This window comes from Paenibacillus sp. p3-SID867 (genome assembly GCF_025142895.1).
Taxonomy (GTDB): Bacteria; Bacillota; Bacilli; order Paenibacillales; family Paenibacillaceae; genus Paenibacillus_AQ.
Genome location: NZ_JAMBDM010000006.1, coordinates 346,029 through 403,399, shown reverse-complemented (window position 1 = coordinate 403,399; position 57,371 = coordinate 346,029). Strand labels below are relative to the sequence as shown.

At 51.3% G+C, this 57,371-nt stretch carries 43 protein-coding genes and 2 pseudogenes (1 of these 45 only partly in view); 34 read left to right on the top strand and 11 right to left on the bottom strand.

What is annotated here, in order from left to right:
• Positions 1 to 192: 192 nt before the first annotated feature.
• On the bottom strand, positions 193 to 513 hold the full coding sequence (locus M4D81_RS15280) for a helix-turn-helix domain-containing protein (protein ID WP_260067122.1): 321 nt from the start codon (positions 511 to 513) through the stop codon (positions 193 to 195).
• Positions 514 to 810: 297 nt separating this feature from the next.
• Here M4D81_RS15280 and M4D81_RS15275 point away from each other — a divergent pair, with 297 nt between their 5' ends.
• The 8 genes from M4D81_RS15275 to M4D81_RS15240 all read left to right on the top strand — a co-directional run bounded on the left by M4D81_RS15275 (position 811) and on the right by M4D81_RS15240 (position 12,375).
• A complete protein-coding gene (locus tag M4D81_RS15275) occupies positions 811 to 2,178 on the top strand; it encodes a helix-turn-helix domain-containing protein (protein WP_260067121.1) in 1,368 nt (455 codons plus the stop codon).
• Between the two features lie 310 nt (positions 2,179 to 2,488).
• A complete protein-coding gene (locus M4D81_RS15270; protein ID WP_260067120.1) occupies positions 2,489 to 4,309 on the top strand; it encodes an alpha-L-fucosidase in 1,821 nt (606 codons plus the stop codon).
• Positions 4,306 to 5,337 (top strand): glycoside hydrolase family protein, encoded by a 1,032-nt coding sequence (locus tag M4D81_RS15265; protein WP_260067119.1) that lies wholly within the window; start codon positions 4,306 to 4,308, stop codon positions 5,335 to 5,337. Before M4D81_RS15270 ends, M4D81_RS15265 begins: the two co-directional genes overlap by 4 nt.
• Positions 5,338 to 5,734: 397 nt before the next feature.
• Positions 5,735 to 6,685: an ABC transporter permease gene (locus M4D81_RS15260; protein ID WP_260067118.1), complete on the top strand. Its 951-nt coding sequence runs from the start codon at positions 5,735 to 5,737 to the stop codon at positions 6,683 to 6,685.
• A 16-nt stretch (positions 6,686 to 6,701) separates the two neighbouring features.
• Entirely contained in the window at positions 6,702 to 7,574 is an 873-nt protein-coding gene (locus M4D81_RS15255) for a carbohydrate ABC transporter permease (protein ID WP_071221297.1), read from the top strand.
• Between the two features lie 141 nt (positions 7,575 to 7,715).
• Entirely contained in the window at positions 7,716 to 9,299 is a 1,584-nt protein-coding gene (locus tag M4D81_RS15250) for an extracellular solute-binding protein (protein WP_260067117.1), read from the top strand.
• Between the two features lie 212 nt (positions 9,300 to 9,511).
• Positions 9,512 to 10,537: a response regulator transcription factor gene (locus M4D81_RS15245; protein ID WP_071221295.1), complete on the top strand. Its 1,026-nt coding sequence runs from the start codon at positions 9,512 to 9,514 to the stop codon at positions 10,535 to 10,537.
• The gene (locus M4D81_RS15240) at positions 10,534 to 12,375 is read left to right on the top strand and encodes a cache domain-containing sensor histidine kinase (protein ID WP_260067116.1); all 1,842 of its coding nucleotides are present in this window, start codon (positions 10,534 to 10,536) and stop codon (positions 12,373 to 12,375) included. Before M4D81_RS15245 ends, M4D81_RS15240 begins: the two co-directional genes overlap by 4 nt.
• A gap of 99 nt (positions 12,376 to 12,474) precedes the next feature.
• Here the strand turns inward: M4D81_RS15240 and M4D81_RS15235 are convergent, their stop codons facing one another.
• The gene (locus M4D81_RS15235; protein WP_260067115.1) at positions 12,475 to 14,304 is read right to left on the bottom strand and encodes a glycoside hydrolase family 97 protein; all 1,830 of its coding nucleotides are present in this window, start codon (positions 14,302 to 14,304) and stop codon (positions 12,475 to 12,477) included.
• Between the two features lie 286 nt (positions 14,305 to 14,590).
• On the opposite strand from M4D81_RS15235, the gene M4D81_RS15230 reads away from it, so the two are divergent.
• The 3 genes from M4D81_RS15230 to msrA all read left to right on the top strand — a co-directional run bounded on the left by M4D81_RS15230 (position 14,591) and on the right by msrA (position 21,300).
• The gene (locus M4D81_RS15230) at positions 14,591 to 17,371 is read left to right on the top strand and encodes a discoidin domain-containing protein (protein WP_260067139.1); all 2,781 of its coding nucleotides are present in this window, start codon (positions 14,591 to 14,593) and stop codon (positions 17,369 to 17,371) included.
• A gap of 72 nt (positions 17,372 to 17,443) precedes the next feature.
• Positions 17,444 to 20,050 carry a glycoside hydrolase family 95 protein gene (locus M4D81_RS15225; RefSeq protein ID WP_260067114.1) on the top strand — a complete coding sequence of 869 codons (2,607 nt, stop codon included), beginning with the start codon at positions 17,444 to 17,446 and terminating at the stop codon, positions 20,048 to 20,050.
• Between the two features lie 245 nt (positions 20,051 to 20,295).
• Positions 20,296 to 21,300, top strand: coding sequence for a peptide-methionine (S)-S-oxide reductase MsrA (msrA, locus tag M4D81_RS15220; RefSeq protein ID WP_260067113.1), 1,005 nt, complete (start codon positions 20,296 to 20,298; stop codon positions 21,298 to 21,300).
• 133 nt (positions 21,301 to 21,433) lie between these two features.
• Here msrA and M4D81_RS15215 read toward each other — a convergent pair whose 3' ends face one another.
• Both M4D81_RS15215 and pyk read right to left on the bottom strand, forming a co-directional pair.
• Complete coding sequence (locus tag M4D81_RS15215; RefSeq protein WP_260067111.1) at positions 21,434 to 22,654, bottom strand: major royal jelly family protein; 1,221 nt, start codon at positions 22,652 to 22,654, stop codon at positions 21,434 to 21,436.
• Positions 22,655 to 22,799: 145 nt separating this feature from the next.
• A complete protein-coding gene (pyk, locus tag M4D81_RS15210) occupies positions 22,800 to 24,215 on the bottom strand; it encodes a pyruvate kinase (RefSeq protein WP_194541216.1) in 1,416 nt (471 codons plus the stop codon).
• 159 nt (positions 24,216 to 24,374) lie between these two features.
• Between pyk and M4D81_RS15205 the strand changes: the two genes are divergently transcribed.
• Entirely contained in the window at positions 24,375 to 25,154 is a 780-nt protein-coding gene (locus M4D81_RS15205; protein ID WP_260067108.1) for an AraC family transcriptional regulator, read from the top strand.
• Between the two features lie 49 nt (positions 25,155 to 25,203).
• On the opposite strand, the gene M4D81_RS15200 is transcribed toward M4D81_RS15205, so the two are convergent.
• A complete protein-coding gene (locus tag M4D81_RS15200; protein WP_260067106.1) occupies positions 25,204 to 26,163 on the bottom strand; it encodes an LCP family protein in 960 nt (319 codons plus the stop codon).
• Between the two features lie 185 nt (positions 26,164 to 26,348).
• Between M4D81_RS15200 and M4D81_RS15195 the strand changes: the two genes are divergently transcribed.
• From M4D81_RS15195 to M4D81_RS15175, 5 genes and pseudogenes are all read left to right on the top strand, one after another.
• Positions 26,349 to 27,098: a MerR family transcriptional regulator gene (locus M4D81_RS15195; RefSeq protein WP_260067104.1), complete on the top strand. Its 750-nt coding sequence runs from the start codon at positions 26,349 to 26,351 to the stop codon at positions 27,096 to 27,098.
• Positions 27,099 to 27,230: 132 nt separating this feature from the next.
• Positions 27,231 to 28,304 (top strand): glycosyltransferase, encoded by a 1,074-nt coding sequence (locus M4D81_RS15190; protein ID WP_260067103.1) that lies wholly within the window; start codon positions 27,231 to 27,233, stop codon positions 28,302 to 28,304.
• Between the two features lie 172 nt (positions 28,305 to 28,476).
• The gene (locus tag M4D81_RS15185; protein ID WP_260067101.1) at positions 28,477 to 28,977 is read left to right on the top strand and encodes a hypothetical protein; all 501 of its coding nucleotides are present in this window, start codon (positions 28,477 to 28,479) and stop codon (positions 28,975 to 28,977) included.
• A 164-nt stretch (positions 28,978 to 29,141) separates the two neighbouring features.
• Positions 29,142 to 29,993, top strand: coding sequence for a manganese catalase (locus M4D81_RS15180; protein ID WP_194541222.1), 852 nt, complete (start codon positions 29,142 to 29,144; stop codon positions 29,991 to 29,993).
• A gap of 72 nt (positions 29,994 to 30,065) precedes the next feature.
• Positions 30,066 to 30,272: pseudogene (locus M4D81_RS15175) on the top strand (KGG domain-containing protein); the annotation flags it as partial.
• 139 nt (positions 30,273 to 30,411) lie between these two features.
• Here M4D81_RS15175 and M4D81_RS15170 read toward each other — a convergent pair.
• Positions 30,412 to 30,750, bottom strand: a complete 339-nt coding sequence (locus M4D81_RS15170; protein WP_036642884.1) for a winged helix-turn-helix transcriptional regulator — start codon at positions 30,748 to 30,750, stop codon at positions 30,412 to 30,414.
• A gap of 160 nt (positions 30,751 to 30,910) precedes the next feature.
• Here M4D81_RS15170 and M4D81_RS15165 point away from each other — a divergent pair, with 160 nt between their 5' ends.
• Positions 30,911 to 31,849, top strand: a complete 939-nt coding sequence (locus M4D81_RS15165) for an aldo/keto reductase family protein (protein WP_260067098.1) — start codon at positions 30,911 to 30,913, stop codon at positions 31,847 to 31,849.
• 131 nt (positions 31,850 to 31,980) lie between these two features.
• Here M4D81_RS15165 and M4D81_RS15160 read toward each other — a convergent pair whose 3' ends face one another.
• Complete coding sequence (locus M4D81_RS15160; RefSeq protein WP_260067097.1) at positions 31,981 to 32,955, bottom strand: aldo/keto reductase; 975 nt, start codon at positions 32,953 to 32,955, stop codon at positions 31,981 to 31,983.
• A gap of 237 nt (positions 32,956 to 33,192) precedes the next feature.
• Here M4D81_RS15160 and M4D81_RS15155 point away from each other — a divergent pair, with 237 nt between their 5' ends.
• The 6 genes from M4D81_RS15155 (at position 33,193) to M4D81_RS15130 (ending at position 38,676) form a co-directional block, all read left to right on the top strand.
• Positions 33,193 to 33,657 (top strand): DinB family protein, encoded by a 465-nt coding sequence (locus M4D81_RS15155; RefSeq protein ID WP_260067096.1) that lies wholly within the window; start codon positions 33,193 to 33,195, stop codon positions 33,655 to 33,657.
• Between the two features lie 127 nt (positions 33,658 to 33,784).
• Complete coding sequence (locus tag M4D81_RS15150; protein WP_260067095.1) at positions 33,785 to 34,294, top strand: CYTH domain-containing protein; 510 nt, start codon at positions 33,785 to 33,787, stop codon at positions 34,292 to 34,294.
• A gap of 338 nt (positions 34,295 to 34,632) precedes the next feature.
• On the top strand, positions 34,633 to 35,304 hold the full coding sequence (locus M4D81_RS15145) for a helix-turn-helix transcriptional regulator (protein ID WP_071221278.1): 672 nt from the start codon (positions 34,633 to 34,635) through the stop codon (positions 35,302 to 35,304).
• Between the two features lie 58 nt (positions 35,305 to 35,362).
• Positions 35,363 to 36,535, top strand: coding sequence for a MalY/PatB family protein (locus tag M4D81_RS15140; protein WP_260067092.1), 1,173 nt, complete (start codon positions 35,363 to 35,365; stop codon positions 36,533 to 36,535).
• A gap of 142 nt (positions 36,536 to 36,677) precedes the next feature.
• A complete protein-coding gene (gene nhaC, locus M4D81_RS15135; protein WP_483874638.1) occupies positions 36,678 to 38,207 on the top strand; it encodes a Na+/H+ antiporter NhaC in 1,530 nt (509 codons plus the stop codon).
• 82 nt (positions 38,208 to 38,289) lie between these two features.
• Positions 38,290 to 38,676: a RidA family protein gene (locus tag M4D81_RS15130; protein WP_071221275.1), complete on the top strand. Its 387-nt coding sequence runs from the start codon at positions 38,290 to 38,292 to the stop codon at positions 38,674 to 38,676.
• Between the two features lie 114 nt (positions 38,677 to 38,790).
• Here the strand turns inward: M4D81_RS15130 and M4D81_RS15125 are convergent, their stop codons facing one another.
• A complete protein-coding gene (locus tag M4D81_RS15125) occupies positions 38,791 to 39,546 on the bottom strand; it encodes a YheC/YheD family protein (protein ID WP_260067091.1) in 756 nt (251 codons plus the stop codon).
• A 213-nt stretch (positions 39,547 to 39,759) separates the two neighbouring features.
• On the opposite strand from M4D81_RS15125, the gene M4D81_RS15120 reads away from it, so the two are divergent.
• On the top strand, positions 39,760 to 40,125 hold the full coding sequence (locus M4D81_RS15120; RefSeq protein WP_071221273.1) for an MmcQ/YjbR family DNA-binding protein: 366 nt from the start codon (positions 39,760 to 39,762) through the stop codon (positions 40,123 to 40,125).
• Between the two features lie 121 nt (positions 40,126 to 40,246).
• On the opposite strand, the pseudogene M4D81_RS15115 reads toward M4D81_RS15120, so the two are convergent.
• Positions 40,247 to 41,452: pseudogene (locus M4D81_RS15115) on the bottom strand (chitinase).
• Between the two features lie 261 nt (positions 41,453 to 41,713).
• On the opposite strand from M4D81_RS15115, the gene M4D81_RS15110 reads away from it, so the two are divergent.
• Entirely contained in the window at positions 41,714 to 43,066 is a 1,353-nt protein-coding gene (locus M4D81_RS15110) for an MATE family efflux transporter (protein ID WP_071221271.1), read from the top strand.
• Between the two features lie 91 nt (positions 43,067 to 43,157).
• On the opposite strand, the gene M4D81_RS15105 is transcribed toward M4D81_RS15110, so the two are convergent.
• Positions 43,158 to 45,779, bottom strand: coding sequence for a winged helix-turn-helix domain-containing protein (locus M4D81_RS15105; protein ID WP_260067089.1), 2,622 nt, complete (start codon positions 45,777 to 45,779; stop codon positions 43,158 to 43,160).
• A gap of 189 nt (positions 45,780 to 45,968) precedes the next feature.
• Here M4D81_RS15105 and M4D81_RS15100 point away from each other — a divergent pair, with 189 nt between their 5' ends.
• The 7 genes from M4D81_RS15100 (at position 45,969) to M4D81_RS15070 (ending at position 56,304) form a co-directional block, all read left to right on the top strand.
• Positions 45,969 to 49,835, top strand: a complete 3,867-nt coding sequence (locus tag M4D81_RS15100; RefSeq protein ID WP_260067088.1) for an RCC1 domain-containing protein — start codon at positions 45,969 to 45,971, stop codon at positions 49,833 to 49,835.
• Positions 49,836 to 50,226: 391 nt separating this feature from the next.
• Positions 50,227 to 51,270 (top strand): BMP family lipoprotein, encoded by a 1,044-nt coding sequence (locus tag M4D81_RS15095; RefSeq protein ID WP_260067086.1) that lies wholly within the window; start codon positions 50,227 to 50,229, stop codon positions 51,268 to 51,270.
• Between the two features lie 69 nt (positions 51,271 to 51,339).
• On the top strand, positions 51,340 to 52,833 hold the full coding sequence (locus tag M4D81_RS15090; RefSeq protein ID WP_260067085.1) for an ABC transporter ATP-binding protein: 1,494 nt from the start codon (positions 51,340 to 51,342) through the stop codon (positions 52,831 to 52,833).
• The gene (locus tag M4D81_RS15085; protein WP_071221266.1) at positions 52,833 to 53,900 is read left to right on the top strand and encodes an ABC transporter permease; all 1,068 of its coding nucleotides are present in this window, start codon (positions 52,833 to 52,835) and stop codon (positions 53,898 to 53,900) included. The genes M4D81_RS15090 and M4D81_RS15085 overlap by 1 nt, the downstream gene beginning before the upstream one ends.
• On the top strand, positions 53,884 to 54,807 hold the full coding sequence (locus tag M4D81_RS15080) for an ABC transporter permease (RefSeq protein ID WP_113060298.1): 924 nt from the start codon (positions 53,884 to 53,886) through the stop codon (positions 54,805 to 54,807). Before M4D81_RS15085 ends, M4D81_RS15080 begins: the two co-directional genes overlap by 17 nt.
• Positions 54,808 to 54,896: 89 nt before the next feature.
• Complete coding sequence (locus M4D81_RS15075) at positions 54,897 to 55,571, top strand: sulfite oxidase-like oxidoreductase (protein WP_260067083.1); 675 nt, start codon at positions 54,897 to 54,899, stop codon at positions 55,569 to 55,571.
• Position 55,572: 1 nt separating this feature from the next.
• Positions 55,573 to 56,304, top strand: coding sequence for a nucleoside phosphorylase (locus M4D81_RS15070; RefSeq protein WP_071221263.1), 732 nt, complete (start codon positions 55,573 to 55,575; stop codon positions 56,302 to 56,304).
• A gap of 121 nt (positions 56,305 to 56,425) precedes the next feature.
• Here M4D81_RS15070 and M4D81_RS15065 read toward each other — a convergent pair whose 3' ends face one another.
• Complete coding sequence (locus M4D81_RS15065; protein ID WP_260067082.1) at positions 56,426 to 56,896, bottom strand: DinB family protein; 471 nt, start codon at positions 56,894 to 56,896, stop codon at positions 56,426 to 56,428.
• 242 nt (positions 56,897 to 57,138) lie between these two features.
• On the opposite strand from M4D81_RS15065, the gene M4D81_RS15060 reads away from it, so the two are divergent.
• Positions 57,139 to 57,371 carry the start of a TetR/AcrR family transcriptional regulator gene (locus tag M4D81_RS15060; protein ID WP_071221261.1) on the top strand. The gene runs 286 nt beyond the window's last position, so only the first 233 of its 519 coding nucleotides appear in the window; its start codon is at positions 57,139 to 57,141; its stop codon lies off the right edge, out of view.

Genomic DNA, 57,371 nt, shown 5'->3' with positions numbered 1-57,371 from the left:
AACAAGGAGTTATACCCAAGAGCAAACCACCCGTTGGACGGGTGATCATGATTTCGCGCGTTTCACGCACTCAACTTGGCTAAAGCCATAAAATAAAAAAACTCCTGTATAACCAGGAGTTAGTTATCGGATTGAAATGTTGACTCAAAAGAATCGTATAGGAAGATAGGTATCTTTAGTAATGTTCATTCTTTATTTCCGATACAACTCTTTAAGGATGTTTAATCCTTTTAATTGGCTATCTTCATCCTGCTGCAATAGCAGCGAATTAATTTCAAGTATGATCTCATTATCTTGTTTACTTAATGACATAAAGTCAAAGAAGTCGATGTTTAGCGCTATTGTAATTTTCTCGAGGGTTTGTACGGTGAAATTGCCTTCTCCTCTTTCCAGCCTGCCTATATAGCTAAACGAGGACCCGATTTTTTCGGCAAGCTCCTCTTGAGTTAAGTTCTGGTTTTTTCTTATTTCTCGTATAGCAATTCCCAATCTCTCTGCAACCGATTTATCCATATATGTATCGACTCCTCTTATATATGAAGTGTAGACAAAAGGTAGTTAATATTGGAGTCACTAAAAGTTCCATTATTTATTAATTATTGTCCTTAAAAGTTTCATGTGTGAAATTGTAAATATATTCTAGTATGGCGAGTGATTGCAAAAGGTATTCTTTTAGCAAAGTGAGTTATGTGTGCAATACTAACTTTAAGCATTAATTGACAGGTGTTGGACTCATTTATACTATTACTATAGAGTCATACTAAATTATAGATGTTCCGAACTCGGATATTCTTATTGGAGGTTGTTGAATTGATACATACAACCACGATACGATCAGAATTGGATTTTCACTTGAAAAAGACGGGATTAACTATAAATCAATTTTCGGAACTATCAAAAATAAACTCTGGGACGTTAAGCACTATTATTAAGGGTGTACGCCCTATTTCTATGCAGCAATTAGATCGAATGGTAGCGGCGATGGGACTTCCCGAAGGCAGCTTTTATGAGCTGTATGCGGATGAATGTTTTGCTTATCCGCTGAATTGGAGAAGACTAAAGCCGTTTTTGTACCGCTGTGCCGAACTGGATAAGCTGGAGTTAATTCAGAAGGTTGTTCGATTTATGACGGATAACCTAGCTTATGTGCCGATGCTTTTTGACACAGCAGAGGATTTGTTTCATCAGGGTAAAAATTCATCTGCCGCAATTATGTACGAATCAGTAGCTGAATGTGAGAAATATCAACATTCTGAACGGTTAGCTCTATGTCATTACCGATTGTTTACAATCTCGTTAGGTCATGATCAGGAAAAAAACCTTCGGGCAGCCACCAAATTTGAGGAATTTGTCGAACGTTTAGATGAAGTGGATCAGCTTGATGCACTAAAAGATTTGGCCAATGTATTCTGCTCTCTGCGCCATTGGAGTAAGGTTGAAATGTTGGCTAAAGAAATGGGGCGAAAGGCAAAAATTCAATATGCTTTTAAATATGAAGGCATTCGCTATCATCATGATAAAGAACCCCAAAAGCCATTGTTTCTATATATTATTTATTCATATTTGATGTGTTCAGCTGTCTGTGATGAGCGTGGCGATTATGAGCAGGCATTACGATATGTGGCGTTATATTCTGACTTGAGCTGGGTTAAAGAGGTCTCGGAAGAAGCACTTGCAATTAAGGATAATTTTAAAATGTGGGCTATAGCGAATACATATTTATATAAGGTAATGATGGGTGATTTTGAAATTATTGATGAATATGTGGAATTTATTGAAACGAAAGAAGATGAGATTCTGCCTGCGTTAACCAAGATTGTTCAAGCTGCTAATCGTTTTCAATTCAATATAGATCATGTTCTACTAAAGTTTGAAGATCATATTTTGTCATTAAATCAAAAGGACAACGGCACATATAATTATTTAGTAAGGGCAGAGCGATATGTGCGATTTCAGGCTGAATTGTCACGTTATTATTTTATAAAAGGAAGATATGATGAGGGAGCTAAATCTGCTTTGGATGGGCTTGCGTCCGCTATTGAAATTCGCAATGAAAACGCGACACTGCAATGTGTAAAATTATTTGAACAGTTCAGACATGGAGTATCTGATGCAGCTCAGCAACGATACAATGATTTATGGGAACAGTTGGAGTACCGTGGCCTTTACGGTTGGTAATTCCCATGAGGTAATTTGGTGGGTATAGTAGAGTCCTTGGACTAAAAGCACATAAATGGATGATAATAAAAACCAAGCATTCACAGGGTTTGCCCCTAAATGCTTGGTTTTTTTCTGTTCATTATTTCAGCGGCTTCTCCAACTGTTCTTGCACCCAGATAGGATCATATTCATGGGTCCAGGTTGCCCCGCCCACCTCAACAAAACACAACCCCAACCCAAAAAAACAAAGAGGCTGTCATGGCATAACTTCTATAATGGAGGTTATTAGACGGTTCTGGCCGATGGCCGGCCAGCGAGGAGGGCGTGTATGAAGCGGGACGAATACATGGATGGGGCAGGACTTATGCAGGAAAGGTCCAATGTTCTCGCAAGCAATAAGCTGGTAAATGATCATGATCGTAGCCGTCGGATAGACTGGTGGCGGGAAGCTCGCTTTGGGTTATTTGTACATTGGGGGCCTTATTCGATGCTGGGCGGGAAGTGGAACGGCCAACAGGTGGATGCGAATTATGCGGAGCATATCCAGCTCAGGGGGAAGATTCCGGTGGCCGAGTATGCGGAGGCAGCGGCCGGGATGAACCCGGAGGCTTTTGATGCGCATGAATGGGTAGCGCTGGCCAAGCGGTCCGGGGCAAAATATATGATCGTGACGGCCAAGCATCATGATGGGTTTGCGATGTACGATTCCAAGGTCAGCGAGTATTCGATTACTCGCCACGCTCATTTTCCAAGGGATCCGCTCAAGGAGCTGGCAGAGGTCTGCGAAGCGGAGGGGATTCGCCTTGGAATCTACTACTCCCATGCCATGGATTGGCATCATCCCGATTCGCAGGGGAACACGCTGGATTATCCGGGGAATATCGGCGCGTGGGATGTGCTGGAGGAATGGATCGACGATGACGATAAGCGGGAACGATTTGAGCGTTACCTTCACGAGAAAGCGCTTCCTCAAGTAGAGGAGCTGCTGACCGATTACGGTCCGATTGGTTTGATGTGGTTTGATTGCGGTCATAAGATCAGCGACGAACATGCCGTGTGGTTCCATGATCGGGTACGCCGGCTGCAGCCGGATTGCTTGATTAACAAGCGGCTGCGGGATGACCGGTTTGCGGATTACGGCAATCCGCATGATAACCAGCTCCGGTTCCATCCAGTGCAGTCGGACTGGGAATCGATTCATACGCTGAATGATTCCTGGGGGTTCCGTTATGACGATGACAACTGGAAGAGTCCGGATGAACTGATCGAACAGCTGCTCCGCGTGGCAGCTGCGAACGGCAATCTGGTACTGAATATCGGGCCGCTCGGAAGCGGAGCGATTGACGGTACGTCGAGACGCCTGCTAGAGACGGTGGGCGGCTTTTTGGAGCGGAACGGCGAAGCGATATACGGCACGAGCGGCAGTCCGATCGGTACGCCGCAGTGGGGTTATTGCACATGGAAGCCGGATGAGAATCTCTTGTACCTGCTGGTGAGAGAATGGCCGCAGGATGGTTTACTGGTACTGCCCGGTCTCGCTAGCGGAGTTCAATATGCGAGACCTATCGGAACGAAGACGAAGGAAGATAACTTGCCGATCCGGCGGGTTGGACCGTGGGACTGGCAGATTGATGTGCGTTCGGTATCTCAGGACGCTTATGCGACTGTGTTTGAGCTGAAGCTGAATGGGGAGCTGGAGAGCAACCAGACCCCTAGGTTTATAAATCATATGGCGAATACGTTCTGGGCTTATGATGGTGTTATCGAGGGCGATGGCCTGCGATACGATAATGGAAAACGTGGTCATGACGGCGTGACCAGTTGGACCACTCCTTCTGCGGCTGTTCAATGGACGTTTCGATCGGAGGAAGAGACGCCGATTCTCTGCCGGGTCATGGTCACTTATTCAGCAGGAGCCGATCAGGCCGGTGGACGGTTTGAATTGTCCCTGGATGAACGGAAGCACGCTTATACCGTTTGCGATACGGGTGGCGACGGATGCTGGAGAGAATTTGAAATGGGTCAACTGACCATTCTCTCGGCAGGCGTACACCGTCTTGAAGTACGGGGGCTATCGCTGGTATCGGATTCCTTAATGAATTTGCGCAAGGTTACGCTACTACCCGTGAAGAGGAGTGAGGATTCATGAACATCGTATTTGATCCTGCACCGGTTGCAGGAGGCTTTCGAATGCCGGGTTATTGGATATGGTGCGGCAGCGTCATCAAGGGTGAGGACGGACGGTACCATATGTTTGCTTCACGCTGGCCGAAATCCTTGCCCATGCATCCCGGCTGGCTTGCGGCCTCGGAGATCGTCCGTGCGGTCTCCGACCATCCTGCCGGACCGTATGTATACGAGGAGACGGTGCTCGGGGCTAGATCGCCGGCCTATTGGGACGGATGCAGCGTGCACAATCCGCATATCGTGAAGGTGGACGGCACGTACGTGCTTTATTATATGGGCACGACGTTCCCGTTCCGGCTGCCTGACGAAGAGGAGGCGCTGCTGCCGAATGATCCGCTGGCCGCAGTTGCCAGGGCCAACAAACGGATCGGAGTGGCGACTGCCCCTTCCGTAACCGGTCCGTGGGCTCGAAGGGATCATCCGGTTCTGCTGCCGCGTCCGAATCATTTTGACAGCTTCTTGGTATCTAATCCGGCCCCCTGTGTTCATGAGGACGGTTCGGTGAAGCTTATCTATAAATCTCGTCCCTATGAAGGGCATTCCTATGGCAACATGCAGTTGGGCTTGGCCTGCTCGGAATCGGTTTACGGGCCTTACGTTCGTCAGCCTGAACCGCTGTTCAATCCAGCCATTCATATTGAAGATCCCTTCGTTTGGCGCACGGCTCGCGGGTACGAGATGATGGCCAAGGACATGGACGGCTCCATCTGTGGGGAGCGCTATAGTGGAGTCCATGCTTGGTCGGCGAACGGGGAACAGTGGAAGATGACAACCAAACCAGGGGAACCCGTATACTCTCGCAGAGTACGGTGGGACGATGGAACGGAACGGTTGATGGGCAACCTGGAACGGCCGTTTTTGCTCATGGAGGACGGTCGTCCGGCCTGGATGTTTGCCGCGACTTCGGACGGGAGCCGCGGGTTTTACGATTGTACGGAGACCTGGAATATGGCGATTCCGATTCGGGAGATCGTGGAGAACGATAAGTAGTTGTTATCCGTATCCGATACGGAGCATCACATAAAAAGAACCTGAAGCGTGTTCTTGTATCTCATGATGCGCTATTTAGGGGGGAATTATAAACTTAAATATATAGGCGCGATCCATATTGTTGGGGAAGCCCCGATCATTGGAAGCATGCGCGGTGCAGCGGCCATGCCCGTGTACGGCTGCGAGTACACCCCTTGCAAGCCCTACTGCTTAACATGGTGGATTTAGACATAGACCATGTTAAGCAGCAGGGCTTTTTTCTCTATTTCCGCCCCGCTACCCGCGATCTCCTAACACAATCGTAAAAAAACACATCGACAAACAAATGCCGCCATTGTTGGTATGGACCTCCGCTTATACGATGAATACGAAGGAAAACTTACAACGGGAGGTCCTTATGACGAACATCAACCCAAGCACGCGGCTAACACCGTCAGCGCGGAGCCGGGAATGGTTATCCAGCTTTCGCAAGTATAAGGCGATATACCTCATCTCGATTCCGGGCATCCTCTATTTTTTGGTATTTAAATATGTCCCTTTATTCGGCAGCGCCATGGCATTTCAGGAGTACAACTTATTCAAAGGCATATGGGAAAGCCCATGGGTGGGGCTGGATCAGTTCTACCGAATGTTTCAGTACGAGGAGTTTCTGCGGATCTTCTGGAACACCCTGCTGATCGGGATGTACAGCATTGTATTTGCGTTTCCGGTACCGATCCTTCTGGCCTTGCTGTTAAACGAGATTCGTCTTGTCCTGTACAAACGGGTGCTGCAGACGGTCATTTACATGCCCCACTTTCTGTCTTGGGTCATTATCGGGGGGATTGCGGTAGGCATTCTGTCTCCGACCACGGGGATCATTAATCAGATTCTGATGTGGGTGGGACTTGAACCGATTTACTTCCTTGGCGAGGAAAGCTATATTCGCAGCATTCTGATCGGATCCGGCATTTGGAAGGAAGCAGGCTGGGGAACGATTATTTATTTGGCGGCGCTGGCCGGGATCAACCCGGATCTGTATGAAGCTGCACGCGTAGACGGTGCGAACCGGTGGCGTCAGACCTTGGCGATTACGATTCCGTCGATTCTCCCCACGATTATGATTCTGTTCCTGCTGAACATCGGCAATTTCCTCGATTTCGGGTTTGAGCGCGTGTTTGTGTTCCTGAATGCCTTGAACGAGAATAAGGGCGACATTCTGGATACGTATATCTACCGCGTCGGTCTGCTCGGACAGCAGTACAGCTATACCACGGCCATCGGGCTGTTCAAATCTCTCATCGGGCTGCTGCTCATTGTGGGCGGAAACGCCATAAGCCGTAAAACGACCGGAAATTCCTTATACTAGGCAGGTGACCGAAAACATGATAAAACGATCAAAAGGCGAGTCTGTATTCGAAGTTTTCAACTATATCTTTCTGGCGGTTGTGTCGGCTGCCATGATATTCCCAATCCTGCACGTTGCGGCGCAATCGCTCAGCAGCGATGTGGCCATTTCGCGGGGAGACGTCGGCCTGTGGCCGGTTGAGTTCACGCTCTCCAACTACGCGATTGTCTTGAACGATACTTCCGTATGGCGCTCCTTTATGATCAGCGTATTCGTGACTGTCGTAGGGACCGGGATCAATCTGATCGCAACGGCCTCGCTGGCCTATCCGCTGTCACGCAATGAATATCGGGGACGAAAAGTCATCCTTATGCTCGTGCTGGTTACTTTTATTTTCAGTGCGCCCCTGATTCCGAATTATCTGCTCATTAAATCGCTGAACATGCTGGATACGGTATGGGCCCTGATCATTCCGGGCGCGATCAGCGCGTACAACCTGTTCATCATGCGCTCGTTCTTCATGAATCTGCCGAACGAAATTATTGATTCGGCCCGGATCGACGGGTGCGGGGAGCTGCGGATCATATCGAGCATCGTGCTGCCTTTGTCCAAGCCGGTCATGGCGACGATGGGGTTGTTTTACGCCGTTGCGCATTGGAATTCGTACTCGTCGGCTCTATACTATATCAATAGCCGTCAGCTGTTTCCGCTCCAGGTTCGTCTGAGAGAGATCGTCATAACCGATCAGATGGGAGAGATGGACACCACGTTTGAAAATCTGGCGAATATGTCCCCGGAGGGCATCAAGATGGCCACGATTGTGATCGCTACGCTGCCGATCATCCTGGTCTACCCGTTCCTGCAGAAATATTTTATTAAGGGCATGCTCATCGGTTCGATCAAATCTTGATCGTAAAAGAACACAATCCCATAATAAGAACGCCAATACTGCATATGAGGGTTATGAGCTACGATGAAATGGATTAAACGAAAGCGCTTACCTCATGAATGAGCCACTTGTCTATTTTTTCGTGAAAAAGGGGAGAGGTTGATGAAAAAAAGTTGGACGGTCTTACTGATCAGCGTCATGATGATGTCACTGCTCGCGGGGTGTGGGGGAAAAGCGGAAGAGGGAGCTGTCAGTAGTCCCAAGCCGGAAGAAACGAAGCAAGGCACAGACTCCAGCAAGCTGGCCTTCTCGATTTCTTTTTCCACGGGCGGCAACACCTACATCGAATCGTCACCCGATATCAATAAGGACAAATGGGTGCTGAAGCTGGAGGAGATGACGAACACGGATCTCGATATCCGCTTGATGTCCCACAAGGAATTTGATCAGAAGATGAGTCTGATGTTTGCAGGCAACGAAATCCCGGACGTTGTGGGAAATATGCGGGGAGGTCCAACAACAGGGTCCATGTCAGGCTCGGTGGAAGCCGGGGTGTTCATGCCGCTGGATGACCTCCTTAAGGAGCATGCTCCGAACTTGATGAAAATGGTCACTCCGGCAGCGTGGGAGGAAGTATCCTATAACGGCAAAATCTACGGCATCCCGGCCTGGCTGGAAAATCCGTCCCGCCGTGCCACATTCATTCGCACGGATCTCATGGAGAAGGCCGGCATCAAGGAAGCGCCTAAAACCGTGGAAGAGTACCTGGATATGCTGCGTGCCTTTAAGAAGCTGGGTGTAGAGCACCCATACCAGTACCGTGAGGGCTTTAAATATGCGGATACTTTCCTTGGGGCATACGATGTGCTGCCGTTCCAGTTCATGGAGCTAGATGGGGAGGTCGTACCGAAGTTCTTCGATGTCGAGAACATGACCAAGGCACTTCAGACGTATAAGACGATGTACGATGAGGGCCTAATCCCGAAGGATTTCGCCTCGCTCTCCCAGGAGGATTACGGACGCAATATCAATGCCGGCAAATCCGGGATGTGGGCGTCCAACGGCGAGGGACTGATCGGGTTCCGCACCAAGCTGAAGGAAGTGGATCCTTCGATGAAGGTGGATATTTACCCGTCCCCGACCGGACCGGACGGCAAGGGCGGGCTCGGCTTATACAGCTCGGTATCGACCACGTATTATATCAATAACAAGGTTGGTAAGGAGAAAGCCATCGAAATCATTAAATTCCTGGATTGGATGCTGACGGAGGAAGCCGATATGTTCTTCTCCTTCGGGATTGAGGGCGAGAATTACACGATGGAGAACGGGAATGTCAACTATAAGTGGCCTGTGACCAAACAAGAGGTCGATGAGGCGGGTTTCCGGGCCAACCAGCTGTGGTTCGTTCATGAGCTGACTTACAACAAGAAGCAGACGGCCCTTACCGAGGATGGTCAGGACGTGATCAAGGCGTTCAGCGATGTGCTGAGCAATGAAGGCCGCGGCGGCATTACGTTCATGGCCAATCTGAACAGCTTCTCCAAGTTCCCGGATTTGGCTTCGACCGGTGATACGGGACCTAAATTCATCCTGGACAGCATGGTGAAGATGATTTACGGCAAACAGCCGATCTCCGATTGGCCGAAGGTGCTGGAGGAATACCGGGCCAAGGGCGGGGATGAGATCATCAAGGAAGCGACGGAGCGCTGGAAGAACAAAGAGAATGTGGTAGACCGTACGAGATAACATCCAAGATAGGAAGCAGGACATCTCCTGTTTGCCCCTTAAATCGTGTACAATAAATCCAATATGTAAGCGTTTAAACAAAAATGAGCGAAGGATGAAAAATCAAGGTATCCGCCGGTATTACCATCACAGGTATCCGCCGCGGATACCTTATTGTTCCATTCGATGTTTGCCTCATACTTATTCTTCTACATACAGGAGGCTAAAATGATATGCGGTTGCTTATTGCTGACGACGAACCTGTAATCCGAAGAGGGCTGGTCAAGATGGCGGAGACCTACCGTCTGCAGTTTGATGCCATCGACACGGCCGTGAATGGTGAGCATGCGCTCTCTCTGATCAAGGAATTCGAGCCGGATGTACTGCTGACCGATATCCGCATGCCACGTATGGGCGGGTTGGAGCTGTGTCAGGAGCTTCATGAGCAGTACGGGCACATTCAAATAATCGTTATATCGGGTTATGGCGAATTCCAATATGCGCAGCAATGTCTGGCTTACGGGGTTAAGCATTATCTGCTAAAGCCGGTCACTGGCGTAGTGCTGCACCAAACGTTTGACGCGATTGTCAAACACCGCAATAAAGGTATTGTATCGCTGGCTTCCTATGTCGATTGGATTGAAAATATCGGGCAGGAGATCTGGATGCTGCAGACTGAACAGCTCGATCGGCTGTTGCTCGATTGGAGGGCGCATCTGCAGGCGGCGGGACTCAGTGTTCCACAGCTTCAGCAGCTGCTGGATGATGCGGTGGGCATGATTTTCCGACGTCTCGTCTCGAAGGGGTACATGGAGGTTTCGGTAATTGAACCCATCGGTCACCACACGGTACAGGAGCAGCTGTTGAATGAGTTCGAGCTGAGGGTCAAGCAGATGACCGCCGATCTGGTAACGCAGCGGTGGGGGAATTTCAAGAACCCGCTGGATGAAGTGAAATCGTATATCGACACGCATCTGTCCGAGGAGATCACCCTTGAGGAAGTGGCGGAGATGGCTGGTTATACGCCGACGTATTTTAGCGCGATGTTTAAGAAGATGACGGGCGATACCTTTGTAAGGTACCGGATTCACCGGCGAATGGAGCGGGCGAAGGAACTGCTGGCCCTCCCTCATATGCGGATCATCGACGTGGCGGCTAATGTCGGTTACGAGGATTATCCCCATTTTACGAAAATGTTCAAGAAGGTAACGGGACATACGCCGACGGAATATCGGACGATGCTGGGCTTTAACGGATGAAAAATAAACTGTACCGCAAGCTGTTTCTGTACTTTGTATCCATCATTGTGCTGACTACCTTGTTGATCGGCATCGTTACCTACACGCGCTCATCAGCCGAGCTGGACCGCCAGCTGGACCGGCATATGTCGCAAATCGTACAGAATGCCTTGAACCATACCGATCTGTACATTAAATCCTACGACCGCACGATGATCTCCTTATTGACCAACCGGGAATTGAAGAAATTCGTGGATTTGCCTAACCCGGCGGACCATTACGAGTACTATCAAATTAGCTCGACGATCAAGGATACGGTATTCCGTCCCCTCATGGATCGGGGGCCCGAGCTGCTGACCATGTATCTCCTGTCTTACAACGGAAATGCCACATACAGCTTCGGCTCTGATTTTACGGCCCCGGTATTCAGTGCAGAGGAGAAGGCGAAGCAGCTGACGGATCTCCGCAATACGACGAAGGATGAAAGCGGTCTCATGATTCATACGGAGAGCATTATACCAGGACGCAGCGGCAGCGTGGTACGCATGACGAGACTGATCAAGGGTCTATCCTCCACAGCGGAAAAAGGCGTGCTCGCCATGGAAGTGCGTTCCCAGGAGTTATCCTCCCTCTGGAAGGGAATTGATCTTGGCGAACGCGGATACTTCTATATCGCGGATGCCAGCGGCCAAGTAGTCTACCAGCCTGAGGGACTGGTGCATAACGCCTCGTCTCCGGCCGAGGACCCGAAGCTGACTGCCGCCATTATGGGCGCAGACGAGGAATCCTTCAAATATACGACGGCCGATGGAGAGCAGAGGGTGTTTATGACGCGGATGTCTCCCTATTCCGGATGGCGTCTGGTGGCTTCGATGCCGCTCGAGGAGTGGCGCAAACCGATTGCCAATATCCGCTCTACGGTCTGGACGATCGGCTTGGTCAGTCTCGTTGCTGCTTGTCTGCTTGCTTACCGTTTCACCCGATCCATTACCCAGCCGATTCAGACGATTATCCGCGGGATGAGGGAGACGGAGCAGGGCCGATGGATTCCCCTGGAGCTTCCTAAACGGCAGGACGAGCTGACGGAAATGATGCAGCGGTACAATCTGATGGTGACCCGGCTGTCGGAATTGATCGAGCGGGTATATGAGACCGAGCTGCAGCAGCAGAAGACGATTATTGAAAGGCAGAATGCCGAGTTTCAGGCCCTTCAGCTGCAGATCAATCCGCATTTCATGTACAACACGCTGGAGACCATCGTGTGTTATGCCGAGGTTGAAGGCTCCTCCGAAATCACCGAGATGGTGTCATCCCTTGGCTTCATGATGCGATATTCTTTGCTGACGTCGCTGGAGGAGATTACGGTCGCGAATGAGCTGAATCATGTGCTGAACTACATGACCATCATGAAGCACCGCCACGATCTGGAGTTTGATCTTAGGGTCGAGGTTCCTCATGAGCTGCTCCTGTACAAAATGGTGCGGTTGACGCTCCAGCCTTTAATCGAAAATGCATTTCAGCATGCTTTTCCGGACGGCATTGAAGCCTCGCAGCACATCATCATCTCTGCCGGTTGCAGCGATGATGTTTTCTGGGTCAGCGTGACGGACAACGGCATCGGCATGACCGATGAACAGCTGCGCGAGGTTGCGGCTCGGCTGTCCTACGAGTACAACCACGTGAATCATGTGCCTGAATCCTCTCTGAACCTCAGTGGTACCGGAGGCATCGGCCTGCTGAATGTGCATCGGCGGATTCAGTTGGTATTCGGCGAGACCTACGGACTCCGTGTAACCTCGGCAGGCGAGGGAACGGGAACCACTATCCGCATGGTCATGCCACGTCCGCCGCGGGCATAATGCAAGGCCTGCTTCCGGATTGGAGGTCAGGCCTTACATTTGTGTAGACATGTGAAAGGTTAACCTTCGGAGACTTATCCTCTCCAAGAATGATTGGCTTTACTTGTTCTCCGCTTGCGGCGTGAGATGGATGGAAACGCCGCCGTACACCTTGAGACGTATCTTGATGGTATCCTTGGCGCAGCACGTTTCCGTATGGACCTCAATGGGAGGAAGAATGGAACGATATCGATATTCGTCCGCTTCCGCCTGTTCCTGATAGATCACGGCTTGGTACGCTTGGTTATCTTCTAGGAAATCCAGCGGAATCTGGACGTCTCGACCTCCCGCGGCGCAGATCGATGCGACAAACCATTCCTCGCCAGAGCGTCTTGCCATCGTAACGAACCGGCCCGGATAACCTTCCAGCAGCCGAATCTCATCCCAGACGGTTGGAACGTTGGCCAAAAGCGGTTTGCCGGGATGATCCGCGAAGACCGAGATCGCATCCGCATAATGCTGGATGCCGGATTCGAAGAGGATGGCCAGGGCCAGCTGCTGCCCTTGGGTCGTCGTGGTCCGCCTGCTGAACGTGACCGGCGTAAAATCCATAGAGCCGATCACATTCCTCGTGAACGGCAGCGTACAGAGATGAACTGCGTTAGGCCCTTCACTCTGCGCCCGGTAGTATTCCGCACCGTAAACGCCTTCTCTTGTCATCACGTGAGGCCAAGTCCGATGCTCACCGCTTGGTTTGGTCGATCCATGGAAATTGACCATCAGCCGATGCCTGCCAGCGGATTCGGCAATGGCATCATAGACCTGGAGCGTCTCCTGGTTGTCGCTGTCGAAGAAATCGACCTTGATGCCAACGGCGCCCCAGGATGCCCACAGGCGCAATTTCTCTTCACGGAGCTCCTTCGTATTCAGCCCTTTATAATGCGTCCACAGCCAGATGCCGACGCCACGCTGTTTCGCGTAAGCGATGAGCTGCGGCACGTCCAGCTTGCCTTCCCATCCGCCGTCCACGACGCTGTATTCCCATCCCATCTCGGCGGCAAAATCCACATGCTGTCGTTGAATATTCATATCGCCGCAGGAATCGCCTTCCGCGTACCAGGACCAGGCTGCTCGGCCCGGGGAGATCCAAGAGATATCTTGCAGCACGGACGGGGGGCATAGGTGAGTCGTTACCGAAGACGAGACCAGCTCCCCGAGCGATCCGATGATCATAACACGCCAGGGAGTCGAGAGTGGAAGCTGCGCAGCAATCGGCGTTTCCTGATCCGTGGCGTACGAGATGCGGAGCTTCCTGCCATCTTGCTCATCCGCTGCGAGATGACTGGCGCCATAACCGCCATCCACGGCAGCTTCTGTCAGCAGCAGCCATTGATCCTCTGCCGATTGGACCAGCAGCGGGAAACCGAAATGCCTTCCCCGAAGATGCCCCGGCATGGCATGGTCATAGGTTCGTTCATAACACCGCATGAACGGCTGCGCCCAAACGTTGAGCATCCGGTCTTCCGGAAGATGGAATCCGGAGAGCTCGTTCTCGATGCGAATATCTCCTTCTCCGTGCAGCTCATACCGGTATGCAACGCCGTCTTGAAAAGCACGGAAACGAATCTTCACCTGATGATTCTCCACCGAAGTCAGCAGCAACATCTCGCTTGCTTCGTAAGACTGCGATTTTTGCTTGCCGGTCACAAGCTCGTAATGCTCCGTGATCGTGTTGTGCTCAACCCCTTGAATGATGCCTCGCTGAAATTTGTATTTGTCGGTTACCAGTCCGAGCGGTGACTTCTCGAGAACCCGGAATTGCTTGTTCATAACCGTATAAAAGAGAGGGCCGTTATGTTCTTGTTCCAGTGTGATCTGCAGATTCCCGTCAGGCGAATGAAGCTGTGCGTGAAAGGGGGCTGACGGAGGCCGGGATAACTCATGATCCATAAACGAAATACCTTCCTTGTCGCTGCAAGAATGTCGTATCCATTGCAGTTTCATTGTAACGGATACAGCGAAGCCTTAGCATACGGCTCCGTTCGCTCCGGGTTGTGTTTTCTTACGTTGTGTTACTCCATAAAAAAACACGGCCATTCCGCAAGTTACGGCATGGTCTGGCGGGCAGTCGCCGTTTTATCATGGAAGCATCATCAAAAGGTGTTTGAAAGGAGGGAATCATGTAATCGCGGGTGGATCGTAATCACTACATATGACAAAGGATGGGTGATGATTGATGAGACAGGTACGCAAGCGTAACAGGCAGGCAAGAAGAGGAAGTTTCATACTGCTGCTGGGTATTCTTCTGTTTTCGTTCGGCAATCCGCCAATACAGGGGGAAACGGCTGTTCCGGATGCCATGGAGCGGGTCAACCTGGCTTTGAATAAGCAGGCGACGGCTAGTTCCGAGATCAGCGGGCGTGAAGCTGTGAAGGCCATTGACGGTAGTCGTGATACCTACTGGCAGCCGGCGAGCACAGACCGTGAGGACATGAGTGTATACATACAGGTGGATCTGGGAAGCGAGCAGTCCTTGAACCAGGTCGTCCTGGATTTAAACCGGGGAGATAATCTGGGAAGTATCGAGGTGGATTACTCCCGCGACGGTGAGTCCTGGACCAGAGCCTACACGAAGAACGGGGGTATACGAGCGGACGGTCAGGAATCGATCACCTTTGATTCCGTAAGCGCTTCCCAAATTCGGGTATCGCTGCAGCTAAGCCGAAATCTCAATGTTCAGCTTAAGGAGTTGGAGCTTTATATGCAGGATGGAGATCAAGGGACTCCGTCCGATGTAACGGAGATGGCCTTCGTGAAGCCGGATGGAACCCCTTATAACAACAATGAGGAACTGACCTTGGACATTGGAGGCACATCTGCCGTGGAGGCGCGCGGCAAACGCGGGAACGGGGAATGGATATCGCTGCCTCAAGGCCAGGTTCAATATCATGTAGTGGGAACCAGCGCGGCGGTTACTTCCGAAGGCACGGTAACCGGTGTCAAGGTAGGAGCCACCCGGATGTATGCGGAAACCAGCATCAACGGCCAAGCGATGCGTACGCCGGATTTCTGGATTGTGGTGAAGGACGACCAGGAATTCCAGGATGCGAAATACATTGCATTCAGTTCGTTCACGCATCCGTCATTGGTCCAAAAGATTGGCGAGGCGGCGATCTTGGGGGAGGGCAAGGAACTGCCAGTTGTAACGATCGCTCCGAATTTGGATGGAACCGTATCCGCCAGATGGTTCAAGGACGGTCAATCCAGAGGCTCGCTGGGCACGAAGGCGCTGCAGGCAGGGGTAACGCAATCGTTAACGCTTCCGGTTGGGATGAAGGTACCGGGCACGTACGAGGTGCGGATGACTTTCCAAGCCGCTGACGGGGAAACGTACTACGATAGCTTGTTTTATACCGTCATGCCCAAGAAGGGAATTCCTGATGGCCAGAGCCAAATCGCCTATACCGGAAAAGACGGAAGGATGGTGTACGTTCCCGATTATAAGGGGAACCGGATCATCGATTTCTCAAACGTTGGTTATAGGGGTGGTGGTGTGAAACTGCCCGACGTTCAGGCGAGGATAGCCGTACAGCCGACCGGCGGGGATGATACGGCGATGCTGCAGGCAGCGATTGATGAGGTGTCCCGGATGCCGCGTGACGCGGATGGTTTCCGGGGGGCGGTGCTGCTGAAGAAGGGCACATATTTGGTCGGCGGTTCCCTGAACATTCAGGCCAGCGGGGTCGTGCTCCGGGGTGAAGGCAAGAGCGAGGACGGCACCATCATCCGCGGCACGGGAACAACGGCGAGAAATTTGATTGTCGTGGGCGGAACGAATGGTGCGGCGATTGTTGACGGGACGGAGACGGACATCCAGGATCTGTACGTTCCGGCAGGATCGCGATCATTCCATGTGCAGAATGCCTCCGGTTATCAGGTGGGCGATTCTGTCATTGTACGAAGAATCGGCAATGACCGCTGGATTCATGAGATCGGCATGGACCATATCTACATGCGGCCAGGGACCGGGGGAACGCAGCAGTGGTCCCCGTTCAATCTGGATTTTGACCGCGTCATTACGGCCATTGACGGCAACCGGATTACGGTGGATGCTCCATTAGCGAATGCCATTGAACGTCAATGGGGCGGAGGCAAGCTGTTCAAGGCGACGGATGAGTCTCGAATCGAACAGGTTGGGATTGAGAACATGCGAGCCATATCCGATTTTGATCCGAGCAAGACCGATACCAAGATGGATAACGATGTTCTGGATACCCCGTATTATTCCGATGAGGCACATGCGGAACGATTCATTATGATGAATAGCGTGAAGAATGCCTGGGTGCGCGAGGTGGACGGCTACCATTTCTCCTACGCCTTGGTGCAGGTAGGACGGCAGGCCAAGTGGGTCACCGTGCAGGACAGCGAAATGTACGATATGGTCAGCGTGATTACCGGCGGTCGTCGTTACAGCTTTTTCATCCAGGGGCAACTAAATCTGGTACAGCGCAATTATGCTGAAACTTCACGTCATGCTTATGTTATTGAGAGCCGCGTACAAGGACCGAATGTCATGTACGACAATAAGGCCACTCGCGAATACAATACAAGCGAGCCGCACCATCGCTGGTCCACTGGCGGCCTGTACGACAATGTTAGTGCGCGTATCAGCGTCCGCGACCGCGGCTGGCTGGGCAGCGGACATGGCTGGGCGGGAGCGAATTACGTCATGTGGAATACCGAAGGCGGGCTGGTTGCGCAGAAACCCCCAACGGCACAGAACTATGTCATCGGCCATATCCCGACCGAAGACGGTCTGAATGTGAAACCGCTCGTTCCGAATGATTATGATTCAAGACCGCGCGAGGACGGCTATTGGGAATACGCTGACCGGCATGTCGCGCTCCAGAGCTTATTCGTCCAGCAGTTGAAGGATCGCCTGGGGCAGCAAGCAGTGGATAATTTGGCACGTACGCCTGTGGGCGGTGGTTCGATAGATATACCAGAGCAGCCATAATTATATAGAGCGAACAGGGGATTATCAGGGGAAACGCTGATCATCCCCTTCTTCGTGAAGAAGGAGACGTTTATGAAGGTGGAGAGGGAGATAACAGGAAGAAATACGGAACGTTCTCGCCGGAGCCATCATACGGAGCTTGATCGTGCAAGGCAGTACGGCAAGATCGAAGCGGTAGGTGAAACTGCATGGCGGCAGCCTGATACATCTGCTAATCGGCGCATGCGGTTATGGTACGCTTCCCCGGCGGCCGAGTGGAACGAAGCATTGCCCTTGGGGAATGGGCGCTTGGGCGGCATGGTTTTTGGCAAGACCTCGCTTGAGCGGGTGCAGCTTAACGAGGATTCCCTCTGGTATGGTGGTCCGGGAAGGGGAGCCAACCCTGACGCTACCGAATATTTGAGCGAAATCAGGCAGATGCTGCGGGATGGACGTCAGGCCGGGGCTGAGCACCTGGCCCGGATGGCGATGACTTCATCCCCGAAATACGAGCAGCCCTACCAGCCGCTGGGCGATCTGCTGCTCAAGTTCCTGGATGCCGAGGAAGCGGTGGAGCATTATGAGCGAGAGCTGGATTTGGAGCGGTCCATGGTGACCGTATCCTATTCTTCGGGCGGCATAGGCTATCGCAGGCAGTATTTTGTCAGTGCGCCGGATGGCGTTATGGTGATTCGCCTAACTGCCGATCGGCCGGGAGTGCTGACGTTTGCGTCAAACCTGATGCGACGTCCTTTTGACAGCGGAACGGAGTCGTTAGGGCACGGTACCTTGCTGATGAAGGGCGAATGCGGTGCGGACGGCATCTCCTTCTGCACGGCACTACGTGCTGTCGCTGAGGGAGGAAGTGTCCGAACTATCGGTGATTTTCTCTCGGTTGAAGGGGCGAATTCGGTTACGCTGCTGCTGTCAGCCCAGACTACTTTTCGGTGTCAGCAGCCGGGCCAGGTATGTCTGGAACAGCTGGATCGTGCGGCAGGCATGTCGTTCGAACAGCTGGAAAGCCGCCATCTGGAGGAATATCGGGAGAAGTTTGAACGGTTCTCACTGACCCTTGGCTCCAGCAAGAAGAGGGGGAATCGGGCGGGCTTAATTGAAAAGGATGTTGATATTCCGAATGGTACGGACCGTATCTCCGGTTCAGATCCAGTTGGAATTTCGGATTGTGTAGAGGATGACTTCTCATTCCTGCCCACCGATCAGCGGTTAAATTTGCTGAAGGAAAGAGTCAAGGCAGAGGGGGCCTCTGCAGAGAATAGCGATCTCGAATTGATCGCGTTGTATGTCCAATATGGACGTTATTTGCTTATCTCCTGCTCAAGACCCGGATCTCTCGCGGCAAATTTACAGGGTATATGGAATGACAGCTTCACCCCGCCCTGGGAATCGAAGTATACGATCAATGCGAACATTCAGATGAACTATTGGCCGGCAGAGCTGCTGGGTCTGGCGGAGTGCCACGAGCCGCTGTTTGACCTGATTCACCGCATGCTCCCGAATGGCCGGGACACGGCTCGCGAGATGTATGGCTGCCGGGGTTTCGCAGCGCATCATAACACAAATCTATGGGGAGAGACCCGGCCTGAAGGAATATTGATGACCTGTACCGTATGGCCGATGGGAGCCGCGTGGCTGTGCCTGCATCTATGGGAGCATTACCGGTTTGGCGAGGAAACGGATTTCCTGCGGGAGCGAGCGTATCCGGTCATGAAGGAAGCGGCGGTATTCCTGCTGGATTACATGACCGTGGATGAGGAAGGAAGACGGATTACCGGGCCTTCCGTATCGCCGGAGAACCGATTTGTGCTTCCGAACGGAGCCATCGGCAGCTTGTGCATGGGACCCGCCATGGATGCGCAGATTGCGACGGCCTTGTTCCGGGCCTGTCTAGAGGCCGGCCATCTCGTTGGTGATGAAGCTGCCTTCCTTGAAGAGCTTCAAACCGCACTGCAAGAAATTCCGACACCGCGGATTGGAAGGCATGGAGGGATCATGGAATGGCTGGATGATTACGAGGAGGCCGATCCCGGACACCGGCATATCTCGCAGCTGTTCGCCCTGTATCCGGGAGAGCAGATTGATCCTGACAAGTCCCAGGAGCTTGCCGATGCGGCTTACAAGACCTTGGAACGGCGGCTTGCGCATGGCGGCGGTCACACGGGCTGGAGCCGGGCCTGGATTATCAATTATTACGCCAGGCTGCAGCGCGGCGCGGAAGCGCACGAACATCTGGTGCATTTGCTGGCTTCCTCGACTTATCCGAATCTGCTGGATTGCCACCCGCCTTTTCAAATCGACGGTAATTTCGGCGGGATTGCGGGTGTCGCCGAAATGCTGCTGCAATCGCATACGGGAGAGTTACGGCTGCTCCCCGCGCTGCCCCCGCAGTGGAACAGCGGTGAGGTGAAGGGGCTTCGAGCCCGCGGCGGCTTTGTTGTCGACATGCGCTGGGAGGAAGGCGAACTGACCGAGGTGAAGATTGGCGCCGACAAGGCGGGGGAATGCAGGATATGGTCCCGTTCACCGCTGGTCCTGATGGAGGAGATACAGCTTGAGGAGATTACGTTGACAAGTACCACGATATCCGGAGGAGCGTATTGCTACTCGTTCTTGATGCAGCAGGGTGCCAGCTGTAGCTGGGGAAAGTCTGTGAGGGAGACATATAAAGCGGTTGAAGAATAAATTTAATTTAAAAGAATAGAGAAATCTATCTGTGAGGGAACAAATAGAATGTTATAACAACGAAAGTAACCCACTCCTAAGATTGTGTAGCCTAAGTGGGTTGTTTTCACATTCCTGACTTGAGACCTCAATAACGGATCGATTGCACAAAATACTAGTGAAGAGTAAGGATACTTGCTGCGATTAAGTCCTTAAGACTACACTAGTATCATAATGAAACAGACAAAATGAAAGGGGGGACAGCCTTGAGACATGCAAGTGGAAAGACGCAATTGGCGACGTTTGCGGGCGGGTGTTTCTGGTGCATGGTTAAGCCGTTTGACGAGCTTCCCGGTATCCTTTCCTTGGTTTCGGGTTACACGGGTGGCCATACGGAGGATCCAACCTACGAAGAAGTAGGAACGGAAACGACGGGTCATTACGAAGCTGTGCAAATCCGGTTTGAACCGGATGTATTCCCGTACACAAGGCTCCTGGACATCTACTGGCGCCTGATTGATCCAACGGATGCGGAAGGCCAGTTCATGGACCGTGGGGCGTCGTACCGGTCAGCGATTTTCGTGCATAACGAGGCGCAGCGCGAGCAGGCGGAAGCCTCCAAGCGCAACCTGCAGCTTAGCGGCCGGTTCAAGGGGAAGATCGTGACTCCGATCCTGCCGGCGGGTCCCTTTTATCCCGCGGAGGATGTCCACCAGAATTACTATAATACCCACCGTTATGACTATAACCGGTATTATGAGGGTTCCGGCAGAGCATCTTTTTTTAAGCGGCATTGGGATCGGAAACAGGACAAGGAAGAGCTGCGGAGGCGTCTTACCGCGCTCCAGTATGCAGTGACGCAAGAGGGCTTGGATGAGCCTGCTTATGATAATCCGTATTGGAATAACACAAGCCGGGGGATTTACGTGGACGTGGTGAACGGAGACCCTTTATTCAACTCAACCGACCAATATGATGCCCGCACGGGCTTGCCGGCTTTTGTAAAACCTCTGCATGAGGGATATATCAGCAAAAAAGGAGATCTTCGCGACGGCAAGGTACGCACCGCGCTCTATGGCAGGTTGTCCGGCTCTTACCTCGGTCACCTATACCATGACGGACCTCCGCCTGGCGGCTTGCATTACCAGATAAACTCGGCGGCGCTGCGCTTTGTGCCGGAGGGGGAGATGGTTCGGGAAGGGTACGGTGAATTCGCGGGGCTTTTGAGTAGGAACAGGGAAATTTATTGGAGGATGTCAGAACATGAATAGCCTGAAAGAACAGGAATTATTATCTCAGGCGGGAGGCTGCCAGTCATTGAGGTCCAGTTGCTGCTGTTATATAACAAAAGGGTTAGGCAGAGGGCATGAGTGCCCGATCTGCCTAACCCTTTTTTCACAACCCTCAACAACCATATAAGTACGACTTTACGTCCCGCCCGATGTAGGCTCTCCATATGATCAGATTGTAAGGATCGTCCCAGTCGATGTTCTGCGGCTCCTCGAACATGCGGTGCAGGCGGTTGTTGTTGAAGATGATCGAGCCGCGCTGATCAAAAGCTACCCCGTCTACCCACAGCATTCTGTCGTCGGACAGCAGCTTGTTGAACGAGCGTGTGTACGGTGAATAGTAACCGATTCCCTTGCCTTCGAGCATGGTGTAGAATACACGGCCTTGATTGTCGGCATGCATGCCGTCGGTTGTCGTTCCTTTGCTGCCCAGGGTCTGAACGGAATCCCTGATGATCGAATCGGGAATATCGAAATTTCGCAGAAGCCGCGTATCGACAGCGTACAGATTGCGCCCCGTTACCTGGCAGTAGAATAGAGTTCCGCGATCCGCGGACAGCGCTATGCCATCGGCGCCGATCCGAATCGGCTTGTTGCGGTATACCGGCTCGGTATCGATCTCAAACCGGAAACGGGGGACGTCCTGCGTACTGTAATGACTGTCGAGGACGCGCCGAAATTTCTTCGTTCGCATATTGTAGACGATGATTCCGCCATACAGCGGATGGTCCGGCCAGCCGGAGCCCGAATCGGTAATATAGGCATAACCGTTGCGGTTATCCACCACGATGTCGTTCAGGAACGATGTTCGGGGCGGGGCAATATCGTCCGGAATGATAATAGAGTCGAGCAGGCGGTTAGCGCTCAGATCCCAGATGAGCAGCTTTTGCGAGCCTACGGGCGAGGTATCGTATGCGATTTTTCCTTGATCCAGAATCCACATCCGATGATGTTCATCAATCTCGTAGCCAAGGACGGATTGCAGCACCCGAACATCCCCCGGCGTATTCCACTCCCAGCTTGGAAAAGCCTCCAGTATGGGCTTGCCGTCCACCATCGCAATGGTATTCAGCGTAGCGGGAACCCCTTCAGCCCAGCGCGGAACCGATACATAGAAGCGTCCCTGCCGGTCTACCTTGACGCCTGCAGGCATGCAGTGCTTCCAATCCTGGCGCTCCTCGAATCGCTGCTTCATCGCAGGGTTCGGGAAGTTCCAGTCCAGGCGGCTCCAGTGAAAGAGCATCTGGTACGGACTTGTATAGCTATGGGTTTGTTTACAATGAGGGACAACAGGCTGCTGCCACTGGCCCTCCATTGAATGATGCGGTACAACCATTTCAAGACCTCCGATAACATGCTCGGTTCATCCATTAACGCAGCGCAGATTATTCTTCGAGCTTATTCCTCTAAGTTAGTTATATGCCCAGAGGTATGGATTGGCGCCGATTAAATCACCGGGAGGTCTTTTGGGAAATTACAAGTTACACTTGCAGAATCTTAATCAGATTTGTGTTACCGGATTGACCGATCGGCACGCCGGCAGACAATACGATAATATCGCCTTTTTCGATGTAGCCTGTCTTGATGGCATTACGGGTCGCGGATTCGAACATTTCGTCCGTCGTTGTGACTTTGTCGCCTTTTACCGGAATGACACCGGAGAGCAAGCAGATCTTGGCCAGCACTTCTTCATGCTGCGTGACCGCGATAATCGGTGCCTTCGGACGGTATTTCGAAATCATCCGCGCCGTAAATCCGCTCTCCGTTGCCGTAATGATCGCTTTGGCATTCAGCACGAGGGAGGAGCTAACCGCTCCCTGGCTAATAACCTCGGTAATATCGGCTACCTGCTGTCTGGATTTGAAAGCGAATTGGTCTTTATAATCAATCATCGTCTCGGCGCGGCGGGCGACTGCCGCCATCGTGCGCACGGATTCTACCGGATATTTGCCGGCAGCAGATTCGCCCGAGAGCATGACCACGTCAGCGCCCTGGATCACCGCGTTAGCCACGTCGCTCACCTCGGAGCGGGTTGGACGGGGATTGACCTGCATCGACTCCAACATGTGCGTTGCCACGATAACCGGTTTGCCTGCCAGGTTGCATTTATCGATCATTTCTTTTTGCATCATAGGCACTTCTTCGATTGGCACTTCGACGCCAAGGTCTCCGCGGGCAACCATGATTCCGTCGGATGCTTCAATGATGTCGTCGAGGTTCTCCATGCCCTCTCCGTTTTCGATCTTGGATATGATCTGTACATGCTCCGCGCCGCGTTCTTTCAGGATGCTGCGGATTTCGCGGATGTTGTCGCCATGACGCACGAAAGAAGCGGCAATGATCTCAATGTCGTTCTCCAGGCCGAAGCCGATATGCATGACGTCACGCTCGGTGACGCCGGGAAGCGTCGTTTTGATCCCAGGGAGGTTGACGCCTTTACGTGGTTTAAGTACCCCGCCGCTGATAATTTTGCAAAGAATGTCCGGTCCGTCGACGCGGAGAACGTTCAGGTCCACGAGGCCGTCATCGATCAGGATGCGGTCTCCCGGTTTAACCACTAGATTCAGCTCGGCATAATTGACCGAGATGCGCTGGGCATCGCCAAGAATTTCTTCGGTAGTCAGGATCAGCTCCTCACCTGGTTTCAGAAGGCAGGAAGCCTCCTTCAGCTTGCCGATCCGTACTTCAGGTCCTTTAATGTCCATCATGATCGGGACATACGTGTTTAATTCAGCTGCGGCCCGGCGAACATTCCGGATCCGGGTGACGTGATCCTCCAGCTCACCATGTGCCATATTCAAGCGGGCAACGGTCATTCCCTCCTGAATCATGTTCTTCAACAGCTCAATGGAATCGCACGCGGGTCCCATCGTGCAAATGATTTTAGTTTTTAGCATGGCTGTTTGTTCCTCCTTTTATTTGTTCTCTTCTGCTTTTATACAGCATTTCGACTTCATTCAAACTTCCCTAATGATCACATTGTAGCCTGTCTTGTCGAATCATGATATGAACTATAGTACAATGGATGGATTATAGTATCGCAGTTGAGGTGAGTTATGATCACTCCGATAGAAGTAGAGCAAATTAGCGGTGTCGATTGGTATGAAGAAGCTGATCATGAGCAAAGAGCATGGCGCTTAAGCCTTGTGACCTATGGAAAATGCGTATATTGGGTGAATGGCGATAAGCAGATTATGGAGAAAGGGGAATTGCTGCTTATTCCAGCCGGCGTTCCGTATTATGGCAAAAGCATCCCTACCGTGACGCACACGCAAATCGTCGTTCAATGGACGGAAGGCGCCTCGTCGGACTTATCCGTGCTGGATCGGAAAGAAGCCTTGAAGTTTAAACCGGGTGTTTATGAGTTAATCCGCGAACGGTTGAAGGTGATCCATCAGCAGTGGCAGGAACGCCCATCTTATTATGTCTTGATGATCGAAGCATTATTGACAGAAGTGTTGATTTATATCAGCCGTGAGCTGGACAAGGGCGTCACCACGCCGGAGAAGCACTTGCACGTGGACCGGATGAAGTCTTATATCGAGCGGCATTACCGTGAGAAAATAACAAAAGAGGAGCTGGGCGATGTCATCGGCAAAACCCCCAATTACGCAGCGGTGCTTTTTAAAAGCGTTACAGGGCAGACCATCAGCCAGTACGTGCACGCTCAGCGGATCAAACGGGCAGTGTATTTGTTAACGGAATCGCAGTTGACGGTACAGGAGATTGCCGTATTTCTCGGATATCAGGACCTCTCCTACTTCTATAGAATCTATAAACGAGTCACGGGCACCGCTCCATCGGATTTATTGCATGAGCGTCCACGAACGATATAGGAGATTTAACGTAGAAAAGAGGGCTATCTATGCCCTCTTTCGATGATCGCTATTTTATTCCGGCGTCATTTTCGAATAACTGCTTCACATACTGCTGCAATTTGTTTTTATCTACGCCGAGCACCTGTGCCCGACCGACCTTCTCGTTGGTCAGCAGCGAGAATGGCGGGAGCTGCTGCTGGTCGATTTTATCCAGATTCACATCAAAACCCAGAGCCATCAGCTTCAGCATTTCTTTAGGGCTTAGATCAGTTTCGATGTATGGCGCAATTGAATCCAGGATGCTGGGAAGCTTGATTAATGAGCCCGTGGTCTGCATCTTCTTGGCGACTTCCGTCATGAGAATCCGTTGTCGTTCCGTACGGCCGAAATCGGACTTCGCATCGTGCCGGAATCGGACGTACTGCAGCGCCATCTTGCCGTCGAGATGCTGCAGGCCTTGTTTTAAATCGATGTCGTACATATGCTTGTCCGCTTTGCTTGTGTAATACATGTCTTTCTCAACCTCAATGTCGACTCCGCCAATGGCATCGACTAGGGCTATGAATCCGACAAAATCGGTGTAAACGTATTTATGTATAGGCAGGTCCAGCAGATCGCTGATGGTTTGTCTGGTCAGCTCGATTCCGCCGTAAGCAAATGCCGAATTCAGTCGTCCTTTGCCATGGCCGGGGATATTCACATAGGTGTCTCGCAAAATCGAGAACAAATGGGCTCTTTTCGTGACAGGATCGATGGAGGCCACCAGCATGGTGTCGGATCTGCCGGCATCGTCTCCACGGGAGTCGCCTCCAATTAAGAGAATATTAATGCGTTCTTTACCCTCCCACTTCGGTATTTCGATGATTTCCTCTGATGCGGAACCTGACGTTTCCGTTGGCTCCACCGGATTCGATGCGGTCGAAATTTGGTTTGAGAACTGTATGATAGCGTAGGTATAGTACGAGATAATCCCCAAGATTCCAACGGATACTAAGAGCATGGTGTATTTTAGCCATTTCCTTTTCATAGTTTCTATAACATCCTTTCTGTTTTACTAACTGCATAATTGACCATTCTAGCAAAATAATGAACAAAAATCATATTTTCCCGTAAGAAGCGATTCTCAAGAGGCAATAAACCTCAGATAAATAACGAATTTGACTCTCCTCCAAGGGGAGACCTTAGACTGGAAGTCGAAGGAGGAAGAACATTATGATATACACGGTAAAAGAGGTTTCGGAGCTGTCCGGGGTGACCATCAAAGCGCTGCATCATTATCATAAAATCGGTTTGCTTCAGCCGGCCGAGATCAGCGAAGCAGGTTATCGCTTGTACGGTGCTGCCGAGCTGGAGCGATTGCAGCACATTCTGTTTTACAGGGAAATGGATTTTCCGCTGGAACAAATCAAGGTGCTGATGGAGGAAACTCCTGAACGGCGGCAGATGCTGTTACAACAGGAGAAGTTGCTGATGGACCGCGCGGATCGATTGAATGCGATTCTGAAAACCTTAAGAATATCCATAACCAGTACAGAGGAGGGCAAGCGCATGGAGCCTCAGGAATTGTTCAAAGGTTTTGAGAGCGAAGAAGAATGGGAGGCAGCTTTAACGGAGCAGAATGAACACCTGAAAGAGCAGTATGATATGGATTTGCTCGAAGGTGAACCCGTCGATGTTCCAAGCATGAACGAGCAGGCAAGGGAAGCGGCTGCCTTTATGGCAGGTATGGCAAACGCGTTGATAACGGGGATTAAGCACGATGATGCGCGAGTAAGAGATTCGATTCGCGATCATCTGCAGTTTATGAATGAGCAGGGCCACGCCTTTACGGCTGCGGATTTTGCGGGTCAAACGAAGTTTTTCCTGAGTGACGACTTTCATCTCCGGATGCTGGAGGAGCAGCAGACGGGGCTGGCTTATTATCTGCATGCGGCTGCCGAGGCGTACGCACAACAGACATAATACAGGCCGTTCTCCATCGATCAAGACCGCTTAAATCGCGGTCTTTTTTGCTATGTCTATGATTTATTGTCCAAACTTCTCGAGATGGCATTCCATATGATGTCTGGGAGACAAGTTTATGGGGGGCTGGACATGATAACGATTAGTTTGTGCTTGATTGTAAAGAACGAGGAGCAAGTGTTGGATCGGTGCTTAAACTCCGTTAAGGATGTCGTTGACGAGATTGTCATCGTAGATACGGGGTCAACGGACCATACGCTCGGAATTGCAGCCAAATATGAGGCTCGAATCTTTCATTTTGATTGGATCGACGATTTTTCCGCTGCAAGGAACTATTCGTTCTCTCATGCGAAGAAGGAGTATATCTTATGGCTGGATGCGGATGATTGGCTGCAGCCAGCCGATCTGGAAAGGTTCAAGGCACTCAAACCAAATTTGGACCCGGCGGTGGACTCCGTATGCATGGATTACTACATTGCCTTCGATCCGTTGGGGAAGCCCACGGCAGTTGTTAAAAGAAACCGGCTGGTGAAGCGTTCTAGGCAGTTTCAATGGCGTGATCCGGTGCATGAGCATTTAGAGGTTGAGGGAAATATCATGTTATCCGACATTGCCGTTAGTCATGGACGCGTACACACGGATTCCGGGCGGAATTTGCGTATTTATGAGGCCCATCTTGCGAAGGGAGGCACCCTCTCCAAGCGCCAGCTGCTGCATTATGCAATGGAATTGTCTGCGAGCGCCTATTATGACAAGGCCATTGAAATATATGAAACGATTATTCATGATCCGGTCAGCTATTTTGAGGAAAAACTGGATGCGTGTGATCGCATGGCGCATTGTTACCACGAGCTGGGACAAAAAGAACAAGAACTGCAATCCTTGTTAAAGACGTTTAATTATGACGTTCCGCGGGCCGACTATGTATGCCGGATCGCGTACTATTTCCAAGAACTCAACGATTATGAAAAAGCGGTTCACTGGTACGAATTGGCGCTCAAGCTGGAGATGCCGGGCAATCGATTATACGGCGTTAATCAAGCGGCCTGGACATGGTTTCCCCATTTGCAGCTGACGTATTGTTACGGAAAACTAGGGCAGCTGGAGCAGGCTTATGAACATAATGAGAGGGCTTTATCGTACGCTCCGGATGATCCCGACATTTTATATAACAAACAATTGCTGGAGGAGAAGCTCCGCTTGTAAGTAATCGACGGCTCTAACCGCCGCCCTGTCGGTTCTGTCATGTTGGAGTACTGGATCGTGCCTTTTTTATGTCGTTTGGGCATATGCCGTTTCTGCTAAATCTATGAATCGATATACTACTATGAAACTAGTTTCGTAGAGAATATGGATAGAACGACAGGAGGAGAGTGAAATGGCATTCAAACGATCAGGGTCCAGAAAGCTTGTCTACAAGAAAACGCTCAGTAAGCATACCGCATCCAAGAAGAAGCGTGTCGGCAAAATAAGAAAATCCGCGTTTAGAGCGGTTTCTGGCATCGACCAAGAAATCACTGACGGCGTATTCAGCAAAGTCCAATATCAAGTTGAAGAATTGGATCTTAAGAATGAATACAATTCATCAACATCGACCTTCACTCCTAAGCAAAGAGGTATCTACTCCCTGTTGGCCAGCGTTTCTTTTACAACGATCACGCTTACGCCTGTTCGAATGGATTTGGAGATTCGGGTTAACGGCGTCCCGAGAATATCGGAGGAAGAAAACTTTGAGCCGAGAACAGGGAAAATTGATGCTGCCGGACTCATACAATTAATGGCGCGCGATCGAGTGGAGGTATTTGCAAGGGCAACCGGAGAAAACGGTACTATTCTCAGCGGATTCGCTACCCGGTTTGAAGGGGTCCGGATCAATTGATATAGCAATATAGTTTGATGATTCAGCCGCGCGGGTCGCAGCTTTTATCATTTTACCGGTACATAGAAGCTGGGAACATCATGAGTTACCGCTGTTTAATCTCGATCGGACCGGGTAAGAAATAATCGGACTTACCATCACGCATACGAGGGAGGACGATATGGATGTTTATTCACATGAAAGAACTTCAGTTCCGGGCAAAACCTGAGAAGCCGGATCCGGTATACGCGAGAAAGCTTCAAGAGGTGTTGGGTGGCCAGTATGGTGAAATGTCCGTCATGATGCAGTATCTCTTCCAAGGATTTAACTGCCGGGCAGACCGGAAGTATCGGGATATGCTGCTGGATATCGGGACCGAGGAGATTGGCCATGTAGAGATGTTGAGCACGATGATAGCCCAGCTTCTTGACGGCGCTCCTGCGGATCAAGTCGATGAAGCGGCGAAGGACCCGATGATTGCCGCCGCACTCGGGGGCATGAATCCTCAGCATGCAATCGTATCGGGACTTGGAGCAACCCCGACGGACAGCAACGGATATCCATGGAACAGCAAGTACATCATAGCGAGCGGGAATCTGCTGGCTGACTTCCGTGCGAATCTGAATGCCGAATCGCAAGGTCTGCTTCAGGTTGTACGCTTGTATGAGCAGACGACGGATCCTGGCGTCCGGGACATGCTGTCCTTCATGATAGCCCGTGATATCATGCACCAGAACCAGTGGCTGGCCGCGATTGAAGAGATCGAGGCCATTGAAGGTCCGATTGCTCCTGCTTCGTTCCCGCGCGAACGCAGCGTAGAAGAAGCTACACGCCAATTCATGAATTTCTCGGTTGGCGAGGAGAGCAGTGCGGGACGCTGGGCGAACGGACCGCTGCCGGACGGTACCGGCGATTTCGAATATGTGGCTAATCCGACAGCCTACGGTGACGCACCCGTATTAAATCCTCCGGCAAAACACCAGCATTCTACGCTTGGCACAGGTCCATATGTGGTGAATGAAGGATTTGAAAAGTAATGTTTAATTGTTTACGGATGGGTTAAATACATGACATAGCAGCAACAAAAAACAACTTAGGAGTGATGAACAATGGCTAACAACAACGGTAACAAAATGAGCAGAGAAGAAGCGGGACGCAAAGGCGGCGAAGCAACGGCCAAGAATCACGACAAGGAGTTTTATCAGGAAATCGGCCGTAAAGGCGGAGAAGCCACATCGGAGTCCCATGATAAGGAATTCTATGAGGAAATCGGCCGCAAGGGCGGAGAATCCCGCGGCAATCAAAACAATAACGATTAAATGTAATCTATAATAAAAAAATAGCAAGCTTAAAAAAGCAGCGGCGGTTCCGGTTAAACGGAATCCGTCTCTGCTTTTTTTGTGCTGAACGCTGGTTCCAAGCACGGTTGCAAAGATACATCAAGTCAACTTGAAGTCAAGTCCACCGCGCCGCCCACAGCTTCATTTCCTTGCAGATGACATGCAGGTCCATGCCTTTCGGCGTCAGCGTGTATTCCACCGTAACCGGAACGGTAGGGAATACTTCGCGTTCAAGAACGCCCTGTTCTTCCAGATGGCGGAGCGTCGTGGTCAGCGCCCGCGGGCTGACATTCGGGATTTTCCGCTGCAGCTCGCCAAAACGCTTCGTGCCGCCAAAGAGCTCGCGGATGACGAGAAATGCCCATTTTCCGCCTAAGACCAACAGTGTTTTTTCAATATTACATTCGATATGTTCGGGTGTTTTCGGTATGTAACTGCTCGATTTATTTCCCATATGGGTAGGCTCCTTCCGGTATTCTATTAACTATACTCCAGTATATCAACTATCCTCTCTATAATATAGTGAAGAACATTTCACTTCTTCCCTGGGAATAGGAACTACTTTAGAATAGATAATGCAGCATCCAAGTTATTCGATTGAAGGAGGAATTGCCATGAAATACAGAAGATTAGGACGCACAGGTCTCAAGGTTAGTGAGATCAGCTTGGGAAGCTGGCTTACATACGGTGGTTATGTGGAACGCGAGAACGCGGTAAACGCAATTAAAACGGCTTATGATCTGGGCATTAACTTTTTTGATACGGCGAATGTATATGAAAAAGGTGCAGCGGAAGTGTTGGTTGGCGAAACTCTGAAAGCGTATCCGCGCGAGTCTTACGTGCTGGCGACCAAGGCATTTTGGCCCATGGGCGATGGCCCGAACGATCGCGGCTTGTCCCGCAAGCATATTATGGAACAGGCACATGCCAGCTTGAAGCGGCTTAACCATGATTACGTGGATATTTTCTACTGCCATCGTCATGACCCGGAAACGCCGCTTGACGAGACGCTTCGCGCGATCGACGACCTTGTTCGCCAGGGCAAGGTGCTTTATGTCGGCGTCAGCGAGTGGCAGGCATCGCAAATCGCGGAGGCATTGACAGTAGCGGATCGTTACCTGCTCGACCGCATCGTGGTCAATCAACCCATCTACAATATGTTTGAACGTTATATCGAAAAGGAAATCATTCCGCTCAGCGAGCGTTCCGGCATTGGGCAGGTCGTATTCTCCCCATTGGCTCAAGGCTTGCTAACAGGCAAGTATACTTCGGCTTCCGATATTCCAGAGGGCAGCCGTGCCGCGAAGCTGGAGTGGATGCGCAAAGGCATTACCGAGGAGAAAATCGCGAAGGTTCGCGAGCTGGAGAAAATTGCGGGTGAGCTTGAAGTGTCGGTGGGCAATCTGGCGCTTGCCTGGATTCTGCGCCAGCCGAACGTAGCCAGTGCGCTTGTCGGCGCAAGTCGTCCGGAGCAGGTAACCGAGAACGTGAAGGCAGCCGGCATTGAGCTCAGCGAAGATGTTCAAACTCGTATTGAAGAGATTTTGAAATAGGGAAGTAGTTCAAGGGTAATCTAATCTTCAGTGCTGTCTAAAATATAGTTTCTAAATCTAGATGAAAAAACAGAGCTGCGCCAAAAGGGCAATCGTCCCTAGCGCAGCTCTTCGATTTGTAATAACGCTGTTTACCCCAGTCGATAAGTCGCGAACGGCTTGGCATAAACAAAGTCGTCGCTGATTTCATCCAGGCTGGAACCTAGTGTCTCATCGATCTCAATCTCCAGGCTCTTCAGGTTATCGTCCAGCTGCTCGGTTTTCGTAGCTCCGACAATGACAGTGGAGACAGCAGGACGATTCATCAGCCAGGCCAGGGACAGGGCGCTTGGAGAATGACCATGCTCTGCAGCCAACTGGCTGACCTGCTGCCCAAGCTTCAGATTGCGATCTTCCAGGAAGCGATTGAAGTTCGGGTCCGTTTCCGCACGTGAGCCGGAAGGCGTGCTGGCGCCTTGACCGTATTTACCGGTCAGAATGCCCCCGGCCAGCGGGAAATACGGGATAATGCCAACGCCCTGATCGAGGCAGAGGGGAACAAGCTCCAGTTCCGGCGTACGGTCGGCAAGGGAATAACTCGTTTGGGTGGATACATACCGGGCGTATCCGCGAAGCTCACTGATCCCGAGCGCCTTCATAATTTCCCAGGCGGCATAGTTGGAAGCGCCGATATATCGGACCTTGCCCGACGATACCATATCATCCAGCGTGCGTAAGGTTTCCTCGAGGGGAGTATTCGGATCAAACGTATGAATCTGATACAGGTCCACATAATCGGTTTTTAGTCGCTTTAAGCTGTCCTCCAGTTCTTGCTGCAGATGATAGCGGGAAGAACCGCGTTCGTTCGGCCCTTGGCCGTTTACGAGCCCGGCTTTCGTGGCTAATACGACATTATGGCGTTTGCCGGCGAGCGCCTCTCCGATGATGCGCTCGGATTCCGAGCCTGCATAAATATTAGCGGTATCGATGAAATTGATGCCGTGGTCCAGTGCATGGTCAATGATGCGGGCGGATGTCCCTTGATCAGCCCTTTTGCCAAAAGCGTTCGTGCCCAGACCGAGCTGCGAAACCTTCAGTCCGCTGTTGCCAAGACGGCGGTAGTTCATCTTGATCCACTCCTTTATGTATTGATTTTCCTATAGTATAAACATGATTCCGGAATCGGTTCAAATGAATCGAACGCAATAGAATGATATAGATGTAAGATAATTATATCTTATAGCCTAATCGATGAAGTGGTATGTGCGCAAATACTAAAGGCCGTGCGAATGCCTTAGACTCCTTGCGGTAGGCTCAATATTACGATAGGATAGTTACGAACCATTTGGAAGGGGGATTATCATATGAATGAAGCGATTTTTAACCAATTGGATTTTGCCAGAGGCGGGACCTTAAAGTCGGTAGAAAATGTAACGGAGCAAGAGGCTGATATCATCCCGGAAGGATTTGCGAACAGCATTCGCTGGAACCTGGGACATATCTACACCGTTCATGAGCAGTTCGCTTTTGCGACTGCGGGCGAGCAGCCCCGTATTCCGGAAGGATTCGAGGCGTGGTTTGCGACCGGAACCAAACCGGCTGATTGGACGTCGAAGCCGCCTGCGATTTCCGAACTGGTAGAGCTTTTGCAGGAGCAAACGACCCGAATTCGTGAAACCTTCTCCAATCGCCTCGACCAGGCTTCAGCTCATCCGCTGACCATCGGTCCCCTGACGTTCCAAACCGTGGGGGAATTTCTTGTGTTCAGCTTGTATCATGAAGGAATGCACACGCAGACGATTAAGGCATACAGAAAATTAATAAAGTAACAATGAAAACGAAGCGATAGAAGAGTGCCCTCGCGCATCCTTCTATCGCTTTTGTTTGTCGCTGCCGTGATCGATCCTTATAATGGGATCAGGCACAGATGGGGATCATCGATTGGAGGATGTAATTATGGCGATTGAAATCGAACGAAAATACCTTTTGGAGGCTTATCCGGAAGACTTGATCTCGGAAGGAAGCATCGTGGTCGAGAAAGAGCAGTTCATCGAGCAGACGTATTTGGCGCTGGATGGGGATCAGGAGCTTCGTGTCCGCAAAATAACGGATCTGACATCTGGTCAGATTGAATTCACCCATACGTTCAAAAAAGGGTGGGGCATTGCCAGGGAGGAAGTAGAGTTCGCCATTTCCGAAGGACTCTATGACCAAGTGGTGAAGGCGCATGGCGCGATTCCGCTGACCAAGAGACGGGTTACCGCCCGCTTAGGGAACACGATCATCGAAATCGACGATTATGCGCAGATTCAATTGCTGGTGCTGGAGGTAGAGTTTCCTTCTATGGAAGCCGCAGACGGCTTTGTACCGCCGGCGTGGTTTGGACAGGATATCAGCACGGAGAAACAATACAGCAACAAGAAGGTATGGCGGGAACTGCAGCAGCAAGCTGGCAGGGAATTCTAGGGGAAGTCGTCACAAAAGGGGTAGCTGACTTAGAAAATGCATGCAGCTGGGATGTGGATACTACGCGTTCTCATGTGGTTGCAAAAAGGCTCTTGCGAGCGGTCATACCGGACCGTCCGCGAAGAGCCTTTTTTATGGCATTTAACCACGCATCCTGTTGTAAGGCTTATAGTAATGGTCGATTGAAAAGTGTTTTGAGAAGCGTTCGACTTTTTTTGACAAAAGCATTGTAAACGTTTTATTATTATAATATAATATTATTATGATAATTAATTATTATATCTAATGGATGATATCCATAATAAATGATGGCGTATCAGAGAAGGGAGAGGCTCTTCATGAATGAAAACCAGCAGCTGCTTGAAAGCTATTTTCCGATTGCTTCTTTTATCGCGGCGATCATCGGACCTCAATGCGAGGTGGTCGTGCACGATATCAGCGATCCGGAACGCTCCATCATCTTTATTGAGAACGGTCATATTAGCGGACGTCGGATCGGCGATGCCTCCACGGACCTCGTATTGAAGATTTTGAAAGCGGAGGCCTACCGCGAAGAGCAGTTCATCGCGAACTACAAAGCTTCCGGCGCGCGGGGGCAGACTTTCCGATCGTCTACGTATTTCATTAAGAACAGGAGCGGCGAGCTGGTCGGTCTCATGTGCTTGAACATTGACATTACGCATATGGAGGTTGCGGCCGACTGGATCAACAGCATTTTGCAGGGAGGATCGCTTACGCCGCCGGCAGCCCTGGATGCACCCAAGGAGGAGAAGCCGTCCACAGAATACCTGCAGGGGAACGTGGACGATTTGCTGCAGCATATTATCCAGACCGTCCTGGGCAAAATCAGCATTCCGGCGGACCGTTTATCTTCGAATGAGAAGATCGAAATTGTGAAGGAACTGAATGAGCAGGGCGTATTTCTGCTGAAGGGCGGAGTATCCAAGGTTGCCGCGGCTTTATCCATATCGGAGCCTACCGTGTACCGCTATTTGCAGAAGCTGAAATAAGCGGCTCTCATCCTAATCATAAACGCATTGCATCCTGAGACAAATGGAAGGTGACATCATGACATTTAATTTCGATAAGGTTGTCAGCCGCTTTGGCACGAACTGCGCGAAATGGGACGGGATGGCGCAGAGCATGGGCGGCGACATGATCTCTCTCTCCGTGGCCGATATGGACCTGCCAGCACCGCCCATGGTGGTGGATAAGGTCGCGGAGGCTGCGCGTCACGGCATTTACGGATATACCGATCCGTTCCCGCCTTACTTCGAAGCTGTCCGCACTTGGCTTGATAAAGCCTATGACTGGAAGGCCCTGCCCGATTGGATCGTATTTTGTCCGCGCATTATTCAAGCCGTTTCGGTCATTATACAGAAGTTCACGGAGATCGGAGATCAGGTTCTTATCCACACGCCTGTTTATCAGCCTGTTGCGAAAGCGGTTACGTTAAATGATCGGATATTGGTTGAAAGTCCGCTTATCCTTACGGACGGGCGGTATGAGATCGATTTCGAGGATATGGAGCGGCAAATGCGGGAAGGGGTCAAGATGATCCTGCTCATATCCCCGCACAATCCGGTTGGCCGGGTATGGACAAGGGATGAGCTTGAACGCATGGCGGAGCTTTGCATCCGGTATGACGCACTGATTGTGTCCGATGATATCCATGCTGATTTCATTCATGAGGGACACGAGCACACCGTCATCGCCAAGCTGTCCGAAGAGGTTGCGAATCGTTCCATTATCTGCACATCACCGGGCAAAACCTTTAACCTGGCAAGTCTCGAAATCGCTAACATCATCATTCCCAATGATGAGCTCCGGGGGAGGTTTAAGCATGGTCTGCAGCAGGCCGGAATTCATAATCCCACATTCTTCTCCGTGCCTGCGCTGGAAGTTGCATACACATCATGTGATGAATGGTTAACGGAACTTCGTGCTTATATCAAAGACAACATTGCTTATGCCAGAACCTTTATAGCCGATCATATGCCGGAGCTGGCCGTGATCGATCCTGAAGGGACGTATCTGTTGTGGATCGACTGTACGGCCGTGAGCCGCCAAGAAGAGGATCTGGTAGAGTGGATCCAGGAAAAAGCGCGCGTCAGCGTCAGCTTCGGTTCCTCATTCGGACCCGGCGGTAAAGGCTTCATCCGGGTCAACGTGGCTGCGCCGCGCCCTGTATTGCAGGAAGGCCTCGAGCGGCTTGCCGCGGCTTATCCGCTACAGCGTTAACAACCAAAGTTTAAGAGATCAGAAGGAATAAACTTCAAAGGCTTACCATCCTTATCTCACAAGAAAACTTCCGCTATATGAGGTCTGTCTTCTGAGAAGGTACGTCGATATATGTTTTCTTATTTACATCCAGGGGGAATCCATGATGGCTAAACCAAAAGAGGAACGAATGATAAAGCAGCCGACCATGTTTCTGGCACTGCTTCCTATTTTTACGATGGTGATTTTGCTGTGCCTTGGTTACGTATTATTTGAGCTGCCGCCCGAACCGCTGATTATTGCATCCGCCATTGTCGCAGGCCTGATCGCGATTAAGCTGGGTTACAGCTACAACGATATTCTGGAGTCCATCTCGCAAAAAATTGCGAAAACCATGCCGGCGATCTTAATCCTGATTGTGGTCGGATTTATGATCGGTGCATGGATGGTCGGCGGAACCATCCCCATGATGATCTATTACGGCCTGAAAATCATCGATCCGCAATTTTTGTTGATCACCGCTTTTCTCGTTACGGCCGTGGTCTCCGTATGCACGGGCACTTCCTGGGGTTCCGCAGGGACGATCGGAGTTGCCTTCATGGGGGTTGGTGCCGGAATGGACGCCAATCTTGCGGCTGTGGCCGGCGCGGTTGTAGCGGGGGCTTACTTCGGGGACAAGCTTTCTCCGCTTTCGGATACAACCAACATCGCTGCCTTGTCCACCGGCGTTAACCTGTATGAGCATATCGGCCATTTGCTGTACACGACGCTGCCGTCCTTCCTCGTGGCGGGGATCGTCTACGTAGTTACAGGACTGAACACGCATGTGTCCAGCATAGGAGTTCCCGAGAAGGTAACCGACATTATGAACACCTTGGCAACGATATACGACTGGAACCTGCTCCTGATCCTGCCTGTGCTGATTGTTCTGTACGGCTCGATCACCAAGAAGCCTACGATTCCCGTCATGCTGCTGTCGTCGATTGTGGCGATGGTGAACGGCATGATATTTCATGGCTTCACGCTGCATGATGTGGTGACTTCGGTTGTCAGCGGATTCGATATCGCGATGGTTCATGTCAGCAATTTTGACCCCAGTGCCGTCATTGCGGATGTTCCGCGTCTCATTAACCGGGGCGGGATGAGTTCCATGATGGGGACATTGCTTATCTGTTTCAGCGCGATCACATTTGCCGGCACCATATCGCTGACCAAATCGCTGGAGCTGATCGTGGACAAGCTCTTGAAGCATGTGCGCTCCACCGGATCATTGATCCTGGCCACCATTGCAACTGGTCTGACCATGATTGGGGTAACCAGTAACGGGCAGGTCTCCATCCTGATGCCGGGCGAGATGCTCCGCGAGGCTTACATCCGACGCGGTCTGCATCCGAAGAATTTGGGGCGGACGGTGGAGGATTCCGCCGCCATTACCGAACCGATTCTGCCATGGACGGCAGCGGGTGCCTATATGGCCGGTACGCTGGGCGTAGCGACACTATCCTATTTGCCTTGGGCGGTGTTGTGCTGGACGGGGATTATTTTTGCAACGATCTGGGGCTTTACTGGGTTCGGCATCGCGAAGCTCACGCCCGAGCAGCAGAAGGAAATGCTGAAGGAGTACGACAATCCGCATAAAGGCAGCCAGAACAGGCCTCATGCGGATGATGCAGGAGCTGCATCTATCCATTAATGCAGGATGAATATTTCTTGATCAAGGCAAGAAATCATCAATATAAATGCGTGATCTTATACGCAAAAGAGGAGAGAACACCATGACACAACAAGAGAGAAAAACCATCGCAACCCAGCAGGCTCCAGGAGCAATCGGCCCTTATTCCCAAGCGGTGCAATACGGAAATCTTCTGTTTACTTCCGGTCAGCTTGGTATGGATGCGTCGGGGCAATTTGCCCCGACGGTAGAAGAGCAGGCGAATCGCTCGCTGCTTAACGTGAAGGCAATTCTGGAAGCTGCCGGTTTTGGTATGGAGAATATCGTCAAGACGACGGTCTTCTTAAAGGATATGAATGATTTCCAAGCCGTCAACGAGGTATATGCTTCTTTCTTTTCAGAGCCGTATCCGGCACGGAGCGCCGTGGAGGTTGCCCGTCTGCCTAAGGATGGACTGGTTGAGATTGAAGTGGTAGCTAGCAAGTCATAACACCATCGCTTTTTCTATGTACTGCAAATAGGAATATGAACATCATTAGTTTTCAATAAAACTGCCGGGCACTAAGCCCGGCAGTTTTGTTTATGCGAGAACGGTTTATCCTTATTATTTCGTACGCCCATAATGCTTTCCGTAAGAGAGAACTTTATAGTACAGGCTCCGATCCTTTAACGTTTTGAGCGGATAAATTTGCGGTCTGGTGTTCACCTCGAGAATCCATGGTCTGCCATTGGAATCCACAGCTACATCGAGTCCCAGTTCTTTGAAACCGCGATAATGGCGGTCAAAGTTTTTGCCAACAGCCACGCCAAGTCCCTTGAGCTCGGACTCCAGCTGCTGGGTGTAGGCCGAGGTGAAATTGGCGCCGCTCATCGTTTTGCGGAACGTTCCAATGGTGCCGCCTTGATTATAATTGGTTGCGACTTTGTTAGGGTTGCCGACTTTGGTGAATAAGGCGGTGCTCACCCAGGCTCCCTGCCTAGTCTTCTGGACCATCACCCGGATATCGAATGGCTTGCCATTGCTTTTGGCCAAACGAATTCCTTTTTGCAGCAGGTAGGGTCTGCTCCCGGCAAAGCGGTTCAGATCACGGTACAATTGAGATGAGCTGGAGTACGACGTTTTCTTGGTATTCAGCTGGCTTTGGTAGCCCCCGTCCGTTTTGCGGATTCGGATGATGTTTACACCGCCTGAACCATCCGTAGGTTTGAAGAAAACCGTGGTGTAGTCCGCCAGCATAGCGTTCAGGTTTTTTTTGCTGAACGGCAATGTGTGCGGTACGTATTGTCTGAAATAAGAATCTTCGTTTAACCATTTCGTTTTCTTCCATTTGCTTTTGATGGTACTGCTTTTATATTTCATAGTTAAGAGGCTCACCTCTCTCTTTTTTGTTCAGCATATGCCGAAAAAGTAGAGCAAGCCTCCACGTTGGCCTTGAACCAAGCTATGTGTTTGAAAAATTTTTTTTATCGAAAATAATAAGATGATAAATAAGACTGCTGCAACTAGATTGAACAGGGAAACATCATCTACTATAATCAAATAGATCTGATGAAAGAAGGAGAGAATTTCCAGATGCGAAGCCCACTCATTGCTTACTGTCTTTCCAAGAAAGCTGCAACCGAAGACTATCCGTTCGGACCGCTTCCAATCGTCATGAAAGTCGGTGGCAAAATGTTTGCCCTGATTACCACAACGGCAGGAGAGAAGGTCAGCCATATATCCCTGAAATGCGATCCGGTGATCGCAGAGAATTTGCGTCAGCAGCATGACGCGGTGCAGCCCGGATATCATCTCAACAAGAAACATTGGAATACGGTTGCCGTGGATGGTTCCTTAACGGAAGCGGACCTGCACGATATGATTGATCATTCCTATGATTTGGTGCTCAAGAGTTTACCGAAAGCTCAGCGCGTTGCAATCGCTCAGCGGCTGGTCTGAAGCCTGTTGAATGAATCATCGCCCTGTGGCAGAGTGGAGGCAGGAAAACATCCATTTGCCAGAGGGCGATGATTAGAGGATACCATTATACCTGTTCCAACCTCCGTAGGAAGGTTTCGTATCAGAATGGTCTCATTCCCAGCGTATCTACTTTCTCTCCCGTAATATCAACACCCATACGGTTTGTAATATCGCGGTAATGGCCGGCGCGCCGCTGCACCGGGCTGCCCTCGGTTTCACCGAGGTTGGCTTCCAGGCCGTTCAAGACCATTACGGTCGTACCGAAGCCGGGATCGCCAAGCCCTCTGAACTTCTCGAGCGGGGAAGGTTTCCATCTGCCAACTATGACGTCGTGGGCGGAAGGCTTCGGGTCTTGCGGCGTCATCCAGAACAGGATGGCGGTCATGTAGCCGATCTTACCGTCAGTGGCAACGATCTCCGGATGGTCCAGCAGCACGCTTTTGTCTCCATAGATGATGGAACTGAACAGGCCGTAGTTAAAGTTCCAGCTGAGCATGATCGGTCCCCGTCCATAATAGCGTTAGTCTGGTGTTCCGGGATACAGCTCAGCGCTGGCAGGATCGACGAAGGCGTCTTTATTAACGCCAGTCCGGCCGGCGATGTTCTCGTTCCAGAACAAACCCCAACGGAGCGGGCCTCCAGGTGCGGTAGCCCAGCCTCCGCCCGTCTCGTGGGACAGATTGGCGAGGAAGGCTGCCAGTTCGCGCTTACGGTCCTTCTTGAGCCCTTCCCTCAGGAAAGTGCCGCCATCAATGATAACGGTTTCAATCGTTTTGTTAAGGTTCTCAGCCGAATGGAAGTCAGCTGAACGCACAACGAGTGTTTCAACGCGGGCGTCCTTGTCTAATCGGTAAATCTCCTGTGCGGAAGGAGTTCCTTGCCGCGTGCTGATCTTGATCTTGAGATTGGAGACCTCCGCGACCGCGTTGATGAGATTATCGTATGAGAAATAGTCTGTCTGATCGGCTTTGTAGTATTCTTTGCCACTGGCGACTTTAAACCATTCCGCCGAACCCAGCCGGTAAGGGAACAACGCCTCGAAATCTTCCTCCGATAGCAGCGCTTTAACGGCTGCGATCGCATTCTCCGGTGTATAATCCGGATCGAGGCCGTCCCAGTTCTGGTCGATCTCCTTCCGGCTGATCAGCCTATGCTTCCCGATCGCCAGGGAACCGATTGGACTCTCCGTGATTTGTGCTGGAGCCGAGGTGCCGGATCTAGCGCCGGCTGCCGAATGAGTGGAAGATGCATCGGCTTGGGGCGCTTCATCGGCTGCAAAGGATAACGGATATTTCCACACGGTCATACACATTCTCCTCTGCATCATTGGGATTGGATTACACTGCCATCATATATACGGTATGTTAGTAAAAACATTATAATGTTATTATGTTTTTGATTCTATGATTCTATGATTCTATGATTCTATGATTCTATGATTCTATGATTCTATGAATCTATGATTCTAATGAAAGGATCCTTCACTTCATTTTGTTCTGTTCATTTGCGTAATTTCATATATATATTAGAGATTCATCATCTTATAGACAAAGAAGGGTTAACTGACATGAGTTTATTTGTTCGCGAAAAAGGGTTCTACAAAAGTTTTTTCTGGCTGACGCTTGTCATCGGGATGCAGAACCTGATATCGGTCGGCGTGAATTTGTCGGACAACGTCATGCTGGGAGGATACAGTGAATCGGCGCTATCGGGCGTTGCCCTCGCGAACCAGATCCAATTCCTGCTGCACATGCTGGTTTTGGGCGTATGCGAAGGATTGGTCATCATGTCATCCAGATTCTGGGGGGCGAAGGATTTAGGCTCCATCAAAAAAGCGGCAAGCATCGGCATGCGCATGGCGATCTTCCTCAGTATTGTGTTATGGATAATCGTGTTCTTTTTCCCGCATGAGGTATTGTCTTTGTTTACGAAGGAAGAGAATGTCATCGCCGCCGGCGTGGACTATTTACGAATCATCTGTTTTTCTTATATCTTCTTTGCCGTCACTAATTCCTTGCTGGCTTCACTGCGTAGCGTGGAAACGGTAAAAATCGGCTTTGTGGTATCGTTATCGACCTTGATAATCAACATCTGCCTGAACTATATCCTCATCTACGGGTATTTGGGTTTTCCTGAACTGGGCGTTGCCGGATCGGCTATCGCTACTCTGACGGCAAGAATCATTGAATGCGTGATTGTCATCGTTTATATTAAGCGGTTCGACCGTAAAATTTTGTTAAAAATGCAGGATTTCCTGCAGTTCGATATGGAACTCTTCAAACAGTACATTCGCGTAGGCTCCCCGATTCTGATGTCCAACACGATATGGGGGCTTGCCATGGCGGCACAAACCGCCATCCTGGGGCATATGGGAGAATCGGCGATCGCTGCCAACAGCATTGCCACAACGATTTTCCAGATGGTGACAGTCATCGTATACGCTTCGGCCAGCGCAACGGCTGTGCTGATTGGGAAGACCATCGGAGAAGGTTTGATGGACAAAATCATATCCTATGCCAAAACGCTGCAGATTCTGTATATCCTTCTTGGCTTGCTGACGGGCACCGTGCTGTTTGTGATTAAGGATTTCGTGCTGGGCTTCTACTCCATCTCCGATGAGGCGAAGACACTCGCGCTGCATTTCATGACGGTGTTGTCGATCACCGTCGTCGGAACGGCTTATCAAATGCCGGCATTGACGGGCATTGTGCGAAGCGGGGGAGACACCCGCTTTGTGCTCTACAATGATTTGATTTTTATGTGGCTGATCGTGCTACCATCATCGGCATTATGCGCGTTTGTGTTCCATTTATCACCGCTCGCCATATTCATTTGCTTGAAGTCCGATCAGATTCTGAAGTGTTTTGTGGCGATCGTGAAGGTCAACCGATTCAAATGGATACGATCCTTCAGCTCATGATGCGTAGACGATAGCCATAAGATAAGGAAATCCATAGAGTAAAAAAACCTCGGGAATGCGTATCCCGAGGTTCTTTTGTATGGTTATAAGTTCAATCCTCCAGCAGGTTTAATGACTGGGCTTTAACCAGAGCCTGCGTGCGGGTAGTCACGCCGAGCTTGCCATACAGTCTGGATAAATATACCCGGACCGTTCCTTCGGACAGGCCAAGTGCAGTGGCCATCTGTTTATTGGCGGCACCTTGCCAGATCAGATGCAGGAGATTCATTTCGTTCCGATTCAGCGGCTCCGGGAGAACAGACGGGGATAGCTTGGCGGATGAAAGGTCTGCTTGGGGATAATCCGGAAAATGCTCCAACAGGATGCATACATAGTCAAGCAGCTGATGCTGCTCCGGCTTTATGCCGACTTCTTGTCTTTGGTGGTTTGCATACAGCCTCAGCAGTTGGTACATCCCCTCTCCTTCGTCCAGGAAGGAACGGACATAACTGTTCAGTGCTCCTATACGCAAAGCGTCGCCAAGGAGAAGAAGCGACTGCTTTCGCTGACCACGCTGATATTCCAGCAGCGCTTGCAGGCCTGTGATTTCTATGATGCTGGATCGCTGCTGTTCGCGCTCAGCCTGGGGTTTCAATAGCTCCAGGAGGTGAAGCGCCTCGGCTTCCTTGCCCTGTTTGCCTAATAGGCGAACGAACGCCAGATATTCGATTTCCCGGCTGTAGGTTGGTTTGTCTTTGACGGAAATGGGGAGGCCGGCAGCTTCCTTCCGAGCTTCGGTTATACGCCCCTCCCTGATATAGAGTAAACATCGTATAGCCTTTAACGGAGCAAGCCATGAGCTTGCTTTCCTGGCCAGGACAGCGGTCCACGCTTCATCCAGAGCATAATGAGCCAGATGAAACTTGCCTTCCGCAGCGTACAGCTTGGCATCAGTTATGTGAAGCGGCACGAACAAACCCATGGTTTCCTTGGCGGGGGGCGCATTTCGAATCTGCACCAGCAGCTGACGGCATTCGGCAAGCCGGTTCCATTCGTAATACCCCTCGCACAAGGATGCCTTTACATATAAATTCATGAGCGAATGCTCCCATCCATGGGATTCCAGCACACCGGTGAATAGGTGCGCGATCCTCTCCGTATCGGCGGAAAGAGCTCCCTTCATGCCGAGAGGGGTACGCCTTACGTAAGGCTCACGTCGGTTGTAATCGAATTGGTAGTATATCGGATTGTCGGGCACCAGGTTGTCAAGGATGCCCTCACTGAAAGTGAACCATTTACCGAAGTCCCCGTTCAGAAAAACAAGATTGGAACGCACGAACAGGATGCTGCTTCGGAGCTGCTCCCGTCGATCCGATGCCGCGAGTGCGGCGCACGTTTCTTCAATCCGGGACAGCATGCGCTCCGACCGCTCCAGATCCCCTGCCAGAACGACGATAAAGGCATGTGCTAATGACATTTCAAGCGTAATCGAAAATTGGGATGGGATGCGGTCAAACCATTCAAGCAAGGTAGCAATTTCCCCCCGTTCAAGCACGGTTTGCATATGCTGCTCCAGCAAGTTCACGGCACTCTCCATATCCTGTGCTGCAAACATATGGTTAATGGCCTCATCCATTGAACCGATGGAAATGTAATATTGCCCGGCAAGCCGATGACGCTTTATATACTCCCCGTTATATTTACGTCGCAGGAGGTCCAGCAGAAACTGCGAGAACAGATGATGATAGCGAAAGCAGGTGTGATGATCATCCAGTGGAACCAGAAACAGATTCAGCTTCAGCAGCTCCTCCAGCATCGGGCGGCTCTCGCTGAGATCGGTTACAGCATCGCACACCTGAGGATGAAGCTCGGATAGGACTGCGGTCTGCAGGAGAAAAGTGAGCACCTTGGAAGGTAGCCTGCCTATCACCTCCTGAAACAGATATTTTGAGATTAGAAGTTGATTTCCCTTCATATCTTCGATGAATGGCTCCAGATCGTTGCCGGCTCGAAGGGAAAGCGAGGCAAGTTGGAGCCCGGTTATCCAGCCTTCCGTTTGATTAAGTAATGTATCCAGCTGTATCGGAGAAAGACGGGGCTGGCTGCTATCTGATTCATGACGGAAAAAGTGCTCCGTTTCATCGGAGGTGAATTCCAGCTGCTTCATGCCGATATGGTTGACCTCATGGTTAACCATCCCTTTCATCGTGGGGAATGGGAGCTCGGTTCGGGATGAGATGAATAGATGAATATGCTCAGGGAGGTAATCAATCAAGTAGGAAATTCCCTCATGGATTGCCTTATAGTGAATGCAGTGCAGGTCCTCGAGAATGAGATTGAGGGCTTCTTGCTCCTCATATAATTCACTGATCAGCGTGTCCAAAAAGGTTTCAATCGAGGCGCTTGGCAGCAGATGCGTATGGTTCATAAGCCGATCTCCTTGCTGTTGTGGAAGAACCGAAGCCAAGGCGGCTGTTACGTATCGCCAAAAGCGGACGGGATCGTTATCCCGTTCATCCAGTGACACCCAGGCGCATCGCTCGTTGGCTCCATGAACCCATTGGGCCAGCAGCGTCGATTTGCCGTATCCGGCAGGGGCAATAATGGCAGTCAGTTGTCCATTGTGACCTGCTGTCATCGCTTGAATAAGCCGATCCCGGTGAATGAGATGCTTTTTTAGCCCGGGTAGGCTTATTTTCGTTTTCAGGATGGGTGAATCGGTCAGTAATTTCATAGGTACCTCGCCATATACGAACGTTATTTTTACGAAATTTGAGTCAAGATAACTAGATTATATGAAAAAAATGATGAAAAGTTAACGTTTGTCAATCGTTTCCCTTCCATTTATTTGATAGCATCCTTGGTACCACGGTCCCGATCCGGATTGTGGTTTATAAGCGCTGATGAAATGAAGGAGGAGGAGATGATGATAAAGCGTTCAGGGAAAATCCTGCTGTGCATAGCTTTGTTGTTGATGCAGATGGATGGGGTATTCGGATACCGGCAAGCCTTCGCGGCCACCGCGGTTGCACCGAAGCTTGTTGCCGGTTACTATCATACCGTTTCGCTCGTAAGCAGCGGTGAGGTTTACTCTTGGGGGTATGGAGACAGGGGGCAACTGGGCGACGGCAGTTGGAATACCCGGATCGCTCCGGTCATGGCGAAGAATTTGAACCATGTCATTGACATACACTCCGGCGTCCGCAGCTCCATGGCGCTCCGACAGGACGGAACGGTATGGACCTGGGGGGCAAACGAGAACGGACAGTTAGGAATCGGTACGACAACGAATGTGAACGCTCCCGTGCAAGTTGCGGGTTTAAGCGGGATCAAGGCCATATCGGGCGGATTGGGCTATCACGGCATGGCGCTTACCGAGAACGGCAGCGTATGGACTTGGGGGAAAAATGACAACGGCGAGCTGGGCAATGGAACGAGAATACAACAAAACGCTCCGGTTCTGGTGAACGGTCTAAGCGATGTGACGGCGATTGCGGCTGGGGGATACTACAGTCTTGCACTGAAATCGAACGGTACCGTATGGGCCTGGGGCGTGAACGGAAGCGGGGAGCTTGGCGACGGGACGACAACGGACCGATACGTTCCGGTGCAGGTTGACGGGCTGACGGACGTCATTGCGATCGCTGCCGGGGGTTCCCACAGTTTGGCCGTTAAACAAGACGGCACCGTCTGGGCATGGGGAAAAAACACATACGGCATGCTTGGGGACGGCACGAGAACAAACCGAACGAAACCGGTGCAGGTTCGGAACCTGGAGCATATTGTTGCGATTGCAGGCGGAGGGTACCACAGCCTAGCAGTGGACCGGGCAGGAAATGTATGGAGCTGGGGGGATAACAGTCAGAAACAGCTCGGCCTGGGCTCGAATGTTTCCGCCCTAATTCCGGTCTCTGTGTCAGGGATCGAGCATGTTCGTGAAATTTCCGCCGGCGGCTTTCATAGCGTGGCCATGAAAAAGGATGGAAGCGTATGGGCATGGGGCTCTAACGCCGGAGGACAAATCGGGGATGGGACATACAATAATACGAGGGATATTCCGACACTGTCGAAGGCGGTGCTGGATACCACGTCCCCGGATACCGGCAGCGGGATTCTGAATCCGTACAGCATCACGGCCGACTCGGTTGGATTGGAGTGGCCTAAGGCCTCGGACAATATGACGGAGCAGCACGAGCTGCAATATCTGTTATATATATCCGGTCGCCCGAATGTCGGGGATGTCAGTCAAATGGAGAGGAACGGAATGCCGGTCGGAAGCTACGCGGCGGATCAAACCGGACTTGTGGTGAACGGACTTACGGAAGGTACGGATTATTATTTTAATGTCATTGCCAAAGATGCCGTCGGTAGGAAAAGCGCATACCGCATGCTGAAGGTGACAACCAATTGGCCGCAAATCTACTCGTTAACCTATGACGGCAATGGACATACCGCAGGGAATGTTCCGGTAAGCAGTGGTTTGTTTGCCAGAGGCGACGAAACGGTTGTGGCGGGCAATACGGGTCAACTGGGCAAGGATGGATATACCTTCGTCGGCTGGAATACGAAGGCCGACGGAAGCGGGATCGATTATCCAGCCGGCGGCAAGCTTACCTTCGGTACGCAGGATGTCACGCTGTATGCCAAATGGAGTAAGAACCCGGCATCGATTGAACTTACGGCGGTATCGTATACGCCGGCTCATCAGTCTGTAGGCGTGGAAAGTGATGCGACCCTGCAGATTGTCTTTAATGAAGACGTGATGGCTGTGTCCGGTAAGTCGATTACGATTAGGCAAGCTGCGGATCAGCGCGTTGTGGAGAGTTTCGATGCTGCCGATGCAGGTAAAGTAGCGATTCTCGGGAACGCGGTGACTCTAGATCCGTTGGCCGATTTCGACTATGGAAAGAGCTATTATGTTGAGATTGAGTCGGGGGCCTTTGCCGGTAACCATTCGGGCACCTATTTCTCCGGAATTCAAGGTGCTGATACCTGGAGCTTTACGGTCAGGGAACCTGCGGCCCCGGCGTATGACGCCACCTTGCAAGCATTGGCGCTGAATTCACCTGGAGGAGAAGTCGGTCTGAGCCCTGCATTCAATAGATATCACTATGATTATAAGGCACAGGTAGCCAACGAAAATGATCGCCTCACGGTGACTGCTCAGGTGTATGACGCCCGTGTTCAGGTAACGGTTAGCGTGTACGGGGAAGCCGGGGATTTGGAAGTGGGGCCGATCAATATCCTCTCCGGCCAGAAGAGCCCGGAATTGCCGGTTTCCGTCGGCAACCATGTCATCGAGGTCGTTGTGACGGCGCCCGATGGTCAGCACCTGAAATATAAAGCGATGGTCACAAGAGCATCGTCAACCGGAGGTGGAACGCCTGAAGAACCGGGAGGAGGTTCGTCTCCTGGAGGCACCGGCTCAAGCTCGGAATATGCTAATTCAGGTGCATCAGGCAGTGCCACGCCATCAGAGAATAAGTTGAATGTCAGAGTTACGCTAAACGATGAATCTCAGGAAGGGATGGTTACAGGCTTGTTCCATGAGACAGATGGACATACTGTCGTTTCGATGAAACTGGATACGGCAAAGCTGGAAGCACGTTTAAGGACCGTGGAATACAATCCGGTTATCGTCATTGCGCTTGCACAGCCTGCGGATCATGTCTCCCTGGAAATAAGCGGAGCTGCAATTAACCATCTTGATGCTAAGCAAGGCGCCATCGAAATCCGATCTGTTCTCGGTACATTCCGTGTTCCTGCTGCGGTGATGGCGTCATCGCGCTGGAAACAGTCGGGAAGTTTGGATCAGCCGATAGCAGCGGATCCAATGTTGGTGACTCTGACGATGGCGGCCAGCAATGCAGCTAAGGTAAAGGCCGTTCAGAAGGCGGCGCTGCAATCCGGCATAACCCTTGTCGGTTTGCCTGTCGATTTTGAGATTACAGCTAAGGTTCATGACCAATCCCTGCAATTGGATCCGTTTCAACAATATGTGGAGCACCGAATTTCTTGGCCACAGGGAATGTCTGGCCCAATGACCACAGCTGTTGGGTTGGATGAGAATGGAAATTTCTATCATATACCGACGCGAATAGAGATGAAGAAGGATGGAAGCAGCGAGGCTGTTTTGCACCGTCTCGCTGCTGGAACCGTAGCCTTCGTATATCATCAAGCGAGCGTTGCCGATGTTTCGTTTCATTGGTCCAAGGATGCCGTCAACGATCTTGCTTCGCGAATGATCCTGAATGGAAACGGATTTGTCGATGCCGTGGCAGGCACAAGTACGAATCAGTCCGCGGCGCTTCATTTCGCGCCAAATGCTCAAGTGAACCGTGCGGAGTTTGCCGCTATGATCGTGAGGGCACTCGGTTTGCCTGAGGCGAAGGGCGAAGTCCCTGCTTTTCAGGATGTCGGCGCAGGCGACTGGTATTCCGCCGTCGTTGCACAAGCTGGGCAGTATGAGCTTCTTCAGGGGTATGAGGACAGCCGTTTCCGGCCGGCTCAAGGCATCACGCGCCAAGAGGCGATGGCGGTCATGGGTAGAGTCATGGAGTTGGCAGGATTAACGACTGCAATGAATGAGATGGAATCAGCTGCTGTCCTTTCATCTTTCAAAGACCGTGAAGACCTGTCCCCTTGGGCCAGACCGGCTGCGGCTGCACTGGTGAAACTAGGAATTATCCATGGATCATATGAAGACCTTATGCCGCTGCAGGGGCTGTCCCGCGGCGAAGCAGCAGCCATGCTGCAGCGACTATTGAGAGCGGCAGAGCTGATCGATTGATCGCCAAACAAAGACTCCCTTAATGATGGGGGAAGGTTCGAGAAGCATCTCATATGTTGCTTGCTTCATCTAAATAGAACTCAAGTTTCAAAAGGATGCTATCAGGCATCCTTTTTTTTGCAGGTATGTTTGTAGGATACCGAGAAATTGAAAATAATGCGTTTTCATCCTGATCCTTGTCGAAAAGGTTTGATCAAATGTTGGCAAATTCCGAACATTATCGACATTTGGATAAGGTAATGTTCTGTGATATCCGCAGTTTTCCACCAAATTTTTGCTAAAAAACACATTAAACTACATAAAACGCTAAAATTTTTGTTTTGACATATGCTTGTCTATACCATAGGATAATAGTATAAAAAGTGCTCACTTAGGAGGATAAGGTCAGGAAATGAAAAAGACATGGTCAATTCTATTAACACTCGTATTATCCGTTGGATTGCTTGCAGGTTGCGGCAATAATGATAAGTCTACTGACAGTGGTGCAGCTAATGGCGGTTCTGAAGGATCTCAAGATAAGAAACGCATTGCACTTGTTCTCCCTGAGAAGATCGGCGTGAATCCTTTCTTTGCATTGATGGACGAAGGATTGCAGAAGGCTGCTGCCGATTTCAATGTCGAAGTGAAGACGATTGAATCGACAGACCCGGCTTCGATTGAGCAAAACCTGCGTACGGCGGTTGCCGAAAAATATGATTTGATTATTACATCCACCTTCCAGATGGAAGATGCACTGAAGAAGGTTGCACCGGAGAATCCGGACGTGCCTTTTGCCATTATCGATACGGTAGTGGATTTGCCGAATGTCCGCAGCGTCGTATTCCGCGAGCATGAAGCAGCTTACCTGCTTGGTGCAGCAGCTGGATTGGCTACGAAGACCAACAAGGTTGGCAACGTGGTTGCAGACGACATTCCTATTATGCATAAATATATGACCGGCTTTGCAGAAGGTGCAAAATCGGTAAACCCTAACGTTGAAATTTTCGTTAACTACGTCGGCGGTTTCACAGATCCGGCTAAAGCGAAGGAACTCGCACTCCTGCAGAACTCCAAAGGTGCCGATTTCGTTGCAGGCCTTTCCGCTGTTGGTGATTTGGGCGTATTCGAAGCCGCGAAAGAGAAAGGCTTCTACGCTTCAGGACAAGATACGGATAACACGGGCACGGATCCCGAGCACGTTGTGCTTGCTCAATTGAAAGGTACAGACGCTGTTGTCTACGAAACGGTTAAAGACTTTGCAGAAGACAAATACTCATTCGATATTCGTGATTACGGTCTGAAAGAAGGCGGCGTGGGTCTTACTTACGTAACCCATGAGAGCAAAACACCGCTTAACCCATTCATTGGACAAGACATCGTGGATCAGCTTAAGGTGATTTCCGAAGATATTATCGCCGGAAAGATTAAAGTAACCAACGCATTGGAACAAAATTAGTTCTCACCTGGACCGGCTGCACATGAGCAGTCGGTCTTTCATTCAGAAGCGAAAGGAAGGCATGACTCGATGCTACTCCAGATGGACAATATTACGAAAAAGTATGGCGAGTTCAGCGCAAACCGCGGCATTGATTTTTCGCTGCGCGCGGGTGAGGTTCATGCGATAGTCGGGGAGAATGGTGCAGGCAAAACGACGCTGATGCGGATATTGTACGGGATGGAGCAGCCAACCTCGGGTACGATTCGGCTGAATGGCAAGGAAGTTTCGTTTGCAAGCCCGCTTGACGCGATTCAAGGCGGAATCGGCATGGTGCACCAGCACTTCATGCTGTTTCCTACGTTTACGATCGCCGAGAATATCGTGATCGGCAATGAGCCGGGCTCAGGTGCAGGGTTTGACCGCAAGCAAGCCGTGAAGATCGTGGAAGGACTCTGCGAAAAATACGGCATGAAAGTGGACCCACGCGCCACCGTAAGCAGCAGTGCCCCCGGCGTGCAGCAGCGGGTTGAAATACTGAAGGTGCTGTATCAGGGCGCCGAGATCATTATATTGGATGAGCCAACAGGCGTGCTGACGCCGCTTGAGGTTCAGGAGCTTCTGGATGCCATTAAACAGCTCTCCAAACAGGGAAAGAGCTTTATTCTGATCAGTCATAAGCTGAACGAGGTCCTTGATGTGGCCGATCGCATCACGGTGCTCCGTGACGGCGCCGTCACAGGGGTAGTGGAGAAGGGGAATACCGATGCCCATGAGCTTTCCCGTCTCATGGTCGGCCGTGAGCTCATGGAGCTGGATCGTAAGCCGGTCACGCCCGGCGAGAAGGTGCTGGAAGTATCGGATGTTTCAATCCGCGGTACGAAAGGAAAGCCGGTTCTGGACGGCGTCAATATGGACGTCCGTGCGGGTGAGGTTGTCGGGATTGCCGGTATTTCCGGCAACGGGCAGTCCGAACTGCTTCAGGTGATCTCCGGTCTGGCTCAGCCGGACAGCGGGCGAATCGCCGTTTCGGGCAAGGACGTAACCGGCATGTCGACAAGAGAAATACGGGAGCACGGATTAGCTCATATTCCCGAGGATCGGTATGTGTGGGGGGCGAATCGCATTGCAACCGTTATGGATACCGGGCTTATGGGTCACCATCGCCGCTTGCAGAAGGGCGGCTTCCTCAATCTGAAGGACATTCGTAAGCTGGTTTCCGGATGGATTCAGAAGTTCTCGATCAAGACGGGCTCCCTGGAGACCAGCACGCAGTATTTATCCGGCGGCAATCTGCAGAAGCTGATCGTCGCACGGGAACTGGAGCAGGGAACACCGTTCCTGATCGCAGCCGAACCGACGCGCGGCGTCGACATCGGGGCCATGGAGACGATTCATGGCGAGCTGCTCAAGCGGCGCGAAGAGGGCACGGGAATTTTGCTCGTATCGTCGGAATTAACGGAAATCTTGAAGCTGTCCGACCGCATTCTGGTTATGTTTGAAGGCCGGATCGCGGGCGAGCTGTCGGCGAAGGAAGCGACAGAGGAGAAATTGGGACTGCTGATGGCGGGAGGAACCTTGTAATGAATAAATGGACAAAATTTACGCTTCCGCTGCTCCAGCCGATCGCCGCCATCATTGTGGGGCTGCTCGCCGGTGCCATTGCCATCATGATTGCCGGCGGCGATATCCTGCAGACTTACGCGGAGATGTGGAAGGGTGCCTTCGGCGGCATGTATTTCTTCACGAATACGCTGTCCCGGGCGACCCCGATCATTCTGATCGGTCTGGGCGCGGCGTTTGCCTTCCGTGCAGGTTTCTTTAACCTTGGCGCGGAAGGTCAGATGGTGTTTGGCGCACTCGCTGCCGCATTGGTCGGATTGTACATGCCGGGTCCCGGCTGGCTGGTGTGCATCGTTGCGATTCTAGCCGGTGTTATCGCAGGTGGATTATGGTCGGTGATGGCCGGTTATTTTGATGCCCGGTTCCGGGTGAACCTGCTGATCTCCACGCTGCTGCTGAACTATGTGGCGGTATTGTTTGCAGGCTATCTGGTTGCCTATCCGCTGAAAGACCGTTCGGGCTCGGCTGCGATGGCTCAATCCGAAATGCTGGATAACAGCGTGTGGCTTCCAAAGCTGATTTCCGGCATGCCGCTGCATGTAGGCTTTGTGCTCGCTGTGCTGGCTGCGTTGATTATATTCGTTCTGCTGAAGCGCTCCGTGATTGGTTACGAGGTGCGGATGCTTGGCGGCAACCCGCTGTTTGCCCTGTTTGGGGGCGTTAAACGCGGTCCCATGATGCTTGGGGCCATGTTCTTCAGCGGCGGCTTGGCCGGACTTGGCGGCGCCGTTGAAATTCTGGGCTCCCAGTATCGTTATATCGATGGTGCATTATCTACGGCCGACTATGCCTGGACGGGCATTATGGCAGCATTGTTGGCAGGATCGCATCCGATCGGCACGCTGATTGCATCGATCTTTTTGGCCGCGCTGCAGACAGGCGGTATGGGCGTGGAACGGAATACGGAAGTGCCGCTTGAGGTAGGAGCGATCATCCAAGCCGTGCTGATTCTCTTTATCTCCGCCCGATTCACATACAGCTTCCTGAAGCGCAGAAAGGGGAACAAATCCGATGGAACAGCTGTTTGATCTTGCTTTAATCAACTCGGCCCTCCGCGTGCTCACTCCGATCTTGCTTGCGGCCCTCGGCGGTGCCCTGTGTTCGCGCGTCGGATTGTTCAATGTCGGTCTGGAAGGCTTTATGCTGCTCGGGGCTTTCTCTGCCGTGGTGGGGAACCACTTCTTCGGCAACGTCTTTTATGCGATATTGTTCGCGATTGCGATCGTTTCGATTTTTTCTTTTATATTTGCTTATCTCAGCATCAATCTGCAGGCGAACGTCATTGTGGTCGGTATCGCGATGAATGCGTTGGCGGCAGGATTGACCACGTTTAGTTTACGGGCTATTTTTGATGTAAAAGGTGCATTTTATGATAATACGATGGTCGGGCTGCCGAAATGGAACATTCCGATTATCGAGGATATTCCGGTGCTCGGTCCCATTCTGGCCGGCCTGACGCCGCTTGTCTATCTGTCGTTTTTGATTGCGGGCCTCATGTGGTATTATTTCTATCGCACGAAGAATGGCTTCCGGTTCTTGGCTGCCGGCGAAAATCCGCTCGCTGCCAAAAGCGTGGGCATCCGTGTAAGACGGTATCAGTATGGAGCCGTGCTGGCGAGCGGCGTGTTATGTGCGCTTGCCGGCGCGCAGCTGTCGCTTGGACAAGTGACGATGTTTACGGAAGGCATGACGGCCGGGCGCGGCTTTATCGCGCTCGTTGCCACGATGCTGGGCCAATCGGGTCCGCTTGGGGTAACGGCGGCAAGCCTGCTGTTTGGCTTTATGGATGCACTCAGCATCCGGTTCCAGGGGCTGGCGCTGCCAACGCATTTTACGCAGATGCTGCCTTATGTCGTGACGATTCTGGCGATGTTCTTCTTTAAGGACAAAAGCTTCCAGCAGGATGCGCTGAAGCAGGGATCCAGCTCCAGATAGGCGCGTACGCCGCGCCGCGCCGACCTGTGACTGAAGTCATCCAAACGATAAGGATGCAACAGCGATCAAGCGTAAAGGAGATGAATTTGGTGCACAAAAAGGCAGAACGATTGAAAAAAATGAAGCCGGTGGCGGTGAGCAACCTGACCGAGGAGCAGCGTGCCAAGCTGCCGCCGGGGCAGACGCTGACCGAGAAATTCCCCATTTTGCACGAGGGGGAGGTTCCTCATTACGACATGTCGGAGTGGACGCTCAAGGTGTTCGGGGAAGTCGAAGAGGAACGGACGTTTTCTTATGAAGATATATTGGCGATGCCAACGGTGACCGTGAACGCGGACATCCACTGCGTTACCCGCTGGTCCAAGTTCGATACGGTATGGGAGGGAATCCTGTTCCGGGATTTCCTGGCGGGGCTGAAGATCAAGCCGAATGCCAAATACGTCATGTTTCATGCCGATCCCGATTACGATACGAATGTACCCATCGAGGATCTGCTTAAGGACGATGTGCTGCTGGCCTATCGCTTTAACGGCGAGCCGCTGACGGACAAGCATGGCTGGCCGCTGCGTACGGTTGTGCCGCATCGCTATTTCTGGAAGAGCGCCAAATGGCTGCGCGGCATTGAATTTATGAAGGAAGACCGCCCGGGCTTCTGGGAACGCAACGGCTTCCATAATGAAGCAGACCCGTTCAAGGAAGAGCGGTTTAGCGGCGAGGCGCTGGATATACCCGAAGACGAATGGACACGTAAGGAGTTTGACTAATATGTTGATGCCTATTTTGCAAGTGAACTCGGAAGATATACCTGAATTTGTGATCGTCTGCGGCGATCCCAAGCGTGCGGAGACCATTTCCCGCAAGCTTACAAACGCGCGTGAGCTCGCGTTCAGCCGCGAGTACCGCACCTTCGTGGGAACGTATGAAGGCGTTGAACTCGCGGTAACCAGCCACGGGGTTGGATGTCCGGGAGCTGCAGTTTGTTTCGAGGAGCTGATCCGCGCGGGGGCGAAGACATTGATTCGCGTGGGCACGGCCGGGTCTTATCGGGCGGATACTCCCGCGGGAAGCCTTGTGGTCAGCACGGCTGCGATCCGCACGGATGGCCTGACGAAACAGCTCGTGCCGGACGGCTTTCCAGCGGTTGCAGACAGTCAGGTAGCGGAGGCACTGTACGAATCCGCGGTTTCAATTGGCGAAGGCGTGGTTCGCAAGGGGATTACTGTAACCCTGGACGTGTTCTTTAACGGCGTTGAAGAAGTACCGCACCAGAAGTATAAAGCAGCAGGAGCGCTCGGCGTCGAGATGGAAATTGCGGCGCTGTACGTCGTTGCGGCGATCCGCGGCGTTCGCGCAGGCGCGATTGTCGCCATGGACGGATTTGCCGACGCCGACCTCGCGGCCGAGTACGACCCGAACACGAATGTGGTTGCCGACGCGGTGGAACGCGAAATTAACACGGCCCTGCAGGCTGTGGTGAAGCTGGCGAAGCAGGGTTAGTGAGGGGTAAGAAAGCCGGGTTTCCTGAGCGTAAGCTGCAGGAGACCCGGCTTTTTATTTTGCGTGAGATGAATTCGGGGAGTATCAGAACTTGCAGCTGCAAATCCAGTCATACCCATCTTTACTGTTTGGACGGCTGGACCGTGAAGAAGGGAACCTTCTCAATACCCACAGCTCGAACATAAGTGAATAGTTGCCCTTTATGGTGGATTTCGTGGTCGACCATGTTGCTCAGCCACACTTTTCCTGGGGCAACAAACCCGTTAAAGTCCAGCGGCTGCTCCAGCAGGATGTCGGACAATTCATTAAAAACCGCTGTAGTCGATTCGGTCGAGGCTTGCACGATATTTCTAATGTCATCGATGTTTTCGAATTCGGTGGAAATAGAGGGTGGAGAGAACGAGCCTTTTACAATGGAGCGCAGGAACATGTCTGAGGACGCCGCAATATGAACTGCTAATGCGCCCAAGGTATAGGCGTTCTCCCACGGTTTATAGTCCAAATGCTCGCTCTGAACGTCCTGCAGCAGATGAAGCAAGACCGTACGGTGTTTATGCCATCGTTCGAATAGCTGTTGACCTTCATGACTCATGATTTGTCCTCCTTGATCGATCACAGAATAATTTTCTTGGATGATGCGGCTAATTTGCGGTTCATAAAACAGTTCGATAAGAAATAGCGGATTCCTTCCCTACGCGTTAAGCTGTAGCCAGATGTTGAATTTAATAATTTTGGAAAAAGCAGTTGCAAAAATAAAGCGTACCGTATATACTGTGTTTAATTAGTGATTGGTCAATCAATAATGGATCGAAATGAAAGAAAGGAGGGGAAGAAATGGCTAGAGCATCAACCTCTGCGAATCGGCGCAATGATATCGTGGCGGCAGCCATCGAAGTGTTTGCAGAAATTGGGTATTATCGCGCGACCACGGCTCAGGTTGCCGAACGGGCAGCGATATCACAGCCTTACGTCTATCGGTTCTTTACCAAGGAGTCGCTGCTTGTGGAATCGCTGGCTGTTTCCTGGGAGCGCATTGTGAAGGCATTCCAAGCGGTGATCGAATCCGC

Bases quoted from the DNA above. Each gene is read 5' to 3' on its own strand.
- M4D81_RS15280 (WP_260067122.1), bottom strand. From the start codon at position 513: ATGGATAAATCGGTTGCAGAGAGATTGGGAATTGCTATACGAGAAATA.
- M4D81_RS15270 (WP_260067120.1), top strand. From the start codon at position 2,489: ATGAAGCGGGACGAATACATGGATGGGGCAGGACTTATGCAGGAAAGG.
- M4D81_RS15265 (WP_260067119.1), top strand. From the start codon at position 4,306: ATGAACATCGTATTTGATCCTGCACCGGTTGCAGGAGGCTTTCGAATG.
- M4D81_RS15260 (WP_260067118.1), top strand. From the start codon at position 5,735: ATGACGAACATCAACCCAAGCACGCGGCTAACACCGTCAGCGCGGAGC.
- M4D81_RS15255 (WP_071221297.1), top strand. From the start codon at position 6,702: ATGATAAAACGATCAAAAGGCGAGTCTGTATTCGAAGTTTTCAACTAT.
- M4D81_RS15250 (WP_260067117.1), top strand. From the start codon at position 7,716: ATGAAAAAAAGTTGGACGGTCTTACTGATCAGCGTCATGATGATGTCA.
- M4D81_RS15245 (WP_071221295.1), top strand. From the start codon at position 9,512: ATGCGGTTGCTTATTGCTGACGACGAACCTGTAATCCGAAGAGGGCTG.
- M4D81_RS15240 (WP_260067116.1), top strand. From the start codon at position 10,534: ATGAAAAATAAACTGTACCGCAAGCTGTTTCTGTACTTTGTATCCATC.
- M4D81_RS15235 (WP_260067115.1), bottom strand. From the start codon at position 14,304: ATGGATCATGAGTTATCCCGGCCTCCGTCAGCCCCCTTTCACGCACAG.
- M4D81_RS15230 (WP_260067139.1), top strand. From the start codon at position 14,591: ATGAGACAGGTACGCAAGCGTAACAGGCAGGCAAGAAGAGGAAGTTTC.
- M4D81_RS15225 (WP_260067114.1), top strand. From the start codon at position 17,444: ATGAAGGTGGAGAGGGAGATAACAGGAAGAAATACGGAACGTTCTCGC.
- M4D81_RS15215 (WP_260067111.1), bottom strand. From the start codon at position 22,654: ATGGTTGTACCGCATCATTCAATGGAGGGCCAGTGGCAGCAGCCTGTT.
- pyk (WP_194541216.1), bottom strand. From the start codon at position 24,215: ATGCTAAAAACTAAAATCATTTGCACGATGGGACCCGCGTGCGATTCC.
- M4D81_RS15205 (WP_260067108.1), top strand. From the start codon at position 24,375: ATGATCACTCCGATAGAAGTAGAGCAAATTAGCGGTGTCGATTGGTAT.
- M4D81_RS15200 (WP_260067106.1), bottom strand. From the start codon at position 26,163: ATGAAAAGGAAATGGCTAAAATACACCATGCTCTTAGTATCCGTTGGA.
- M4D81_RS15195 (WP_260067104.1), top strand. From the start codon at position 26,349: ATGATATACACGGTAAAAGAGGTTTCGGAGCTGTCCGGGGTGACCATC.
- M4D81_RS15190 (WP_260067103.1), top strand. From the start codon at position 27,231: ATGATAACGATTAGTTTGTGCTTGATTGTAAAGAACGAGGAGCAAGTG.
- M4D81_RS15185 (WP_260067101.1), top strand. From the start codon at position 28,477: ATGGCATTCAAACGATCAGGGTCCAGAAAGCTTGTCTACAAGAAAACG.
- M4D81_RS15180 (WP_194541222.1), top strand. From the start codon at position 29,142: ATGTTTATTCACATGAAAGAACTTCAGTTCCGGGCAAAACCTGAGAAG.
- M4D81_RS15170 (WP_036642884.1), bottom strand. From the start codon at position 30,750: ATGGGAAATAAATCGAGCAGTTACATACCGAAAACACCCGAACATATC.
- M4D81_RS15165 (WP_260067098.1), top strand. From the start codon at position 30,911: ATGAAATACAGAAGATTAGGACGCACAGGTCTCAAGGTTAGTGAGATC.
- M4D81_RS15160 (WP_260067097.1), bottom strand. From the start codon at position 32,955: ATGAACTACCGCCGTCTTGGCAACAGCGGACTGAAGGTTTCGCAGCTC.
- M4D81_RS15155 (WP_260067096.1), top strand. From the start codon at position 33,193: ATGAATGAAGCGATTTTTAACCAATTGGATTTTGCCAGAGGCGGGACC.
- M4D81_RS15150 (WP_260067095.1), top strand. From the start codon at position 33,785: ATGGCGATTGAAATCGAACGAAAATACCTTTTGGAGGCTTATCCGGAA.
- M4D81_RS15145 (WP_071221278.1), top strand. From the start codon at position 34,633: ATGAATGAAAACCAGCAGCTGCTTGAAAGCTATTTTCCGATTGCTTCT.
- M4D81_RS15140 (WP_260067092.1), top strand. From the start codon at position 35,363: ATGACATTTAATTTCGATAAGGTTGTCAGCCGCTTTGGCACGAACTGC.
- nhaC (WP_483874638.1), top strand. From the start codon at position 36,678: ATGATGGCTAAACCAAAAGAGGAACGAATGATAAAGCAGCCGACCATG.
- M4D81_RS15130 (WP_071221275.1), top strand. From the start codon at position 38,290: ATGACACAACAAGAGAGAAAAACCATCGCAACCCAGCAGGCTCCAGGA.
- M4D81_RS15125 (WP_260067091.1), bottom strand. From the start codon at position 39,546: ATGAAATATAAAAGCAGTACCATCAAAAGCAAATGGAAGAAAACGAAA.
- M4D81_RS15120 (WP_071221273.1), top strand. From the start codon at position 39,760: ATGCGAAGCCCACTCATTGCTTACTGTCTTTCCAAGAAAGCTGCAACC.
- M4D81_RS15110 (WP_071221271.1), top strand. From the start codon at position 41,714: ATGAGTTTATTTGTTCGCGAAAAAGGGTTCTACAAAAGTTTTTTCTGG.
- M4D81_RS15105 (WP_260067089.1), bottom strand. From the start codon at position 45,779: ATGAAATTACTGACCGATTCACCCATCCTGAAAACGAAAATAAGCCTA.
- M4D81_RS15100 (WP_260067088.1), top strand. From the start codon at position 45,969: ATGATGATAAAGCGTTCAGGGAAAATCCTGCTGTGCATAGCTTTGTTG.
- M4D81_RS15095 (WP_260067086.1), top strand. From the start codon at position 50,227: ATGAAAAAGACATGGTCAATTCTATTAACACTCGTATTATCCGTTGGA.
- M4D81_RS15090 (WP_260067085.1), top strand. From the start codon at position 51,340: ATGCTACTCCAGATGGACAATATTACGAAAAAGTATGGCGAGTTCAGC.
- M4D81_RS15085 (WP_071221266.1), top strand. From the start codon at position 52,833: ATGAATAAATGGACAAAATTTACGCTTCCGCTGCTCCAGCCGATCGCC.
- M4D81_RS15080 (WP_113060298.1), top strand. From the start codon at position 53,884: ATGGAACAGCTGTTTGATCTTGCTTTAATCAACTCGGCCCTCCGCGTG.
- M4D81_RS15070 (WP_071221263.1), top strand. From the start codon at position 55,573: ATGTTGATGCCTATTTTGCAAGTGAACTCGGAAGATATACCTGAATTT.
- M4D81_RS15065 (WP_260067082.1), bottom strand. From the start codon at position 56,896: ATGAGTCATGAAGGTCAACAGCTATTCGAACGATGGCATAAACACCGT.